Below are 55749 nucleotides of genomic sequence, written 5' to 3'. Positions count from 1 at the left end.
CGGACACCGCGGCGCGCCCGGCCACCGGGGTGACCGGGCGCGCCGCGACCAGCAGCCGGGCGGATCGCCGCCCGGCCGGCTTACCCGCCGGCCCGGCGCAGCAGGGCCTCGGCGATGGCGACCTGGGCCGGCTCCAGGGCGGTCCTGCCGTCCTCGACGTCCCACAGCGCGTTCTGCAGCACCCGGCCGAGGGTCCAGCCGGTGGCCCGCCGCCGGTCCAGTCCGAGGGCTTCGGTCAGCAGGTCGAAGCGGCGGAGTACGGCGCGTTCCACGTCGCCCGTCGCCACCACCTCGTCCCACCGGTTGTCCAGGGCCGGCAGCAGCTCGAACCCGGGGTCGCCGGCCAGCGGTTCGGGGTCGATGGCCAGCCAGGGCTCCCGCTCCCCGGCGAGGACGTTGTCGTAGTGCAGGTCCCAGTGGAGCAGCCGGTCGCCGGGTTCGCCGAGCAGTTCGGCCACCGCGGACGCGCAGACGCGCACCAGCCGCCGCTCGGCGGGGTCGCGCAGGGCCGGCGCGGCCCCGGGGGCCTGGTGGACCAGGCCGGCCGCGACGTCGGACAGCCGCCGCAGGCCCGCGGGCGCGGGCACCGAGGTCAGCCGGGCCATCAGTCCGGCCAGGATGCGCATGGCGGTGCGGTCGTCGGCCACCGAGGACAGCGACCGGCTCGCGTCCAGCCGCTCCAGCAGCTGGGTGCCGGACTCCTCGTCGTGGTCGAGCAGCCGCACGATGCCCTCGCCGCGCCACGCCCGCAGGCCGGCGGCGACGCCGGCGGTCTCCTCCCGGGGCTGCTGGAGCTTGAGGACGGCCGGCGCGCCGTCGGCCCGGAGCACGGGCAGCACGAGCGAGGCCATACCGTGCGCGGCCGGACCGTCGGGGCGCAGGTCCCAGCGGTCGAGGAAGTCGCCGCCGAGGCGGGGCAGCCCGGCGACCCAGGCGCGCGCCCGGTCGTCGCCGGCGCCGTAGGACGCGGCGAACGCGTCCGGCACGTCGATGGGATGCGACGTGGTCATGGAAAGGTCTCCTTCGTGGGGTTCCGCGACTCCGCGGACGGGAGTCGCAGGGACGGCGGACGAAGGAGCCGGCGGGGGTGCCCGGGCCGCGGGCAGGGGTCAAAGCATGTGCCCAGCCTAGCCGTTGCGGATCAGCTCCGGCGGGCCGGGAGCCGGCCGGCGCGGTGCCGGGCGTGCTCGCGCAGCAGTCCGCTCCAGAGCAGGTCCAGCGGCCGTCCGGCGCCGTACCCGGCGAGTTCCCCGCGCCGGACGAACGCGCCGGCCAGCACCTGGAGTCCGGGGCCGGGGCCGTCTGCCACCGCCAGCGCCCGCAGCCCGCGGGCGGCCGGGCCGCCCATCCGGCCCGCCGCGACCGCCTCCGCTATCCCGCGGGTGACCGGCAGGCAGCCGTGCAGCACCCCGGAGGTCAGCAGTTCCAGTCCGTACGGAAGGGTGTCGATCTCGGCGGCGATCCACAGCTCCTCCCGGTAGCGGCCGCCGAACCAGCCCCGCAGGAAGGCCGGGATCAGACCGCTGCCGGCGACGGCGAGCGGGAGTCCGGGCAACGCGTGGGCGGGCACCGTGGTGCCGGGCAGCCGCTCCGGCGGGAGGTTGGTCAGCAGGGACAGCCCGCTGCGCCGCCATTCCAGGACGTCGTAGCCGGCCAGCCGGTCGTCGGGCCCGCCGGTGGTGAGGGTGCTGCCGCAGACCAGGTCGAGTTCCCTGTCGTCCAGCCTGGCCAGCAGTTCGGCGGTGCGCACATGAGCGACGGTCAGCCGCACCCCGGAGTCCTGGAACGGGCCGGCCACCCGCCGCACCGCGTCGAGCAGATAGCCCAGGGTGTAGCGGGTGGAGCCGACGGCCAGCCGGGCGTCCGGGCCGCGGCGGCCGTCCAGTTCCCCGGTCCACCCGGCCAGGGTGGACCGGGCCAGCTCGGCGAGCGCGGCACCGGTGGCGGTGAAGTGCACCCGCTCGCCGCGGCCGCGCCGGAGGACCAGCGGCTCGCCGCAGACCGCGCCCAGGTTGCGGTTCATGGTGTCGAGCTGCTTCTGCACGCTGGCCTGGCCGCGGCCCAGCAGCCGCGCGGCCTCCCGCGCGGTGCCGGCCTCCCGGACCGCGAGCAGGGTGCGCAGCTGGTCCATGGTGGTCTCCAGCAGCTCCGGGGGGATCCGGCCGGACACGGACGGGCGGTCTCCTTCGGCGGCCTGCATTCCGGTCATCTTGGTAGGCCCCGGCGCGGCGGGTCAAACGCTCCCGGGACGAGGCGCGTTGGCGCCCGGGGACCCGCCGGCGCGCGGCCCGGCGGCCGCCCGGCCCCGGCCGGAATTCCCCCGGCCCGGAATTGCCCGGGATCCATTTCGCGTTCCGGTACGTCCAACCGGCAAGGATTCGAGTCCGCACCAGCGGAGGTGGGATGCAGTGGCCGGTTTCAGAGCGCTCGCGCGAGAGGTGCGCAATCCGCACAGACACATCGCCGGACGGCGCACCTCACTGCGTAAATGCCTGGAAAGGTTCGCACCCTACGGCCATCGGGCGACCTGGCACCATCTGTGCGCCCGGGCCGGGATCGCCCCGGAGGACCGGGCCCCGGACCCGGCCCGGCTGATCCGGGCGCTGGAGGAGCTGGAGGAGGCGCGGGACGTGTGGCTCGGCTACGAAGCCGAGTTCGCCGAGCGCCGCCGGCAGGAGAAGCAGCTGGGCATCCGGCAGCCCAGCGCCGTCGAGGAGTGGCATCTGCGTACCTGGGGCGGGTGCGACATCGTCCCTTGCGGGAGTCCCACGACCCACCCGCACGCCCGGCTGGCGGCCGTGCTGCGCCGCATGATCCGGGCGATGGAGTCGGGGCCGGGCGGCGGCTGCCCGGTCTGCGCCGAGGAGCACCTGGTCTGGCGGGAGGACCTGGATCACCGCCCGGGGGCGGGTCCGGTGTGCACCGGCTGCGGCATCGTGGTGCCGGTCCCGCTGCTCACTCCGCGGGCGCTGGGCGCCGCCCGGCGCTCGCCGTACCAGCACCGGTTCGCGGCCGCCTGACCCGGCCGGGGCCGCCGGCCGGCCGCCGCGGCGCGGTGTTCGTCACCGGGTGCCGGGCTCCGGTGCGGGCCTGGGAACGCGGTGCGCCGGTGGCCGGCCGCGGTCTCAGTACCCTTCTTCCGGGCAGTCGGTGCCGCACAGCGCCGGTTCCGGGAGGGCCGGGGCCGGGTCATCCGGGCAGTCGGTGCCGCACGGCGCCGGTTCCGGGTGGGCCGGGGCCGGGTCATCCGGGCAGTCGGTGCCGCACGGCGCCGGTTCCGGGTGGGCCGGGGCCGGGCCGGCGGCCGGGTGGCCCCCGGTGGCCGCTCCCGTCTGGTCCGCCCAGGCGCCCGCGCCGCCGTCCACCCGCAGGCGTCGGGCGCCGGGCCCGTCGGCTCCGAGCCGGTCGTAGGGGTTGGACAGCGCGCACCGGTCCAGCGACAGGCAGCCGCAGCCGATGCAGTCGGACAGCCGGTCCCGCAGCTCGGCGAGCTGCGCTATGCGCTCGTCCAGGTCCTCGCGCCACAGTTCCGACAGGCGGGTCCAGTCCTCGCGGGTGGGGGTGCGCTCCTCGGGCAGCGAGGCGAGCGCCTCCCGGACCGTGGCCAGCGGGATGCCCACCCGCTGGGCGGTACGGATGAAGGTGACCCTGCGTAGCGCGTCACGGCTGTAGCGGCGCTGGTTCCCGGCCGTCCGGCGGCTGCTGATCAGCCCCTTGGCCTCGTAGAAGCGCAGCGCGGAGACGGCTGCCCCGCTGCGCGCGGAGAGCTGTCCGACGGTCAGTTCCTTGATGCGGAGCGGGATCTGCGGCACGGAGGTCACCCTACGCGAAGCGCGACCGGGCCCGGCGTTGACAGCGGGGCACCGCGAAAGCATGCTGAGCAAGCGCTTGGTAATCCAGCCCCGGGAGGCATTAGATGGCAGAGCCCACGATCTTCCACTCGCTCGACGACCTGCGGGCCGCCGTCGGCCGGGAGCTCGGCCCCACCGACTGGCTCGACGTCGACCAGCGGCGGATCGACCTGTTCGCCGAGGCCACCGGGGACCACCAGTGGATCCACGTGGACCCGGTACGGGCGGCCGACGGACCCTTCGGCGCGACCATCGCACACGGCTATCTGACACTCTCCCTGCTGCCGCTGTTCACCCCGCAGCTGATCCGGGTCGAGGGGGTGCGGATGGGCGTCAACTACGGCGTCAACAAGGTCCGGTTCCCCGCCCCGGTGCCGGTCGGCTCGCGGCTGCGCGCCACCGCCCAGATCACCGAGGTCACCGAGGTCAAGGGCGGTGTGCAGCTGGCGACCGGGGTGACGGTGGAGCGCGAGGGCGGCGAGAAGCCGGTGTGCGTGGCGGAGTCGGTGAGCCGCTTCACCTTCTGAGCGGCACCTTCCGGTTCCGGGTGGAGCCCTCGCGGCGGACGCCCCGCCCCGTCGGCCGCTCGGCACCGCGGCCCGCGGGCGGAACGGCGCCACGACGTGGCGGCCGCGGAGAACCCGCCGCTCGGCCGCGAAGGGCGGCCGGGCCACCCGCGACCGACGGCCGCCACGCGGACCGGGTGCCCCGCCGGCGGCGCGGCCCCCGGTCCGGCTCAGGCCCCGGCCGCGCCCACCATGCGGAGCACCAGGTCGGCGTACATGTCGCCGACCTGGTCGGGGGTGCGGCGGCCTTCCGGGCTGAACCAGCGGGCCACGTCGATACACAGGGACAGCACCGCGAGGGTGGTGCCGGGGACGTCCGGGACGTCAAAGCCGCCGGAGCGGACGCCGTCCTCGATGATGGCCCGGACCGCCGCGTCGATCTCGCGCCGCCTGGCCGCGATCTCGGTGTAGTGCTCCTCGCTGAGCGCTCCCAGCTCGTACTGGACCACCCGCGCGGTGGTGTGGTGCTCGGCGTGCCAGCGGACGAACGAGCGGACCACCGCCGCCAGCCGCTCGGCCGGGGTGCCGCCGCCGTTCGCCGCGTCCCGGACGATGCCCAGGGCGAGCCGGTGGCCGACCCCGCTGATCTGGAAGAGCAGCTCTTCCTTGGTCTTGTAGTGGATGTAGAGCGCGGCGGGGCTCATACCGGCGCGGCCCGCGATGTCCCGGGTGGTGGTCGCGTGGTATCCGCGCTCGGCGAAGGCCTGGACAGCGGCGATCACCAGCCGCCGGGCGGCGTCCGGGCTGATGTCGGCCCACGACCCGGTGTTGTCGCTCTTGTTCGCCTCCGCACTCATGGCGGACACCCTACACGGAGCGTGAGCAAGCGCTTAGACGTCGAGGCGGGCCGTTCCGTCGGCCTCGCGAGCCCCGCCCGCGCCGGGCCCCGCGCCGCCCCGGCGGCCGGACCGCTCCCCCGGGCCCCGGCGCCTCAGAACGCCGAGACGCCGGTGAGCGCGCGCCCGATCAGCAGCTTGTGGATCTGGCTGGTGCCCTCGTAGAGCGTCATCACCCGGGCGTCCCGGAGCAGCTTGCCCACCGGGTACTCGTCGATGTACCCGTAGCCGCCGAAGACCTGGAGGGCGTTGTTGGCACAGCGCACCGCGGCCTCGCCGGCGAAGAGCTTGGCGACCGAGGACTCGGTGGCGAAGGGCTCCCCGCGGTCGATGAGGTCGGCGACCTGCCAGGTCAGCAGCCGGGCCGCGGCCACGTCGACGGCGATGTCGGAGATCAGTTCCTGGACGAGCTGGTGGTGCGCGATGGTCTTCCCGAACTGCTCCCGCTCCCCGGCGTAGGCCACCGCGGCGTCCAGGCACGCCTGCGCGATGCCCACGCAGCCGGCGGCCACCGACATCCGCCCCTTGGCCAGCGCGGACATGGCGACCGAGAAGCCCTTGCCCGCCGGGGCGACCATCGCCGTCGCGGGGACCCGGACGGCGTCCAGCACCAGCTCGGCGGTGGCCTGGCCGCGCAGGCCCAGCTTGCCGTGGACCGGGCGGCGCTCCAGGCCGGGGGCGTCGGCGGGCACCAGGAAGGCGCTGATCCCGCGGTGCCCGGGTGCCTCGCCGGTGCGGGCGAAGAGCAGCACCACGTCCGCCCAGGTGCCGTTGGTGATGAACATCTTGCTGCCGGTGATCAGGTAGTCGTCCCCGTCCGGGACCGCGCGGGTGGTCAGGCCGGCCGCGTCCGACCCGGTGCCGGGCTCGGTCAGCCCGAAGCAGCCCAACGCCTCGCCGGAGCACAGCCGGGGCAGCCACTCCCGCTTCTGCTCCTCGCTGCCCCAGGCGGCGATCGACTTGGCCACCAGGCCGAGCGAGACGGAGAGGATGCCGCGGACCGAGGAGTCGCCGCGGCCCAGTTCCTCGGTGACGAGCACATAGGACAGGTGGTCGCCGCCGGAGCCGCCGTACTCCTCGGGGACGGTCAGCCCGAGGAAGCCCAGGGCGCCCAGTCTCGCGACGATGCCCCGGTCCACGCTCTCGGCGCGGTCCCAGTCGGCGGCGTGCGGGGTGACCTCGCGGGCGACGAAGTCCCGGGCGAGTCCGCGGACCGCGGTCTGCTCCTCGGTGAGCGCGAGATCCATGGGAGCACCTTCCTGGAGTCGGGTCCGCCGCGCGGGACGTCCTGCCGGACCGGCTGCCGCCGGTCGCGCCGCCCCTTAAATTAGCAGCGCTAGTTTTAGGGGGGAAGCCTCTACGATGTGGCGCATGGCACGTCCCCGCAAGCCCCTGCTCAGCCGGGAGCGCATCGTCGGCACAGCCCTGGCCCTCGTGGACGCGGAGGGGCTCCAGGCGGTGTCCACCCGCCGGCTGGCCGCCGAACTCGGCGTCAGCGGCCCCTCCCTGTACAACCACTTCACCACCAAGGACGAGATCCTCGACGCGGTCGCGGACACCGTGGTGGCCCAGGTCGACGTGTCGATGTTCGGCGACGGCACGGACTGGCGCCCGGCGCTGCTGGCCTGGGCCCGCTCCTACCGCGCGGCGCTCTCCGATCACCCGCACATCGTGCCGTTCCTCGCCCAGGGCCCCGGCCGCCGCCCGGCCGGCCTGCGGATGGCCGACGCGGTCTTCGGCGGCATGGTCGACGCGGGCTGGCCGCCCGCACACGCCACCCGGATCGGCGCCCTGATGCGTTACTTCGTCGCCGGTTCGGCGCTCGCCTCGTTCGCGCGCGGCTTCGTCGACGACGCGACGGCCTACGACCCGGGCGACTACCCGCACCTGGGCCAGGCCCACCTGCTCGCCGAGCACCAGCAGCAGGTGGACCAGGGGGCGTTCGAGACCGGGCTGACCGCCCTGCTGGACGGGCTGGAGCTGCAGTTCGCGCGGGTGACCGGCCGCCGTCCGGCCCCGGACGGCGGCTGACCGGGGCGGACCCGCGGAGCCGGACGCGGCGGCCGCCCGCGGCGGTCCCGGGCCCCGGGCCGCCGGCGCCCCCGCCCCCGGCGGGCGAGGTGTCGGACGGGGCGTCTCGTCCGCTGGGCCAGGGTCTATCGGAGGGCAGCGAGGACCCGGGTCCGCAACGTCTCGTCCGCGAGGGTGTCAGGGCTCCGCCACTCGGACGCGCTCACTTCCTCTTCCTGCAACCTCACTTCCACCGGCCCCGTGGTAGCGAACAGGTACCGAACGTCCGCATGCTGGTGCGCCGGCTCGCCTTTGGCCTCGTTCGCGGGAATGTCGTGCACGTCGATGTGAACGGGGTCGGGCAGCAGCGGCGCGATACTCGCCCGAATGCCCGTCTCCTCGGTGAGTTCGCGGAGCGCGGCACCCATCAAGTTCTCGTCCATGGGTTCCAGATGGCCGCCCGGAGTCAGGTACTTCCCGAGCGCCTTGTGTCGGATGAAGAGCACCTCCCCGCTCTCGTTGACCAGCACGGCCCCGGCCGTGACGTGCAGCGGGCACGTGGTGCGGCGGGTCAGGTCGTCGCCATGGTCCAACCGCTCCAGGACGACGGACAGAACGGCTTTCTCCGCCGGGTTCGCGTCGCTGTACTCGGTCACGATCTCGCGGATGTGTTCGGGTGTGATCGGCATGGTTCGGTCACCTGTTGTTGTAGTAGTGGAGCCACGTCGCGGCGATCGTGCTTCGGTCCGCCGCGGGGATGTCATGCATGGTGGCGTCAAGGTCGCCCCGTGCGAGAGCGCACACGCCCGCAATGATCTCGGCTTGCACCAGGAAGATGAACGGTCCCACGGACGCGCCATGGATGAAGTTGACCGCCTCACCCCCGTTGAGCAAGTAGAAGTAGTGGCCGGTCGTGCTGTAGCGGGTGACGTGCTCTCCCGCGCTGTGCCTGGTGTAGCCGTTCGGCAACCCCTCCAACTCCAACTCATCCTCCGAGCTGGTCACGGTGGCGACGTAGGCCCCGTTCTTGAGTTCGGGGAAGTCCTCGCCCCGCAGGGACAGTGAGCCCGTGGCGCAGAGGACGAGCCCCGCGTTCTTCAACGCGTTGTCCCGCTCTCGGGCAACGCTGAACCCCTGCGAAAGTGCTTGTGTCCGCCGCACGGGGTCGATGTCGTACACCGTGACGTGCACCCCCTTGGCGTGCAGCAGACGAGCGATTGAGCTGCCGAGCTTGCCGAAGCCGAGAACCAGCGCGGGCCGACCGTGCAGGATGTCGCCCCGCTCCCGTAACAGGGCTTCGGTGGAGAACACCACTGACTGGCCGACCAAAAAGTCTTCCGGGTCCTTGAGCGGGCTCCGCGCCACCGAGACGACCGGACACGGCAGCTTGTCCCGCTGGGCGTAGCGCTTGTGGCCGTTCTCGGTGTCCTCGACCACGCCGAGCACTTTCCCGGAGAACCGTTCACACAGCACATCCAGCGAGGACGCGAAGTAGCCGCCCACGTCCAACAGCACGAGCGGCTCACCGGCCGCCCTGGTTTCCAGGTAGGTCACGGCGGTGTCGGCGTCCGCGAACAGCGAGCGGGACAACTCGTCAACCACGTACGTCCGCTCAACCTCGCGGCGCGCGGGAATGTGCACGGACCGGGGCTTGGGCAGCACGGCCCGCAGGTTCGACACCTTCCCCACGGCGTGCACGAACAGGGGCCGTTCGGGGAGCATGTGTGTCACCAACAGCGATGACGGGGGCTCGGCAGGGGTGAATCGCCGGGCAATGCGGGAGAAGTACGCGTCCATCCGTGCTCGTTCTGAGGTCTCCACAGGACACCCCTCCTTGTGTTCGTTCGGCATGGCGTTGAGTCCGGTCGGCTGCCGAACGCTCTTGCCGACTGCCGACCGGGGCATGAATGCGGTGGTCTTGGTCTGGTGCCGCCCCCGGCCGGGGGGGGTTGGGGTTGTCGCCGGCCGAGCCGGGGGCGGGGCACATGGGTTATCGGCGAGAGGCCGTGATCTGACGCCTGACGACGACTCCGGCGTAATCGCCGATGGTGCATGACGTGCCGTCGGCGAAGATGAAGTGCTTGCCGCTCTCCGCGGTGAACATGTTCCGGAGTTCCCGGAACTGGCCCTCCCATTTCAGCAGGTCCGTCCGCCGGACTTCGCGGGCGGTCACTCTTCGCACCTCGTAGAGGACGTTCCCCGGGTCACCGGTAGGGATCGGCATACCAGAACCCCCAGACGACCAGAACCAGCACGGCAACGCACAGCACCCAGAACGCCCCGGCCCGGAACACGCGTACCGCGAACAAGGCACGGCGCCGTAAGTTGTCCACCTCGATCTCTCCTGTCGCCACCATCTGACCGGTGTCTTCTTTCCGCCGTTGCACTCGGGGCGTGGGCGGTCCGCTGCCATTGCCCGCCTTACAACCCGCGCATGGGCCCCTCCCTGAGCGGGTGATCCTTCCTCGCACTAGGCAACCGCGTGACTACGGAGCGCGCTACGGTTGCAACAACCCTGGTTTTTAAGAGCTTTAAGCGGCTACCGCAGGAGGGATCACGTGGGCACACGTACGCCGAACGAAGGGTTAGTGAGGCTGTACCGCGAGACCGGCTGGACGCTGCGGCAGTTCGTCCAAGCGGTGAACCGCCTCGGGACCGAACGCGGGTCCCCACTGCGGTACCGCGAGCCGTCCGCTCATCAGTGGCTCGGGGGGACCATCCCGAAGGAGCCCGTTCCGGTTCTGATCGTGGAGGCTCTGTCCCGCCGGCTCGGGCGGCCCATCGCCCACGCCGATGCAGGTTTCCCACCCCCTCAGTGCGAGTCGAACGCGGATCCGGGTATCGATACCGTTGACGGCTTACTGAACCTCGAAAGGCAGCCCATGGACGCGTCACGTCGCGGGGTACTCGGTGCGGGGTTGTTCTCGGTCGCTCTCACCATCCCCGGATGGCAGGATGTCGTCGGCCGAATGGAATCCATCAAGGCCAATCCCCATGCGCGGATCGGCCAGGCCGAGGTCGAGGCGGTCACCGCGATGACCGATCGCCTGTCAGGTTTGGACGGCGAGTTCGGTGGCCGATATGCGCGGCCGATGGCTGCGACATTTCTCGCCAGCACCGTTGCCCCATACCTGAGAGCCAGCGCGTCCGCGGAGATCCGCCAGAGCATGATGTCCGCCGCTTCCTTCCTCTGTTATTTGACAGGGTGGATGGCGGTGGACGAAGGGCTGCACGGCCTTGCACAACGTTATTACGTGAAGAGCCTGGAACTCGCAGGTGCAAGCGGCGATCATATGGCCTACTGCCATGTGCTCCGCGGCATGTCCGTTCAAGCGGCAACCCTGGGGCACGGCGCACCAGCAGTACGGTTGGCGAACGCTGCCGCCGAAGCATCACCAGCATCTACGCCTCGAATGCGTGCGTTCCTCTCTGGACAGCAAGCGCACGCCTATGCCTTGGCCGGCGAACGCGCGAACGCACTCAACAGCATCAAGGAGGCGGAGCGAGCAGTAAATCAGGCTGAAAGCCAGTTCGGAACGTTCGGTGGCTTCACTTCGGCGACACTTGCCTACGCGACATCAGAAGTGAGGTATGCCCTGGGGGATGCGAAAGGGAGTGTTGCATCGTTGCAGGCTCATTTCCCTTTGCGTGACTCCAGCGACTCCCGCCGCTCGGAAATCCGCTTCGGCGCCATGCTGGCAGAACGACAGCTGGAGCTGGGCCATCTGGAAGCCGCATGCCACAAATGGAACAAGATCCTGGATGATTACCCGGCCATCCACTCAGGGCGAGTGGACCAGCACGTGGCGACCATCCCCGCACTCCTTCGCCCTTACCGCTCGAACCCGATCGCCCGGGATGTGTACGAGCGCGCGCTGAAAGCCCGCAAACCAGCCTGAGCCGCCGCGGCCACGTTGCTCGGGATCAGGTCCATGTGCGGTGGCAGCATCGCCCGAGGGCGATCCCTCGGCCGCTACCCGAAGACCACCAGGGCCCGCCCGCCGCGGCCGGCGAGCATCGCCTCGAACGCGGCCGGGATGCCCTCGAGCCCGATCCGCTCGGTCACCATCGCGCCCAGGTCGAGCCGTCCGGCGCGGACGTGCTCGGCGATCACCGGCAGGTCCCGGGCCGGGTCGCTGTTCCCGTAGACGCAGCCGGACAGCGTCCGGCCGAAGTAGAACAGCTCCAGCGCCGAGAACGACACCTGATGGTCCTTGCCGCCGATGCCGACGACGGTGGTGCGGCCGCCCCGGCGGGTGGCCGACCAGGCGGTGCGGATGGTGTCGGCGCGGCCCACGCACTCCACCGCGACGTCCGCCCCGTGTCCCCCGGTCAGCCGGCGGATCCGCTTGGGCACCTCCTTGCCGGCGTCCGCGCCGGCCACCACGAACTCGGTCGCCCCGGCCGCCCGTGCCAGTTCCTCCTTGGCGGGTGAGACGTCCACCGCGACGATCGTGGCGGCGCCCGCGAGCCGCGCCGACTGGAGGACGGCCAGGCCCACGCCGCCCACCCCGAAGACGGCGACCGACTCGCCCGCCCGGACCCGCGCCGAGTGGTGGACCGCCCCGTAGCCGGTGAGGACCGCGCAGCCGAGCAGTGCGGCGTCGGTCAGCGGCACCCCCGGCGGCAGCGGCAGCACGGCCCGCTCCGGGACGACGGTCTCCTCGGCGAACACCGCGGTGCCCAGGCCCGGGTAGAGCGCGGTGCCGTCGGCGGCGAGGGTGGCGTACGGGATGTCGGCGGCGGTCGCCGCGTCGGCGCACAGCCAGGGCTCGTCGAGACCGCAGAAGTGGCAGTCACCGCAGGCCGGCGCCCAGTTGAGGACGACCGGGTCACCGGGCGCCACGGTACGGACGCCCTCGCCCACCGCGACGACGGTGCCGGCCCCCTCGTGGCCGAGGACGGCCGGGGCGGGCTGCCGCAGGGTGCCGTTGGACAGCGACAGGTCGGAGTGGCACACCCCCGCGGCGGCGAGCCGGATCCGCACCTGGCCGGGCCCGGGGGCCGGCAGGTCGATCTCGGTGATCCGGAGCGGGGCGTTGACGGCGGTCAGGACGGCGGCGCGGACCATGGGTCTCCTCGGGCGGAGCGGACGGACGGGACGACGGGGCGCGGGCGGGCCGGCGCCGGCGCCCGGAGCGGGCACGGGACGGACGGACCGGGAGGACGAGCGGGCGGGACGGATGGGGGCCCGCCGGGTTGACGGACCCGCCGGCGGCGGCGGTGGTCACCGTGGTGCGCCCGGCGGGCGTCCCGGCCCGGTGGCGAGCGCCGCGCCGGACCGGGGCCGCGCCGCTCAGAACTGCAGCGACTTGGTCTGCAGGTACTCCGCGAGGCCGTGCACGCCGAGTTCGCGGCCCAGCCCGGACTGCTTGTAGCCGCCGAACGGCGCCAGCGGGTTGAAGCGTCCGCCGTTGATGTCGACCTGCCCGGTGTGCAGGCGCCGGGCGAAGGCGGCCGCGGTCGCCTCGTCGGCGGACCAGACCGCGCCGGACAGGCCGTACACGGTGCCGTTGGCGATGCGCACGGCGTCGTCCTCGTCGGCGTAGGGCAACACGGCGAGCACCGGCCCGAAGATCTCCTCCTGGGCGATGGTCATGTCGGGGGTGACGTCGGCGAAGACGGTCGGCCGCACGTAGTGGCCGCGCTCCAGGCCCTCGACGGGGTCCGTGCCGCCCACGACGATCCGCGCCCCCTCCGCCACCCCGCGCTCGATGTATCCGCGCACCCGGTCCAGTTGCTTGGCGCTCACCAGCGGGCCCAGTCGGGTGGCGGGGTCCAGCGGGTCGCCGGGGACGTACTTGGCGGCGGCCGCGACGGCGAGCTCCACCGCCTCCGCGTAGCGGTCGGCGGGGACCAGCATCCGGGTCCAGGCGCTGCAGGTCTGGCCGGAGTTGGCGAAGACGTTGGCGATCCCGACGCCGACCGCGCGGCCCAGGTCGGCGTCGGGCAGGATCACGTTCGCGGACTTGCCGCCCAGTTCCAGGGCGAGGCGCTTGATGCCGCCGCCGGCGACGGCGCCGATCCGCCTGCCGACCTCGGTGGAGCCGGTGAAGGACACCAGGTCCACGTCCGGGTGCTCGGCCAGCGCCTGACCGGCCACCGGGCCGACCCCGGTGACCAGGTTGAACACTCCGGCCGGGAGGCCCACGGCGTGCACCGCCTCGGCGAAGAGCTGGGCCACCAGGGGGGTGTCCTCGGCGGGCTTGACCACCACGGTGCAGCCGGCCGCGAGCGCCGGGGCGACCTTGGCGACGATCTGGTGCAGCGGGTAGTTCCAGGGGGTGATGGCGCCCACCACGCCCACCGGCTCGTGCAGCACGGTGGAGTTGCCGATCCGCTCCTCGAAGGAGTGCCGGGCGGCGAGTTCGGCGTACGAGCCGGCCACCGTGATGGGCGCGCCGGACTGGACGCCCTGCGCGAAGGAGATCGGGGCACCGAGCTCGGCGGTGATGGTGGCGGCGATGTCCTCCCGCCGGGCGGCCAGTTCGTCCCGGAGCGCGGCGAGCCGGGCGGCGCGCTCGGCGGGCGGGGTGGCGGCCCAGCCGGGGAAGGCGGCCCGGGCCGCGCGGACCGCGGCGTCCACGTCCTCGGCGGTGCCGGCCGGGACCCGGCCGACGACCTGCTCGTCGGCCGGGTTGAGCACCTCGATCGTGTCGTCGCCCAGGGCCGGCCGCCACCGGCCGTCGATGTACATACGGTCGTACAGCCCGTCGTGGACGCCCATGGTCACCCTCCCGCGCGGCAGCTTGGTCACCAGGCCAAACTAGCGCCGGTAGTTTTGGGTGGCCAGGGGGCGTGGAGTGCCCTCGATCACGTCACCCCGGCGGTCGGCCGGGCCTCGGTGAGGTGGGCGAAGACCACGATGTTGGCAGCGTAGCCGCTGCGGTGGTCGAAGTCCCCGCCGCAGGTGAGCAGCCGCAGTTCGGAGCGTCCCCGGGCGCCGTACACGCGGGCGTCGGGGAAGTCCGCCTTGTCGAAGGTGCGCACCGCGTCGACGGTGAAGACGGCGGTGCGCCGGTCCTCGCGCGCCACTTCGATCAGGTCGCCGCGGCGCAGGTCGTCCAGGTTGAGGAAGACCGCGGGACCGGTCCGGGTGTCCCGGTGCCCGACGATCACCGCGGTCCCCCGCTCGCCGGGGGCGGGGCCGCCGCGGTACCAGCCGGCCAGCCTCGCCTCGTCCACCGGCGGGGTCCGCAGGCGTCCGTGCCCGTCCAGGCCGAGGCCGGTGACCGGCGCCTCCAGGGCGAGGGCGGGGATGGCGATCGCGGTCGCGGGCGAGTGCGGCAGCGGCGGGTGGGCCGGGGCGACCGGCCGCGGGTCGGCGGCCGGCACGTGGTCCACGGCACGGTAGAGCGACCAGCCGCCGGCGGCGAGCGCCAGGGCCGCGCCCACCGTCAGCAGCAGACGGCAGACGCGGCCCGGCGAGCGCGGCGCGGGCCGTCGGTCAGGCCGCGCCATGGGTACGGCGGCGGGCCCGGCGGACCAGGTAGAGCCCGGCGACGCCGGCGACACCCGCGGCGAGGGTTCCGGTGATCGCGGCTGCTCCCGGGCCGTCCGACCCGTCGTCCGCGGTGCCGCCGCCGCCGGCGCCGACCGGGCCGCGCAGCGGGGCCCCGGTGTCGGTGTGCGCCTCGGCCGGGGCGCCGGCCTGGGCGCCGGACCTGCCCTCGGTGCCGGAGGCCCGGTCGGTGCCGCTGGAGTCCGGCCCGTCGGCCCCGGGGAAGGAGTCGGAGCCGTCCGCCGCCAGGGTCCCGTCCTCTTCCAGGACCTCGTCCTCCTCGACCGACTCCGGCTCGACCACGTCCTCCTCGCCCGAGCCGCCGGGGTCCGCCTGAGTGCTCTGGGTGCCCTGGGTGCCGGGGCTTCCGGCCGCCGGGCTCGCCGAGGCGGCGTTCTTGGCCCCGCAGTCGACGCGGAACACCTTCTGCTTGCCCACACCGTCCGTGCCCTCGCGGTTCCAGGTGAGCCGGTACTCGCCGTCGGGCAGGGTCAGCCGTTCGGTGCGGCCCAGGCCGCCGGCCAGGCTGATGCCGCCGGACAGGCCGCCGACCTCGACGTTCACCCCCAGCGGGAGGATCGAATAGGTGAGCTCCTGGATCGAGTCGAAGTTCTTTCCGAGCAGGTAGAACTCGCAGACCCGGGAGTCGTCGCGCTGGCCCGCGATGGGGGCTCCGGCGCTGCGGACCTTGACGTCGCCGCCGTCGCCCGGTGCCGCCGCGGCGCCCGGGGCGGCGGCGAACAGGGCGGCGCCGGTACAGGCGAGTACGGCGAGGGCGGACGCGCCCGGACGGGCGCCGGGGACGGCGGGGGTTGGTGAGGTGGACACGCGTGCTCCTTCAAGCCCGTGGGGGTGTCGTACATGCGGTGCAGTCACCTGACAACCTGACACGGCGATCGGAGCAGCTCCCGGCAAAACCGTTCCAAAGAGCTGATTATCCCTCAATCAGCCCATATTCGATTCAGTGCGGGGGTGCGCCGGAGGGAGACCGCGGCGGTCCGGGCGGAGGGGCCGGGGCGTCGGAGCCCGGGACGTGGATCGCCCCGGAGGTGCCCGGCGCCGTCGGCTCCGCCCGTCCGCCTCCCGCGCGCCGGCCTCCGCGCGTCCCTCGGCGGGCGCCGCCGGGCCCGGGCGGTCAGACGATGCCGAACAGCAGCCCGGCGCCGAGGACCACCAGCGAGGTGAGCGCCGCCCACTTCACGGTGAACCGGGTGTGGTCGCCGAACTCCACCTTCGCCATGCCGGTGAGGACGTAGACGGCGGGCACCAGCGGGCTGGACATGTGGAGGGCCTGGCCGACCAGGGAGGCCCGCGCGATCTCCAGCGGGTCGACGCCGTGCGCGGCTCCGGCCTCGGCCAGGATCGGCACGATGCCGAAGTAGAACCCGTCGTTGGACATGAAGTAGGTCAGCGGGATGCTGAGCACGCCGGTGACCAGCGCCATGTGCGGGCCGAGCCCGTCGGGCACGCCGTCGACGAGCCAGCGCGCCATGTGGTCGACCATGCCGGTGCCGGTGAGCACGCCGGTGAAGACGGCCGCGGCGAAGACCATGCCGGAGACGTTGACGACGTTCTCCGCGTGGGCGGCGATCCGCGCCTTCTGGTCCGGCATGTGCGGGAAGTTGACGGTGAGCGCGACCGCCGCGCCGAGCAGGAAGAGCACCGGGATGGGCAGCACCTCCATGATCATCAGGGTGAGCAGGGCCACGGTGAGCGCGGCGTTGAACCAGTACAGCCGCGGCCGCAGGGTCGGCCGGCCCGGGTCCAGCGCCGGGGAGTCGCCATCAGCCCCGTCGGCCCCATCAGCCCCGTCGGTCCCGTCGGTCGGAGCGCCGGTGGCGCCGGAGCCGGCCGCCGGACCCGCGGCCCGCGCGGTGGCCGGCGCGCCACCGCCACCGGCGGCGACCAGCAGTTCGCCCTCCCGCGCCGACCGGTCGTCCAGGGCGAGCAGGCCCAGCCGGCGCCGCTCCCGGACGCCGAGCACATAGGCGAGGAAGAAGACGAAGACCAGGCCGGCCGCGAGCGCCGGGATCATGGGGACGAAGACGTCGCCCGCGTCGACCTTGAGCGCGGTGGCCGCGCGGGCGGTGGGGCCGCCCCACGGCAGGGTGTTCATCACCCCGTTCGCCATCGCCGCCACCCCGGTCATCACCACCAGGCTCATCTTCAGCCGGCGGTAGAGCGGGTACATCGCGGACACCGTGATCATGAACGTGGTGGAGCCGTCGCCGTCCAGCGAGACGATCGCGGCGAGCACCGCGGTACCGACCACGATGCGCATCGGGTCCGCCTTGCAGAACCGCAGGATGCCCCGGACGATCGGGTCGAAGAGCCCGACGTCGATCATGACTCCGAAGTAGATGATCGCGAACATCAGCATCGCGGCGGTGGGCGCGAGGCTCCCGATGCCGTCGAGGACATACGTCCCGAGGTGGGCGCCCTTCCCGACGAACACGCAGAACAGCGCGGGGACGATCACCAGCGCCGCCAGCGGGGACATCTTCTTCATCATGATCAGCACAAGGAATGTGGCGATCATGACGAATCCGAGGACTGTCAGCATGCGCTCACCTCACGTTCACCCCGTGGATTCGGTGCCGCCGGGTGGCGGTCGAGGTGACGTTAGGGGCCGCGACTTTCCGTCAGCAAGGACTTGACGCGTGAGCAATAAGCGCAAAACCCCAGCTCAGGATGGTCGTCACGGAAGAGGGGTGAGCTGGACGGGGTATCCGCCCAGGACCGCGGTGCCGGACAGCGGGTCGATCCGGGTGCCGTCCAGCAGCTGGTTGACGTTGACCCCGGGGTCGGCGGCGGCCACCGCGGTCCGGGTGCCGGGCCGGTCGTGCCCCCAGCCGTGCGGGAGGCTCACCACCCCGGCCCGCACCGTGTCGGTGACCTCCACCGGCACCTCGAGCGCGCCCCCGTCGCTGGTGACCCGGGCCCGGCCGCCGTCGGTCAGGCCCAGCCGGGCCGCGTCCTGCGGGTGCACCTGGAGGGTGCACCGGTTGCTGCCGCCGACCAGCGCCGGGACGTTGTGCATCCACGAGTTGTTGGAGCGCAGGTGGCGGCGGCCGATGAGCACCGGGCCGGGGGCGGCCGGTGCCGCGAGGGCCCGGCGCAGCCGGGGCACGTCGGCCGCGATGGCGGCCGGGCACAGTTCGACCGTGCCGCTCCGGGTGCGCAGCAGCGCGGGGAGCCGGGGCCGCAGCGGGCCGAGGTCGATGCCGTGCGGGCGGGCCAGCAGCCGCCGCAGGCCGAGCCCGTCGGGGTCGGCGCCGAAGCCGTCACCGTACGGCCCCAGCCGCAGCATCAGGTCCAGGCGGCGTTCGGCCCCGGTGCCACCGGTGAGCAGCGCGCGCAGCTCGGCGGGGTCGCGGCCGTGCACCGGTGAGAGCGGGTCGCCGACCGCCTTGCCCAGCGTCCCGGCGATGACGTGCTCGTCGACGGCGCCGGGGTCGGCCCCGTCCATGCCCTGGGCGCAGAGCACCAGCCGGGCGAAGATCTCCGCCTCGCTGATCGCGCCCGCGGCGAGCGGCACCGCCGGGGGGCTGTAGCGGACCTGGTTGCGGACCGCGAGGGCGTTGAAGGCGAAGTCGTAGTGCGGGCTCTGCGCGGGCGGCGGCGGGGGCAGCACCACCTGGGCGTGGCGTGCGGTCTCGTTGAGGTACGGGTCGACGCTCACCATGAAGTCCAGGCCGGACAGGGCCCGGTCCAGCCGGTCGCCGTCCGGCGCGGAGAGCACCGGATTGGCCGCGGCCACCACCAGCGCCCTGATCCGCCCTTCGCCGGGGGTCTCGATCTCCTCGGCGAGCGCGACCGCGGGCAGTTCGGACTTGGTCTCGGGGTGGCCGCTGACCCGGCTGTGCCACCGCCCGGTCGTGAAGCCCCTGCCGGGGCCGGCCGGGCGCTCGGGGCGGGCCGTGGCGGACAGCGGGAACATGATGCCGCCGGGCCGGTCGAGGTTTCCGGTGAGCACGTTCAGGACGTCCACCAGCCAGCTGGTGAGGGTGCCGAACTCCACCGTGCAGCTGCCGATCCGCCCGTACACCGCGGCGCGGGGGGCCGCGGCCAGCTCCCGGGCCAGGGTGCGGATGTCCTCGGCCGGCACGTCGCAGGCCGCGGCCACCGCCTCCGGGGTGAAGTCGGCGGCGAGCCGCCGGACCCCGGCCACGCCGCTGACGTGGCCGCCGGCGTCGCCGAGGTCGACCAGGTCCTCGGCGAAGAGCACCTGGACCATGGCGAAGAGCAGCAGGGCGTCCGAGCCGGGCCGCACCGGCACGTGCCGGTCGGCCAGCCGGGCGGTGCGGGTGCGGCGCGGGTCGACCACGGTGAGCCGGCCGCCGCGGCGGCGCAGCGCCTTGAGCCGGCCGGGGAAGTCCGGCGCGGTGCACAGGCTGCCGCCGGACTCCACCGGGTTGGCGCCGATGACCAGCAGGTGGTCGGTGCGGTCCAGGTCGGGCACCGGCAGCGCGTTGGCGTCGCCGTAGAGCAGGCCGCTGGAGACGTGCTTGGGCATCTGGTCCAGGGTGCTGGCGGTGAAGACGTTGCGGGTGCCCAGCGCGCCGATCAGCGGACCAGGGTAGAGGCCGCCGGCCACGGTGTGCACCATCGGGTTGCCGAGCATCACCGCGGTGGCCTGCGGCCCGTGTCCGTCCAGCACTTCGCGCAGGCCCCGCTGGACGGCGGCGAACGCCTCGTCCCAGCCGGCTTCGACGAGCCGCCCGGCCCGCCGCACCAGGGGGGCGCGCAGCCGGTCCGGGTCGCTGTCCAGGGCCCCGAACGCGGCGCCCTTGGGGCAGATGTAGCCCCGGCTGAAGACGTCGTCGCGGTCGCCGCGGGCACCGGTGACCCGGTCGCCCTCGATCGTCACGGCCAGCCCGCAGGTGGCCTCGCAGAGCGGGCAGACGCGCAGGGCGGTACGGCTCATCGGTCCCTCCCGGGGACGGTGGCGTGGCACGCGATCAGCCCGACCATACCGCCCGGTATGGCGACGCGGAACCGGTGACCGCCCCCGGCTTCCGGGGGCGCGCCCGGCTCCCGGGGGCGCGCCCGACTCCCGGGCCGGTGCCGGCGCGCCGCCGGCCGGCCCGGTCGGCGGGGCGGCGCCGGCCGCACCGTCAGTCGAGGACCGCGGCGAGATAGCCGCGGAGCATCTCCTTGGTCTCCGCGACGATCACCGGGTCGCCGGCCGGGTCGGTCCGGAAGGCCAGCTTCAGCAGGGCGTCCGCGGCCTCCACGGCGACCAGCATCGCCACCCGCGGCCGCCCGGGCCGGGGGCCGTCGCCCGCCGGGCCGCCGTCCAGCCCCAGCCGCACCGCCAGCAGGTCGTACAGCCGGCCGGCGACCAGGTGGTTGGGCTGGTCCGCGGGCGCGGTGGCGGGCACCGGCATGCCGAACTCGACCAGCCCGAAGCCCGGCGCGCCGCGCTTCATGGCCAGGTACTCGTCGATCACCACGTCGATGACCGGGCGCCACTCGCCCCGGGCGAGGGCGTCGTCCGGAGCGCCGAGCCGGGCCTCGATCCGGGCCACGTACTCGTCCAGGTTGCGGCGGGCCAGCGCCTCGGCCATGGCCCGCTTGTTGTCGAAGAAGCGGTAGACGGAGCCGATGGGGACTCCCGCGCGTTCGGCCACGGCGCGGGTGCTCAGCTCCTCGTATCCGGTCTCGTCGAGGAGTTCGGCGCAGGCGTCGAGGATCCTGCCCAGGCGTTCGGCGCTGCGCCGTTGCACCGGCACGCGGCGGAGGTTCGATGTGGACACCCCTCCATCCTGCCTGGTCCGGATCGCATCGTTGACGCGCGCCCACTCTATTCCTATGGTCTTCCATAGGAATCGTTGGAGCGGCGGGAGTACGCGATGAGCGGCACGGGCACCGGGAACGAGCAGGCCAGGAAGACCGCGGGAGGTCTGGAGTACCTCTCCGGGTTCGGCAACGAGCACAGCAGCGAGGCCGTTCCCGGCGCGCTGCCGGTCGGCCGGAACTCGCCCCAGCGGGCTCCGCTGGGGCTGTACGCCGAGCAGCTGAGCGGCAGCGCCTTCACCGAGCCGCGCCGCGCCAACCGCCGCTCGTGGCTGTACCGCATCCGCCCCTCGGCCGCGCACCCGCCGTTCGCCCGGATCGGCAACGGCGGGCTGGACGGCGCCCCGTTCGGCGGCGCGGAGGGCGCCGTACCGGACCCGAACCGGCTGCGCTGGGACCCGCTCCCGGAGCCCGCCGAGGGCACCGACTTCCTCGCCGGGCTGTGGACCCTCGGCGGCAACGGGGACGCCACCCAGCGCACCGGCATGGCCATCCACCTGTACGCCGCCGACACCTCGATGACCGACCGGGTGTTCAGCGACGCCGACGGCGAGCTGCTGATCGTGCCGGAGCTCGGCGGACTGCTGCTGCGCACCGAGTTCGGGCTGCTCTCGGTGGCTCCCGGCCAGGTGGCGCTGATCCCGCGCGGCGTGCGCTTCCGGGTGGAGCTGCTGGACCCGGTCGTGCGCGGCTACGTCTGCGAGAACTACGGCCAGCCGTTCGTCCTGCCCGACCTCGGGCCGATCGGCGCCAACGGCCTGGCCAACCCGCGGGACTTCCTCGCCCCGGTGGCCGCCTACGAGGACGTCGAGGGCCCGGTGGAGGTGGTCAACAAGTTCTGCGGCAACCTGTGGTCCGCCACCTACGACCACTCCCCGCTGGACGTGGTGGCCTGGCACGGGAACTACGTCCCGTACGTGTACGACCTGCACCGCTTCAACGTCATCGGGTCCATCAGCTACGACCACCCGGACCCGTCCATCTTCACCGTGCTGACCTCGCCCTCGGACACCCCGGGGCTGGCCGGCGTGGACTTCGTGGTCTTCGCCCCGCGCTGGCTGGTCGGCGAGGACACCTTCCGGCCGCCGTACTTCCACCGCAACGTGATGAGCGAGTACATGGGCCTCATCGAGGGCGCCTACGACGCCAAGACGGCCGGCAAGGGCGGATTCGTGCCGGGCGGCGGCTCGCTGCACAACATGATGTCCGCGCACGGCCCGGACCGGGACACCTTCGACCGGGCCAGTGCGGCGGAGCTGCGGCCCCAGAAGATCGACGACGGACTGGCCTTCATGTTCGAGACCCGCTGGCCGGTCACGCTCACTAGGCAGGCAGCCGAAGCGGACCATCTCCAGGCACGTTACGACGACGTATGGCAGGGTCTGGAGCGCCATTTCCGACCCTGACCGTGACCGGAGGCCCCCCGTGACCACCTTCGCCCCCGACTCACTCGCCCTGAACCGCAAACTGCCGCTGTGGTACCAGGTCTCGCAGTCGCTGCGCGCCTCGATACTGGGCCGTCGCCCGCACGAGCCGCTGCGGCTGCCGACCGAGGACCGGCTGGCGGAGCACTACGGGGTCAGTGTGCTCACCATGCGGCAGGCGCTGAAGGAGCTGGAGACGGAGGGGCTGATCAGCCGGCACCGGCGGCGCGGCACGTTCATCGAGCCCAGTGCGCGGCGCGGGGCGCCGGTCCGGCTGCTGGGCTCGGTGGACGCCATCGTCGCCCAGCAGTCCGGGGAGCGCACCGAGGTGCTGGGGCACGGCCCGGTGCCCGTCCCGGCCGAACTGGCCGAGCACTTCCCCGGGCTGGAGGAGGCCGTGGCCTACCGCCGGCTGCGCTCCGACGAGCGCACCGGCGAGCCCACCAACTGGGCGGAGAACCACGTGCGGCCCGAACTCGCGGACCGCATCGACGTGGCCGACCTGGCGCGCTGGCCGATGACCAAGGTGCTGCGCGACGTGGTGGGCGTGCGGATCAGCCGGATCACCGACACCGTGGAGGCCCGGCTCGCCGACCCGGAGACGGCCCGGCTGCTGGACGTCCCGCTGCTCAGCCCGATCCTGCACTACACGGGCGTGACCTACGACGAGGGCGGGCGGGTGGTGGACGTGGCCCGGATCCGGTACCGCGGGGACCGGTTCTCCTTCACCGTGACGGTGGACGCCCACTGACCCCGGGACACCCCCACCCGCCCCGGGCGGGGTCCGGCGGCCGTCCGGGCGCACCGCCGTCGCGGGCCGGCCGGGGCGGCGCCCGATACGATGCCGGCGGCCAGTACAGCGTGCCGGGGAGGGCGGCCGGATGACGGCGACAGAGGCCGACGAGCCGACCGCGCGGGCCGGCGGGGCGGGGACGGACGCCGCCGGGACGCCCGCCGCGGCGCCGGGCGGCACGCCGCCCCCGGTCGGCGCACCGGCGCTCGCGGACCTGATGCCCTGGGCGGTGGCGCCGCTGCGGCTGGGCCGGGGCTGGGTGCTGGCCCCCGACGCGGCGTCGCTCACCCGGCGCTGGGACCGGCTGGTCGCGGCCGCCGGCCCCGCGGACCGGGCCGCGCTGTTCCGGCCGACCCGGGCCCGCACCCTGCACAGCGCGGTCGCCCAGCTGCCCGGTCAGGCCACCTCCACCGGCCCGCTGGCACAGGAGTCCGGCCGCTGCCCGGCACCGGTGCGGATCGCGCACGGACCGTTCGACCAGGGCTGGCTGATCCCGGATCACCGGCTGCTGGACGCGGCCCGGCCGGAGCTGTGGCGGATCGCGGACGACCGCCAGCTGTTCGTGACCGAGCCGCGCGGCGGACCCGCCGGCCCCGCCCTCACCGTCTCCGCGCTGCTGCCCGACGGCCACTCCCCCGCCGGCCGGCCCGGCGCCGTCCGGCCGCTCTACCGCAGGCCCGGCGGCCGGGAACCCAATCTGGCGGCCGGGCTGACCGCGCACCTGGGGCACCGGCTGGGCGAGCCGGTCGGCGCCGGCGACGTCCTCGCCTGGATCTGCGCCGCCGCCCGGCCCGCCCCGGCCGGCCGGGGCTGCGCGGTCCCGCTCACCGCGGACCGGGAGGTCTGGGAGCGGGGCGTCCGGCTGGGGCGGCGCCTGGTGTGGCTGATGACCCGTGGCGCGCGCGCCGCGGACCGGCCGCGGCTGCCGGGCGGCCGGCGGCCGTACGTACGGGCCGCCCTGCCGCCCCGGCCGGAGCCCGGCGATCTGGCGTACGACCCGCGGGAGCAGGTGCTGGGGGTCGGCCCGGGCCGGATCTCGCCGGTGGCCCCCGCCGCCTGGGAGTTCCACGCGGACGGGGCCCCGGTGCTGGAGACCTGGTTCGAACGCCGGGTGCGCCCGGCGGACCCCGGCACCCTGGAGGCGGTCCGCCCGGCCGTCTGGCCGCAGGAGTGGACCTCCGAGCTGCTGGAGCTGGTCACGGTGCTGACGCTGCTGGCCGAAGCGGAACCGGAGCGGCGGGAGCTGGCCGAGCGGACGGCCCGCGGGCCGCTCGTCGCCACGGCGGAGCTGCGCGCGGCGGGGGTGCTGCCGGTCACCGCGGCGGCACGGCGGCCGGCGTCGGTGCTGGACCACCCGGAGGAAGGGCCCGGCGGCCAGTTCGCGCTGCTGTGAGGGCACGGGGCCGGGCGTCCGGCGGGGACGACCGGGCGTGGCACCGTGCGGGGGGGTTCGCGGGACGCGGGGACGGATCATCCCGGGCGGGGACGGCTCACTCCGGACGGCCGGGCCGGGCACCGCCGCCGGGAAGGGCGCGGACACGACTCATCCCGGGCGGACAGCACGGAACGACCGGCTGGAGCGGGGCCGGCTTCCCCTGTGCCCGGGATGATCGATGAATCGAACGTGCTGCGGATGAGCCCGGAGGCTCAGCCGCGGTTGCCGAACAGGGAACGCCTCAGCCGCCGCAGCGGGGCGAACAGCGACACCCTGGCGCTGCGGCTCTCCCTGGTGCGCTGGTGATCGCGTGCGGTGAGCTCGCGCATCAGCACGGTCGCCCCCTCCGCCTCACGCCGGGGGACGGCAGGGCCGCCCAGCACCGCGAGATGGCGGTCGAGGCGCGCACTGGACGCACCGCTCCCGCAGTTGATGGCAGGCACTCGTGGCCTGCTCCGAACCGTTATCTGCTCCATGACACTCCCCACCCGTACGAGGGCACCCGCCCCGGGCAGAGTAACCCTACCTCCCCGAGTCGTCACCCGCGCATCCCAGGCTGTGGATTCACCTCTCCGTCAAGGGTGTTGACACATGTTCCGACGGGGCACGCGCCCGCGAGGAGGCCCCGGTGCCGACGGACGGGGCCTCCTGTGGTTCATCCGTGCTGGTGGCGGTGGGTTCAGGCGGCGGAACGGAACGCCGGGAGGTAGCCACCGGACTGGCCGGAGGCGGTCGGGTGGTACGACTCTCCGATGTTCAGCCAGTTGACGCTGTGCAACCAGGGGCTGCTGGAGCAGATCTCGTGCCCGCTGAACGTCCCGGTGACGTCCGCGTAGGCGAAGCCGTTGTCGGCCACCTGCTTGGCGATCACCGAGTTGAGCAGCGCGGAGGCGTCGTTGATCGCGGCCCGCTTGGTCTCGCTCAGCCCGGCCGCACAGCCGCCGCCGAGCTTGTAGAAGCGCGGGTAGCCGAGCACCACGACACGGGCGTTGGGCGCCTTGGAACGGATGGTGTCATAAGTGCTGTTGAGCTTGCCGGGAAGGGTGTTGGTGACGTAGCTGCGGGCCTGGTTGATGCGGTCCAGACAGCCGCTGTCGGAGCTGAGCACACAGGTGGTCATGACGTCGGCGAACCCGGCGTCGTTGCCGCCGATGCTGAGGCTGACCAGTCCGGTGCCGGTGTTGAGCGGGCCCAGCTGGTTGGCGAGCACATCGCCGGTCTTGGCGCCCGAGCAGGCGGTGAAGCTGAACGAGGAAGGCGCGTTGGCGGCCGCCCACAGCGCGGGGAACGCCTTGGTGCTGCGCTTGCAGTCGCCGCTGCCGCTGTCGTAGCTGCCGGCTCCCACCCCGGAGGAGTAGGAGTCACCGAGCGCGACGTAGGCGGGGCCGGCCGCGGACTCGGAGGCGTGCGCCGCTCCGGCCCCGGAGAGGGCGAGGACGGATCCGAGGATGAGGGAACTGGCGATGCCGGCGAGCCGGGGCATGATGCGGGGCAGTTTCATCGAACCTCCATGAGCAGGATCACTGCTGTCTCTGTTTCAGGCGGATCACCTCGTGGATCGAGGCGAACCGGCACAGACCGTCCGCCGGGCCACGCTGATCATTGCGGCCGGATGACATGGCTATGTCATGCCGCGAAAACCATTGATCTATGCGGGTTGATAGGAAAACTTTGAACCGGATCAGGGACGGCTCCGGCGTATCCGGATCAAGCGCACGGCGTGCCGTGCGCGACCCCCGCTCGCGCGCACCCCGCGCGCCACCGGTGCGGAGGATCCTCGCGAGGGCATCGCCGGTGGCCCGGTGCCACCCGGGCGGGTGACACCGGGCCGCCGGTCCCACCCGCTGGGCCGGGCCGTGCGGGAGGCGCCGCCCGCGCGGCCGTCGGGCCCCGCGCCGAAATCCGTGTACGCCGACCCCCCGGGTGGCGGATCATGTGCACCATGTGCGCCGACCGCAGCTCCGATTCCCGGAGGCAGACCCTGCCCGCCACCCCGGCCGACCCGTCCCCGGCGACCGGGACCGCACCGGTCCACACCTCGCTGCCGGTCCGGCTGAACATGGACGACAACGACTCCCCCGCGGACGTCATCGACGCCCTGTTCCTGGGCCGCTTCGCCACCGGTGAGCAGCCGTTCGCGCGCAGCCGCACCGTGGACCGGGTCCGGGCCGGGGCGACGATGCTGCCGCCGGGCGCCCGGGTGCTGCGGGCGGCCCGGGACGCGGACCGCAGCGCCACCCTCGCCGAGGGCGACGGTTGGACCCTGCTGGTGTCCCGGTGGAACCCGGGCGCGGACGTGACCGTGACGGCCGTCGACGACGACCTCGCCGAACGGGTGCTGCGCCAGGCGGTGGACGGGGCCGAGGACGAACCGGAACCCGAACCGGAGAGCGTCACCATGGGGTTCTGGTACCTCTCGCCGCGGCGCGGCCCGTACCGCACCACGCGCCAGGTCTCGGCGGGCACCTGGGAGGAGATCCGCGGCAACTACTCCGCACCGGTCGCCGACGCGGTGGACGGGCTGGTGAAGCTCACCCCGGAGAGCATCGCCGGACGGCTGCTGCTGCTGCACGGCCCGCCCGGCACCGGCAAGACCTCGGCGCTGCGCACCCTGGCCCGCGCCTGGCAGGACTGGTGCCAGGTGGACTGCGTCCTCGACCCGGAACTGCTCTTCAACGACGTCGGCTATCTGATGGAGATCGCCATCGGCGAGGACGACGGCGCCGCCGGCGGCCGCTGGCGGCTGCTGCTCCTGGAGGACTGCGACGAGCTGATCCGCGGCGAGGCGCGGCACACCGCCGGCCAGGCGCTGTCCCGGCTGCTGAACCTGACCGACGGGCTGCTCGGCCAGGGCCGCAACGTCCTGGTCGGGGTGACCACCAACGAGGACCTGGAGCGGCTGCACCCGGCCGTCGTCCGGCCCGGCCGCTGCCTGGCCCGGATCGAGGTGGGCGCGCTCAGCCGGGCGGAGGCGGTGAGCTGGCTCGGCCGCGAGGAGGGCGTCGGGCGGGACGGGGCCACCCTGGCCGAGCTGTTCGCGCTGCGCCGGGGCACCGGGCCCGCCTCGGTGCCGGCTCCGGCCGCGGCGGCGGACGCCGGACTGTACCTGTGACCCCGCGGGCCGTCCGGGCCCGGGCGGCCCGCGGGACCGGCGCGCGGATCAGGCGCAGAGGTGGCGCAGCCGGACCGACAGACAGGTCACACAGCCCTCCATCTTCTCGAACTCCCCGATGTCGACGGGGACCGGCTCGTACCCGAGGCCACCGAGGAGCGCGGCGGTGCGCGGCGCGCTCGCGGCCATCAGCAGCCGCCCGCCGCCGAGCAGCACCACATGGGCGCCGGCCTCCTCCGGGACGGGCAGGAACCGGGGGAAGGCGCCCGGGTCGTCGACGAGCGGCGGGTAGCCGATGACCCGGCCGTCGGGGAGTGCGGTGACGGCGGACTTCAGGTGCAGCACCCTGCCGACGGGTACCGCGACCACCCGCGCGCCGAGCGGTTCGAAGGCGGCGCGGAGCTGCCGGACGCCCTCGGCGTTGGTGCGTCCGCCGCACCCGACGTAGAGGGTGTCGTCGATCTTGAGGACGTCGCCGCCGTCCAGGGTGCCCGGCGCCCGCACCCGGTTGACCGAGCAGCCGAGGGCGGCCACCGTCTCCTCCGCGGCGGCCGTCTCGGGCCTGCGGGAGTCCGCCCCGGACCGGGCGATGAGGGCCACGTTCCGGTACATCACCAGGGCGTCCTCGATGAACACCCCGTCCGGGCAGTCGTCCGCCGGGGGCACCTCGACCGTCTCCCAGCCGTGTGCGCGGAGGGCCTCGACGTAGCCCCGCCACTGGCGCAGCGCCAGGGCGGCGTCGACCGGGCGGCGGTCGACATGGGTGATCAGCCCCTCGGCGAGGCGGGGGCTGGGGCGCCGGACGAGCGCCTTGGCACTGCGGGTCATGGTCGGGTCTCCTCGCTCTCGGCGCGGCCGGCCGGCCGCGCGGCCCGGGACCGCGCGGGTACACCACCGGGGAGTCCGCGCGCGGCCGTCGCGGTCCGGATCATTCCGGATCGCGGCGCCGGGCGGGGCGTCGGCGGCCGGCTCAGTACGCGTCCACGTCCTCCGGGGTGCGGCGGGCGAGCGCGGCCAGGGTGTCCAGCGCCGCACCGAGCACCTCCGGCGGCGGGGAGGCCAGTCCGACGCGGACCGCTCCGGGGGCCCGGCCGGTGCCGACCACGAACGCGGCGGCCGGGGTGACGGCTATGCCCCGGCGGGCGGCCGCGGCCACGAAGGTCTCCGCCCGCCACGGCGCGGGCAGTTCCCACCAGCAGAAGTAGGCGGCGGGGTCGGTGCGCAGGGTGAACCCGGCCAGCCGGGTGGCCGCGATCCGCTGGCGGGCCGCCGCGTCGTCCCGCTTGGCGCGGACCAGCCGGTCCACGGTGCCGTCGCCGATCCAGCGGGTCGCCGCCGCCAGCGGGAAGCGGGCGGCCGTCCAGCCGCCGGAGCGCAGCGCGGCGGCGTACCGGTCGGCGAGCCGGGGCGGGGCGACCGCGAAGCCGGCGGTGAGACCGGGCGCGAGCCGCTTGGAGAGGCTGTCGATCACGAGGGTGCGGTCCGGGGCGTCCGCCGCCAGCGGCGCCGGGCCGTCGCACAGGAACGCCCAGATGGTGTCCTCGATCGCGTACAGGTCCCACCGTTCCAGGGCTTCGGCGAGTTCGGCGCGGCGGCCCGGCGGCATCGTGGTGGCCAGCGGGTTGTGCAGGGTCGGCTGGAGGTAGAGGGCGTGCGGCCGGCCGGTCCGGCAGGCGGCGGCGAGGGCGTCCGGCCGCACCCCCGCGCCGTCGGTGGCCAGCGGTACCAGGGTGACGCCCAGACGGGCGGCGACCGCCTTGAGCACCGGGTAGGTCAGCTCCTCCACACCGAGCCGGCCGCCGGGCGGCACCAGCGCGGCGACCGCCGCGGCCATGGCCTGCCGCCCGCTGCCGGCGAACAGCACCCGGTCCGGCGCGGGTCGCCAGCCGGGCCGGGCGAGCAGTGCGGCGACCGCCTCGCGGGCGGCGGGGGTGCCGGTCGCGCCGACCGGCCGGAGGGCGGATTCCAGCATGTCGGGGCGGAGCAGCGGGGCCAGCCCGGCGGCCAGCAGTTCCGTCTGCCGGCCCGCCAGCGGGTAGTTGAGCTCCAGGTCGACGCGGTGCGCGGCCGGTTCGGCGAGGGCCGGGCCGGGGGCCGGCGGGTCGGCGCGGACGAAGGTGCCGCGACCGACCTCGCCGACGACCAGGCCGCGGCGGGTCAGTTCGCGGTAGACCCGGGCGGCGGTGGAGTTGGCGATGCCGTGCGCCCGGGCGAAGGCCCGCTGGGTGGGCAGCCGGTCCCCCGGGCGCAGCCGCCCGGCGGCGATGTCGTCGGCGACCGCGTCGGCCGCGCTCCGGTAGTCCTCGGTCATCCGCCCCTCCGACGCCGCATCAATTCATTGCGCACCATTGCTCCGAGTGCAAAGTCAGTATTGCACTCGCTCAGTTGACCCGCCTAGCATCCGACTCGTCCGGTCGGCACAGGCGGGAGAACGGGGATCCGATGATGAGTGCGACGTCCGCGAACGGGATCGCGATCGGCTACGACGACCTGGGCCCCCGGGACTGCCCGGTGCCGCTGCTGCTGGTCCACGGCCACCCCTTCGACCGGTCCATGTGGCATCCGCAGATCGCCGCCGCCACCGCGGCCGGGTACCGGGTCCTCGCGCCCGACCTGCGCGGCTACGGGGAGTCGACGGTGGTCCCGGGCAGCACCCCGCTGTCGGTCTTCGCCACCGACCTGGCGTCGCTGCTGGACCGCTCGGGGATCGACGGCGTGGCGCTCGGCGGGTTGTCGATGGGCGGCCAGATCGTCATGGAGTTCCAGCGGCTCTTCCCGGAGCGGGTGCGCGGGCTGCTGCTCGCGGACACCTCCGCCGAGGCCGATACGGAGGCCGGCCGCGCCTGGCGCCGGGAGACCGCGGACCGGCTGCTGCGCGAGGGCATGGCCCCGTACGCCGACGAGGTGCTGACGAAGATGGTGGCGCCGTACAACGTGGCGGCACTGCCGGACGTCGCCACCCATGTCCGGCTGATGATGGGCGGCACCCCGCCGGAGGGCGCCGCCGCGGCGCTGCGCGGCCGTGCCGAACGCCCGGACTACCGGCCGGTCCTGGGCCGGGTCACCGTGCCCACGCTCATCGTGGTCGGCGCGGACGACGAGTTCACGCCGGTGGCCGACGCGGAGACGATGCACCGGCTGGTCCCCGGCTCCCGGCTGCGGGTGGTGCCGGGCGCCGCCCATCTGCCGAACCTGGAGCGGCCCGAGGAGTTCAACGCCCTGCTGCTGGAGTTCCTGGACCGGGTCGCCGCCGCCACGGCCGGCCGCAGCGGGGTCTGAGCCGGCGCCCGCCCGCTCCGGGCCGGCGCACCGGACCGGTGCGCCGGGCGGGGCGGTGGCACGGGCCCCGGGCGGCTCCGCGGATCCCGGCCGGCCCGCGCCGCGGTCGCGTACCGGCCGTTCCGCGCCCGGGGCTCACTCCTCCTCGTACACCGCGCGCACCGCGTCGGCCGCGGCGCCGAGCGCGGCGGCGCGGTCCAGACCGAGCCGGTGCGCGCGCCGGGCGTAGGCGGCCGCGGCACTCGCGGCCTCCCGGAGCGCGGCGTCCCCGGCGGCGGCGACGAACGTGCCGTTGCGGCCGCGGGTCTCCACCACGCCGTCCGCCTCCAGCGCCCGGTACGCCTTGGCCACGGTGTTGGCCGCGAGCCCCAGCTCCTCCGCGAAGCCGCGCACGGTCGGCAGCCGGTAGCCCACCGGCAGCGCCCCGGACCTGGCCTGTTCGGCGATCTGTGCGCGGACCTGCTCGAACGGAGCGGTCGCCGAGTCCGGGTCGACGGTGATCTGCAGGGCCACGGTGGAACTCCCAGGAGGATGCCGGTTGCGTCGGTCCTCCATTCTCCGCCACCGAAGGCACCGGTCCACCGGCGGCGCGTCCCGCTGCCGCGCCCCGGGTGGTGGAGATGACCTGGGGCGGTACCCGGCCCGGCGCCGCCCGGACGCCTGTCCGACGGGACGGCCGGTACCGCGACTTCAAGCCATCCAACGCCCGGAAATGATGCGGCGCGGTCCCCTCCCACGACGTACCCTCCGACCTCATGACGTTGATCGTGCGCGACTTCCGCGCGTCTGACGCCGAAGCGGTGGCCGAGGCGCGCCGCGCCGCCTGGCCCTACCTGGTGACCACCGCCGAGGGCGTCGCCTGGGAGGTGGCCCACGCCCCCGCCGACCGCCGCCATCGGCTGCTGGTCGCCGAGGCCGACGGGACCGTGGTGGGTTCCGCCCCCACCGGGGTCTTCACCGAGGGCGGCGACGCCGGCCGCGCCTTCGCCGATGTGCACGTACACCCTGCCCACCGGGGCCAGGGCGTCGGAACCGCGCTGCTGCACAGCGCCGAGGAGTACCTCGCCGGGCTGGGCACGACCGCCGTCTACATATGGACGCTCGACGAGCGGCCCTGCATCACCTTCGCGGAGCGCCGCGGCTACCGGCGCAGCCGCGGCTCGCGCTTCCTGCGACTGGACCTGACGGCGGACGGCCTCCCCGGCCCCGGGCCGGTCCCCGCGGGCGTGGAACTGCGCGCCGCCGCCGACTTCGCCGACGATCCACGGCCGTGCTACGAGGCGGAGGCGGCGGCCGCCCCGGACGAGCCGGGCGATGTCGGCGCGGGCGGGGAGTCCTACGAGGAGTGGCTGCGGACCACCTGGGAGCGGCCCGACCGCAGCCGTGAACTCAGCACCGTGGCGCTGGTGGACGGAGTGGTCGCCGCGTACAGCATCGTGCACACCGACGGGCACGGCCGCTGCATGTCGGGCGGCACCGGCACGGTGCGCGCCCACCGGGGGCGGGGACTGGCGAAGCTCACCAAGTCGCAGGCGCTGCACCGGGCCCGCGCCGCCGGTTGCACCGAGGCGTTCGCCGGCAACGACACCGGGAACGCCGCGATGCTGGCGGTCAACACCTGGCTCGGCTTCCGGCCCGCGGCGTCGGAGTGGCGCTACGTACGGGAGCTGACGGTCTGAGGGCCGAGGTCCGGCGAGCCGGAGGGAGCCGCGGGATGACGGGTCGGGCCGGGGTCGTGGTCCGGGACTTCCGGCCGGCGGACGCCGGGAGTCTGCTCGGGATGCGCCGGCTGGTGCGCCCGTTCCACGTGATGAGCCCGGCCGGCCTGGCCTGGCAGGTCACCGGGGCGCCCGCCGCCCAGCGGTTCCGGCTGCTGGTGGCCGAAGTCGAAGCGGACGGCGAGGTGGTGGGCTGCGCCGGGGTGGGCCTGGCGTTCGACAGCAGCGAGCCCGGGCAGGCGTTCGCCAACCCGATGGTGCACCCGGACGCGCGGGGCCGGGGCGCGGGGGGCGCGCTGCTCGCCGAGGCCGAGCGGTACCTGGCCGGCCTCGGGGCCGAATCGGTCTTCGCCTGGGCTCTGGCCGACGAGCGCTCCCGCGCCTTCGCGGTGCAGCGCGGCTACCGGCCGCTGCGCGTCGCCCGCTACCTCCGGCTGGACCTGCGGAACACGCCGCTGCCCCGGCCGGCCGCGCCGCCGCCCGGCGTGCGGCTGTGCACCGCCGCCGACCTGGCGGACGATCCCCGGCCGCTGTACCTCGCGGACGCCGAGACGACGTCGGACGAGCCGAGCGACACCCCTGGCGACACGCTGTCCTACCCGGACTGGCTCTCGCTGTACTGGGCCGATCCCGACCTGGACCGGAACCTCACCGCGGTGGCCCTGGTCGACGGCGCGGTAGCGGCGTTCGCCACCGCGCGCACCGACGGCCGGGGCGGCTATCTGTCGGCGATGACCGGCACCGTGCGCGCCCACCGCGGCCGCGGGCTGGCCAAGCTCGTGAAGAACCACTCGCTCCACCTGGCCCGGTCGGCCGGCTGCACCTGGGCGTACACCGGCAACGACACCGGGAACGCCCCGATGCTGGCGGTCAACGAGTGGTTCGGGTACCGGCCGGCGGGCACCGAGCAGCGCTACGCGGCCGAACTCGCCGCCCGGACCCGGGACCACCACCGCTGAGCGTGGCCGCGGGCGGGGGGGTGACGGGTGGGCCGCGGGCGGGGGGCGACGGGTGGGCGGCGACCGGTGGGCTTGACGGTGCGGGGGCGGTGCCGACCATGTCCCTATGGCTGTCTCCCGAGCAGATCTCGCCTCGTCCTTCGACTCCGTCGCGGCCCAGTACGCCACCGCCCGGCCGGACTATCCGCCCGCGCTCTTCACCGCCGTGGAGGAACTGGCCGGGCGGGCGCTGGCCGGTGCCGAGGTGCTGGACGTCGGCGCCGGTACCGGCATCGCCACCCGGCTGCTGGCGGCCCGGGGGGCACGGGTGACCGCGGTCGAGCCGGGCGCGGCGATGGCCGCGGAGCTGAGCGCCGCGCTGCCGGCCGTCCCCCTGGTGCGGGCTGTCGGCGACGCGCTGCCGTTCGCGGACGCCTCCGCCGACGTGGTCACCTACGCGCAGGCGTGGCACTGGACGGACCCGCGGCGGTCGCTGCCGGAGGCGTGGCGGGTGCTCCGGCCGGGCGGCGCGGTCGCCCTGTGGTGGAACGTGCCGGATCTCGGTGTGCCCTGGGTGGCGGAGCAGGAGGCCCGGCTGGCCGGGCGCTGCCCGACGCACCGGGCGCACGGGGCACCCGGCGCCGCCGCGGCGCCGCTGGCCGCGGCGGGGTTCCGGGCGCGCTCGGAGGTCCTGTCCTGGTCCCGGCGGATCACGGTGGAGGACCGGCTCCGGACCCTGGGCAGCCACTCCTACCTGGCGGTGATGGGCGCCGACGCGGAACCGGTGCTGGCCGCGGAGCGGGCCGAGTTGCTGGCGCGGTTCCCGGACGGGGTGCTGGACGAGCCGTACGTGGTCGACCTCACGGTCGGGGTGCGTGCGGGGACGGCGCGCCCCGGGGCGTAGCCGGTCGGGCCCGCACGGAGGGCCTGGGGCGGGCGGCTCCCGGCCGGGCTGCCGGCCGGCGCGCGTCCGGGACGGCTCGGCCGGGCCGCTTCCGCGGACCGCTCCGGTCCGGCGGCGGTCGGCCCGTTCCCGTCCCGGGGCGCGGACCGCGGGCCGGGCCGCGGGCCGGGCCGCGAACCGCCGGCCGCCGCGCCGGACCAGAGGACCGGTGCCGGGGCTGGGCTGTTCGGCCCGGGGGCGGGCGGGCGCCGGAGCGGGCACGGAGGGCCGGGGCGGGGTCACCCCAGGAAGTAGAAGGCGGGGGCCGGGTGCATCAGGAACGCGTGGTGCGAGATGTTCCAGGCGTAGGCGCCGGCCAGCGCGAAGGCGACCCGGTCACCGGCCCGTATCCGGTCGACCGGGACCCGGCGGGCCAGCACGTCCTTGGGGGTGCACAGCTGGCCCGCCAGCGTCACCGGTTCGCCGTGCGCGCCGGGCCGCGGCCAGGGGTGGCGCCAGCCGTCCCGGGGCAGCACGGTGAACGGGTGGTCGTGCTGCTTGGCGGCGGGCGTGCGCAGGTGGTGGGTGCCGCCGCGGAGCACCGCGAACGCCTCGCCACCGCTGTACCGCACGTCGAGGACGTCGGTGACGTACCAGCCGCAGTAGCCGGTCAGGGCACGGCCGGGCTCGATGCGCAGCACGGTCCCCGGGTGCCGGTCGGCGAGCGCGGCCAGCCCCGCCCCGTACCCGGCCCAGTCGAAGCGCCGCTCCGGGTGGGTGTAGTCGACCTGCATGCCGCCCCCGATGTTCGCCTCCTCCAGCGGCAGGCCGTGCCGGTCGGTCAGTTCCCTGGCCCAGGAGGTGATCCGCTCGGCGAGTTCGAGCTGGGCGGGCGCGTCCAGCCCGCTGGCCAGGTGGGCGTGGATACCGCGCAGCCGCAGCCGGCTGCCGGCCGGCAGCGGCAGGCAGCCGGCGAGCCGGTCGGGATCGAGCCCGAACGGGGTGGGCCTGCCGCCCATGGTCAGCGCGGCGCCGTCCAGGGCCCGCGCACCGGTGGGCAGATTGACCCGGAGCAGCACGTCGGCGACGCAGCCGTCCGCGCGGCCGCCGGGCGGGGCCGGCCGCCGGGCGGCGAGCTGGGCCAGCAGCCGCAGTTCGGACTCGCTCTCCACGTGGATGCGGTGCACCCCCCGGTCCAGGGCGAGCCGCAGCTCCGCCTCGGTCTTGCCGGGGCCGCCGAAGGCCACCGGGACCTCGGGGGCGGTCTGCCGCACATGGGTCAGCTCGCCGCCGGAGGCCACCTCGAAACCGGAGACGTGCGGGGCCAGCGCGGTGAGGATCTCGGGCGCCGGGTTGGCCTTGACCGCGTAGTACAGCTCCACTCGGCCGGGCAGGGCGGCGCGCACGGTCCGCGCGTGCGCCGCCAGTGCCTCCAGGTCGTAGAGGTAGGCGGGCAGATCGTCCTCGGTGAGGTCCCCGGCGAGGGCGGCGACCGGTTCGGTGATCACGGGTGGGCTCTCCTGGAGGTCGGGCGGCGGACGGTCAGCCGTCCGGCGCCGGGCGGGTCGCCCGGGCGGTGGCCTCGGACACCGGACCCGGCGCGAGCGGGTTGGCGATCCGGACGTATCCGGCGTCGCGGTCGGCCTTGCGGCCCCAGCGGGTGAGCAGGTTCGCCTTGGCGGGCAGCGGCGCGCCGGCGAGCAGTTCGGTGAGCCGGGCCGGCCGGCCGTGGGCCGCGGCGCACCCGGCCAGCACCCGGCGGACGGCCGACCACAGGGCGGCCTCCAGGGCCGGGTGCTGGTCGGCGAGGGCCGCGAGCAGTTCGGCGAGGTGGTTGACGAGGAGGCAGTAGACGACGCGGTCCCAGCCGCGTGCCGGATCGTAGGTGAGCGGTCGGGCCACGGCCGGGGGCAGCGCGGCGAGCGCGGCGCGGTGGTGGCCGGCGAGGAGCTTGGTGCCCTCCAGGTCGCGGAGGAGGATCTGCCGGGGGACGCCGGCCCCGTCGACCCCGACGACGACGTTCTGCAGATGGGGTTCGAGGACCACCCCGTGGTCGAAGTAGGCGGCGAGCACCGGCGGCACCAGCAGGCTCAGGTACCTCTCCCACCAGGCCAGCGTCTCCTCGGGCCCGGCGCCGTCCAGCAGCCGGGAGACGTGCGCCGGGCCGGTGGGGTACTCGTCGGCGACCGCCGCCGCCAGCAGCGCGGTCAGTCCCGGCCGCAACCGTGCGGCGAGCCCTTCGCGCACGATGACGCCCAGTCCCTCCACGAGCTGACGGGTGCCCAGGTCGAGCGTGCGGTACGCCGGTTCGCGGAGCAGCTCGCAGCCGGCGAAGCGGGCGGCGAGGCTGCTGGCGACCGGTTCCAGCAGGCGGGTGAGGGCGACGGCCCCGGCCAGCTCGTAGTCGGCGTTCTTCCGCAGGCAGTTGGTGATGCGGACGTGGAGGCTGAACTTCAGGAAGTCGCGCCCGTCGTAGAGGGTGCGGACCGAGGCGGTGGGGGCGAAGTCCCGGCCGCCGGGCCCCAGGTCGAGGACGGTGCCGCGGTCCAGGGCGGCGCGCAGCGCCGGGTGCTCGCGGAGCATGGCGTACTGCCAGGGGTGCGCGGGCAGCAGCCGGTAGCCGTCGGGCACCTGCCGCTGGCGGTCGAGCACGTCGAGCGCGGCGGGTGCGGCCGCCTCCTCCCGTACGTGCTCACGGCGCACCGCGAGGTGGTGGAGCGGGAAGCGGGCGGCCGCCTCGGGCGCGTAGCGCAGCCACTGCTCGGCGCTGCCGCTGCGGGCCTTGGGGGTCGGGTGGAACCGGTGGCCGAAGACCAGCGACCGCTCGGACTGCAGATAGGGGTCGGCGTCCAGTTCCGGGCCGGGGACCGGGGCCACGGCGGTGCCGGCGGCCGGCCGGGGCGCGCGGGGGCCGGGGACGGGGCCGGGTCCGGGCCGGGCCCCGGGGGCGGCGCGGAGGCCCGGGTCCGGGCCGGCGCCGGGCCGGCGGCCGGTGAGCCGGGCCAGCGCGGCGCTGACGCCCGCGTGGCTGGAGTCGACCTGGGCCAGGAACTCGTCGTTGGACACGCCGGTGCGCAGCCGGAGTTCCCGGTGGATGTGCCGGGCCAGGGCCCTCCAGGTCACCTCGGTCCAGCCGCGCCCGGGGGACCGCTCGGTGACCGGGCCGGTGAACCGGTGGGCGCCGATGAGCGAGGTGCGGCGGAGGGCCACCCGCAGCAGCACCCCGCTGCGCGGCAGCCGCAGCAGCAGCCGGCCGTCGTGCACGGCGGTGTGGTGTTCCCGTTGGGACACCTCGCGGAGCAGGCAGTTGAGGAGGGTGTGCGCGACGACGTGATCGGCGGGTGCCACCGCCGTCCGGGGCAAGGGCATGCGGGACTCCTGCGGGGTCGGTTGGCCGGGGGCGGTGGCCCGGCCGAGCGGCCGGCCGGTCATGGGGCGGCCTGGCGGAGGTAGTTCGGCCCGCTGGTGTAGTGCTTGTTGATGTCGGCGGCGCCGGAGCGGCGCTTGGAGTACAGGGTGCCCGCGGTCACCATCGCCTTGACCGGCAGCCGGTCGGCCTCCAGCAGCCGGGCGCGGAGCACGGCGCCGGGGGTGCCCGGGGCGGTGCCGAGGCGGTCGACGGCTTCGGCGAGGCGGTGGCGGAGCAGGGCGGCCGCGGCCGGGCGCGGCAGCGTGCCGAGCGCGGCCAGCTCGAAGAGGGGTGCGGCGGCGCACAGGTGCACGGTGATGGTGGTGAACACGTCGGCCGCCGGGCCGTCGTCGTCCACCAGGATGCGCGGGTCGTCGAACCGGCACAGGTCGGCGGCCTGCCGGGGGCCGTCGCGGCCGAGGGCCGCGGCGAGCCGGCCGGGGTGGACCCGCGGCCCGTCGTGGTCCTTGACCAGCAGCCGCAGCCTCGGCCGGCCGTCACCGGTCCGGTCGAGCACCACGGAGGTGTTCTGCTGGTGGGATTCCAGGGCGATGCCGTAGCCGAAGAGGGTGGTGTGGACGGCGAACAGCACCGTGAGGTAGGCGTCCAGGAACGCGGTCAGGTCACCTCCGTAGAAGTGCTCGGCGAGCGCTTGCGCGACCGGTTGCCCGGTGGGACCGGCGGCGGGCAGGGCCGCGACCGGGACCACCCGGCACCCGTCGAGCCCGGCCGGGTACCGGCGCACGAGCACGGCGAGGAGTTCGTGCCCGGCGTGGAGATGGGTGGTCTCGTCGGCGAACAGCAGGGTACGGGCCAGGGCCGGTTCCCGGGAGAGCACCGCCTCGAGCAGCCGCTGGGCCACCGCCCCGTCGGTGAGGGTGCCGGGCTTGATGGTGCGCCGGTTGAGCGCGCCGAGGGTCGCGGTGGGCAGCGGCAGTTTCAGGTGGACGGCGAGGTCGTGCACGACGGCGACGGTCCGCATGGAGAGCGTGGGCCGGACCCGCGGGCCGGGGTGGCGGGCGGGGTCGGCGAGGGGGGCGGCGGTGAGGCCGGTCGCGGCCAGGGCCTCCGGCAGCGCCCGGTCGGCGGTGAGCGGGTGCACCGGCACGGCGAGGTGGCCGCGGTCCGGGACGGGCAGTCCGAGCAGTCCGGGCGTGGGCCACCAGGCGGGCAGCCGCCCCGGGTGGCCGGCGACCGCGTCCCGCGGCAGGGCGATCCAGCGCAGCGGGAAGACCGGGTGGGTCTCGGGCGCGTACGGGTCCTGCCGGTTTGGGGCGAGGGCGTGCCGGGCGCGGCTGGTGGGGTGGACGGGGTGGCCGCGGAAGGCGGCGAGGGTGTCGTGGGCGAGGGCCCCGGCGAGGCCGGTCCACTGTGCGGCGGGCCGGTCGCCGTAGACCGCGGCGAGCCGGGCGAGGACTCCGGGCCGCAGGCGCGTCCGGTGGCGTGCGGCTTCGAGTTCGGCGCGGCACTCGGCGGCGAAGGTGGCGTACCGGTCCTGGTCGTCGGGTCCGGCGGCCGGCCGCAGGACCGCGAGCACGGCGTCGAGGGTGGTGAGCCGGGCGGCCGGGGTGCCGTCGGCCGGGTGGTGCTCCAGCAGCGGGCGCCGCAGCGCCAGCTCGCTCAGGAAGCCGTCCGGGCCGACCGGGAGCAGCAGGTGTCCGGCGCCGTCCAGGGGGGTGCGCAGCCAGTCTCCGTCGGGCCGGTGGACGGGCCGGGAGCGGCTGCGGAGCCCGTAGGCGTCCTCCCGCAGCAGCGTGGTGACCACCCGCCGCAGCAGCTCGCGTTCCTCCGCGTCCGGGCCGGGCGGGGCGTCCGGGGCCCCGCGGGGCGGGGGCTGCGGCCGGGGGCCGGGGACGGTGTGCCGCTCGCTCATGGCGCGATCTCCCATCGGTGCGCGGCCAGGAACTCCGCGACCGCGCGGTCGATCCGGTGCTGGTCGGTACCGGTGGCCCGGAGTACGCCCAGGAAGTCGCGGTTGGTGTGGTGCAGCGGCCGCTCGGTGCCGGTCTCGCGCAGCGGACGGTAGTCCAGGCGCACCCCGCCGGTCCGGTACGCGGTGGCCGCGGGTGCCGACACCAGCCGCCCGGCCCGGTGGGCGGTGATGTACTCCAGGCGCGCCCGGGCACCGGTCCGGGCGCCGAGTGCGGCGGGCAGCGGCTCGCCGAGGTGGGTGCGGAGGATGTGCTCGAAGAGCGGGACGCCGAGCAGTTCGGCGAGCACCAGGTCGCACTGGTCACCGATGGAGCGGTAGTTGACCTCGATCAGCCGCGCCCGGTCGCCCTGGACCACGTACTCGGTGTGGCAGGCGCCGAAGCCGACGCCGAGGGCGCGGAGTTGGGCGAGGACCCGCTCGGTGTGCGGCTGCGGCGGCTCGGGGAGCAGGACCAGGCGTTCCTCGATGAAGTGCGGGGGTGGGGAGATGTCGGTCCGGAAGGAGGCGAAGGCGTGCAGGGTGCGTCCGTCGCCGAGGGTCTCCAGGGTCTGCACCGGTCCGTCCAGGAACTCCTCGACGACCAGTGCCTCGCCGGGCCGGCGGTCTTGTGTCTCCCGGCAGCGCCGGCGGAGTTCGGCGGGGCCGGCGACGAGGAAGACGTCCTCGCTGGCGACGCCCTCCCGGGGTTTGACCACGCAGGGGAACGGGGGGTCCTGGGCGAGCAGTGCGGCCGGGTCGTGGCCGGCGGGCAGTTCGGCGGACCAGACGGTGTCGGCACCCGCGGCGGCGAGCGCGCGGCGCAGCTCGGCCTTGTTCTTGGTGCGCAGCGCGGCGCGCCAGTCCTTGCCGGGCAGCCCCAGGAAGTCGGCGGCGAGTGCGGCCTGGGTCTGCAGGTGATCGCTGTTGGTGAAGACCGCGTCGGGCCGCCGGGGCTGGGCGGCGAGATGGCTGACGACCTCTCGGAAGTCGCGTACCGCGCAGCGGGTGACGGTCAGTTCGGGCAGCGGGCCGCCGGCGGCGGCCCGCCGCGCCAGGGCGCGTTCATGGGCTTCGGGCTGGTCGGTGAGGAGCGTGACGGCCAGGCCGAGCCGGGCGGCGGCCGGGAGGAACCCCTCGGTGACCGAGTCGGTGGGGTTGAGCGCGAGGAGGTGGAGCCGCCGCGCGGGCGGCTGCTCGGAGGCCGCTTCGAGATCGTTCTCGTGCACGGAGAGACATTAGGTTAGGCAAGCCTAATCTTGTCAATTCACCTGGCCCAAGCGCACCTTTGATGGTGATTCGCCGTCAACCGACGGCACCGGGAGGTCACCCCGGCAGGCCCAGGCCCCGGTGCCGGGCCCGGCGGGCGGCGAGCCGCTCCGCCTCGTCCTGGGCCCGTAGGGCGGCGAGTTCGGCGCCGAGGACACCGCCGAGCCGGGACAGGAAGGCGTCCGCGGCGGACTCCCGCTCCGCGGCGGCCTCCCCCGGTCCGGCGGCGCCCGCCGCCGGACCCGTTCGCGGCCGGTCCGCCGCGCCCGGCGGCTCGTCCTCCTCGATGATCCGGTCCACGATGCCGTGCGCGGCCAGGTCGGCGGAGCGCACCCCCTGCCGGCCCGCGATCTCGTACGCCCGGGCGGTGGTGCGGTAGAGGATCGCCGACGCGCCTTCCGGCGGCAGCGGGGAGAGCCACGCGTGCCGCGCGGCGAGCACCCGGTCGGCCGGCAGCAGGGCGAGCGCGGCGCCGCCGGCCCCCTGGCCGAGCAGCAGGCACAGGGTGGGCGCGGGCAGCGCGACCATGTCGGCCAGACAGCGGGCGATCTCACCGGCCAGGCCGCCCTCCTCGGCCTCCCGGCTGAGTGCCGCGCCCGCGGTGTCGACGACCGTCAGCAGCGGCAGACCGAGTTCGGCCGCGATCCGCATGCCCCGCCGGGCGGTGCGCAGTCCGGCGGGACCGAGGGCCTGGCCGGGGCCGTCGGCCGGGTGCCGGTCGTGGCCGAGGACCACGCACGGCGTGCCGCCCACCCGCGCCAGGGCGAGCAGCAGACCCGGGTCGTGCTCGCCGGCGCCGGTGCCGCTGAGCGGGGTGACGTCCTCGGCCGCGGCGCGCAGCAGGTCGCGTACGCCGGGGCGGCCCGGTTCCCGGGAGCGGCGGATGGACGTCTCGGCGGACGGCGCCGCGGCCTCCCCGCCGGACTGGGTGCGCGCCTCGCCGGGCGCCCCTTCGGGCACCGGGTCCGGCCGGCCGGCGCCGTCCGCGCACAGGACCCGCAGCACCCGCGCGGCGACCTGGGCCAGTTGCGGTGGCGTGAGCACCGCGTCGACCAGTCCGTGCGCCAGCAGGTTCTCGGCCAGTTGCACTCCGGCCGGGAACTCCTCGCCGTACAGCGCCTGGTGCACCCGCGGCCCCAGGAAGCCGATGAGCGCGCCGGGTTCCGCCGAGGTGACGTGGCCCAGCGATCCCCAGGAGGCCAGCACCCCGCCGGTCGTCGGATGGCGCAGATGCACCAGGTAGGGCAGTCCGGCCGCCTTGTGCTCGGTGATGGCCGCCGCGACCTTCACCATCTGCAGGAACGCGACGGTCCCCTCCTGCATCCGGGTCCCGCCGGAGGCGGGCGCGGCGAGCAGCGGCAGCCGCTCCCGGGTCGCCCGTTCCACCGCCCGCACCAGCCGCTCCCCGGACGCCACGCCGATCGATCCGGCGAGGAAGCGGAACTCGCAGGCGACGACGGCGACCCGGCGGCCCGCGACCCGGCCCTCACCGGTGAGGACGGACTCGTCGAGGCCGGTGCGCGCCCGGGCCCGCTCCAGATCGGCGCGGTAGTCGGGGTCCTCGGTGGTGAGGGCGACCGGCTCGTCCCAGGAGCGCCAGGTGCCGGGGTCGGAGACGGTCTCGATCAGCTGGAGTGCGGAGGTACGGGCGGGTGCTCCGGTCATGGGACCACCTTCGCACGGGGCGGTGTCGGGCTCGCGCCCGGGCACCGGCGGCGCATCGGGGCCGCCGGGCGGTGCGCGGTCAGCCCTCCCCGCCGGCCGCCCCGGGCGGCCGGCGCTCCGGCGCGGGGGCGTCGGAGCCGGGGACGTCGAGCCCGGCCCCGGCGTCGAGTGCGGAGTCCAGCGCCCGGGTCAGCCGGTGCAGCCGGTTCCGCAGGTCGGTGAGTTCCCGCGGGTCCAGGCCGCTGGCCGCGATCACCTTCCGGGGGACGGCCTGGGCGTCCGCCTTGAGCGCCGCGCCGTCCGCGGTGAGCCGGACGGTGACCGAGCGCTCGTCGTGGGCACTGCGCTCGCGCTGCACCAACCCGGCCCCTTCCATGCGCTTGAGCAGCGGGGAGAGCGTCCCGGAATCCAGGCGGAGGTGGTCGCCGAGCCGCTTGACCGGCATCTCGCCGTGCTCCCAGAGCACCAGGAGCGCCAGGTACTGCGGATAGGTCAGCCGCGTCTCCCGGAGGACCTGGCGGTAGACGCCGCCGAAGGCGCGGGAGGCGGCGTGCAGGGCGAAGCAGATCTGGAGGTCGAGCCGGAGCAGGTCGTGCTCGTCGGCCGAGGCGGCGGGGGTCTGCGCCGGGGGTTCCGAGGGGCGTGCCATGCCCCCAAGCCTACCTTTTGGTTGTACACAACTAAGTTGTGCACTACTGTTCTGCCCGGCGGTCGGCACGGAACGACGCCGAACGCCCCCGGACACCCGCGGACCGGCCCCTGACCCGGCCCGCGGCATGACGCAAGCGACGCAGGCAAGGATGGTTTTCATGGACGCGCTGTACACCGCGGTAGCCACGGCCAACGGCCGCGAGGGACGGGCCGTGAGCTCCGACGGTCAGCTGGACCTGCCGCTGGCTCCCCCGCCGGCCTTGGGCGGCGACGGGCAGGGCACCAACCCGGAGCAGCTGTTCGCCGCCGGTTACGCCGCCTGCTTCGCCGGCGCGCTGGGTGTCGTGGGCCGCCAGGCGAAGATCGACACCAAGGACGTCTCGGTGACCGCCGAGGTCGGCATCGGCAAGGACGAGACCGGCGGTTTCGCGATCAAGGTCACGCTCCGGGTCGAGCTGCCGGAGAACCTCCAGGGCGAGACCGGCCGGGGACTGGTCGAGCAGGCCCACCAGGTGTGCCCGTACTCCAAGGCCACCCGCGGCAACATCCCGGTCGAGCTGGTCACCGAGTGACCACCGGCTGAGCGCGCGGGCCGGGGCCGGGCGGCCCCGGCCCGCGCACGGCCGTGCCGAGGTCGGCCGGAACGAACGCGGTGCCGTCGCAGGGCGGCCCGCACCCGCGCACGGCCGTGCCCCTCCCGCACCGGGACACCGGTGTGCGAGGGGCACCGGCTTTCCGCCGGCCGGAGCCCGTGGAGAGGGGTCGTCGGCCGCACGGGGTACGGCCGGAAGCCGAAGGGCCCGCCCCGGTGCGGTTCCCCCCGCTCACCCGCTCCGGGCGCCGCGCGCGGCGCCGTCGACGCTTCCGTGGCTCTCCCGTACCGCGATCCGGGCCAGCTTCGTCAGCATCATGCCGTTGCGGATCGAGACGATGTAGTCCACCGGGAGCCCGTGCATCCGGATACCGGGACCTCGCAGGGGGTGCCAGTCGAGGACGAACAGGGTGTTCCCGCCCCACGGGATCAGGTTCATGGCGATGCGGGCCGCGCCGAAGGGTTCCGCCTTCGCTTCCAGCTCCAGGCGGTGTCGCGGCTCGCAGACGCGAACCACGCAGGTGTCGTCGAGGACCACCGGGCCGGCACCGACCCTGACGTGCAGCCGGGCGCCCACGTCCGGCCAGTGCGGGTCGACGGCGAGGATCCGCCGCGTTCCCGAGACCCATTCCCCGTAGCGATAGCCGTCCGACAGCAAGCCCCAGACCCTGGACGGCGGGCTGAGGATCAACCGGCGGTTCCGGGACAGACCGACCACGCTCCTTCTCCCGTCGGGACCGGCGCCACGACCACGCGGCCAGGCGTGGCGCGCCTGGCCGTGCTGCTCGGCGAGTTGCCCCGACCCTAGCCGCGGCGCCCCTCCCCGGCACCCGGAGCCTCGGCCGGCCGGCGCGGATCGGCTCCGCCGCCGCCCGGGCCCTTCGGGGCACCCACCGCGAGGCTCTTCCGCCGACCGGGGCTCGCTCTCCGGCGCCGAACAGGACGGTGCCGGCCGGGACGGTGCCGTCCCGGGCCCGCTCTCCGGCTCCGGCCGGCGCGGTCAGCGGCGGGGCGCGAGGAGCCCGTCGGTCACCCGGCGGACCGTGTCCACGACGTCCGCCTCCCCCAGCCGCAGCGCGATGTTCGCGGCGGTGAGCACCGCGTCCAGCTGAAAGGCCGCCAGGTCGGCGTCGAGCGGGGCGATCTCGCCGGAGCCGGCGGCGTGCCGCAGCTCTCCGGCGAGGAGCGCGAGCCAGTCCCGGTGCTGTCCGGACAGCGCGTCCCGGACCGGCCCCGGCCGGCTGTCGAAGTCGGCGAGGTTCGCGACCCAGAAGCAGCCGCCGGCGAACAGCGGCGCCTCGGCGTAGGTGATCCAGCACTCCGTCAGCGCGCGCAGCCGGGCGGCTCCGGCGGGCGCGGCCGAGGCGGGCCGCACGACCGCGTCGAGAAACGCCTCCCGTGCCGACGCGACAGCGGCGAGCTGCAGCCGCTCCTTCGTCCCGAACAGGGTCGCCACCCCGCTCTTGCTGAGCCCGAGGTCGGTCGCGAGCCGGCCGATGCTGAGCCCGTTGAGCCCCTCCCGGGACGCGACGTCGACGGCGTGCCGGGCGATCGTCCGCCGGGCCCGCTCGCCGCGCAGCAGCCGCCGGTCGGTCGTCCTTGCCCCGCCGGGCCCGGGCCGGCCCCCGGACGGGTCGCCGTCGCCCCGGCCGGCCGGGCCGGGTGCCGCGCCGGCAGCCGATCGCCGCTCGCTCTCGCTCATGGCGGCCATCCTGCCATGCCTTGCCAGAAAAGCACGAACGGTCGTACGTTCATTTCCGTGACCGCCACCGCGAGGATCCTCACCGAAGAGTCCGACCCCTTCTGCCTGCCGCCGGCGCGCGCCGCGGAACTCCTCGCCGGCGCGCCCTGGCGCCGGTTCGCCGCCGTCGGCGACAGCCTCTCGGCCGGGACCGGGGACCCCAGCCCGGGGTACGCCACCCTGGGCTGGCCCGACCGGGTCGCCGACGTCCTGCGCCGGGTACACCCCGATCTGGCCTACCTGAACACCGCCGAGACCGGCGCGACGACCGCCGGGACACTGGCCGCACAGGCGGACCGGCTGGCCGCGTTCGGCCCCGATCTGGTCCATCTGCCCTGCGGGGCGAACGACCTGTTCCGCGCGGCGCCGGACTTCCCGGCGATCGAGCGGGATCTGCGGCGGCTGTTCGCCCTCGCCGCGGGCACCGGTGCGCAGCTGACGGCGTTCACCCTGGGCAGCGCCTTCGTGGTGCCGGGGTTCCCGGACTGGCCGGACAGGGTGCGCAGGGTCAACGCCCTCACCCGCGGACTCGCCCGGGAACACGGCGCCGTACTCGTCGACATGTGGGACCACCCGGTCAACTCCCGCCCGGACCTGCTGAGCGCCGACCGGATCCACTTCGCCATGTCGGGCCAGGCGGTGCTGGCCGCCGAGGTGGTCCGGGGGCTCGCCGGCCTGCTCGCCGCGCGCCGCTGAGGCGGCCGCCGGCGGTCCGCGCGGCCGGCGCGGGCTAGGCGGCGCGCAGGTGGCCCGCGGGCCGGACCGCGCCCGCGCCGAACCGCGCCCGGGCCCGGTCGGCGGCGGCTTCGATGCGCCGCGCCTTGTCGTCCGCGGGGTCGAAGGTCAGCTGGTGCGCGGCGGACCCGGCGTCCGCCAGCCCCTCCGCCCGCAGGCTCAGGGACCGGACCCGCGCCCGCTCCAGACCGAACGCCGTGTGCAGGGCGTAGGCGGTGGCGACCAGCACCGGGGTGTGCGCGGTCGGTTCCGGCAGCGCCCGGCCGCGGGTGGTCACCGACCGGTCCGCGTAGCGCACGGTGAGCGTGAGGGTGCGGGCCACCCGGCCCTCGGCGCGGAGCCGGGCCCCGAGGCCGTCGGCGAGCGTCAGCAGGGCGCGGCGGCGCCGGCCGGGGTCCAGTTCGTCGTGGTCGAAACGGTGTTCCGCGGCGAGGGAGCGGGCGGGGGCGTTGGGGGTGACGGGCGCCGGGTCGATGCCGCGCGCCCGCTCCTGGACCCGCCGCCCGGCCGCCGCGCCCAGGATGCGCTGCAGGGTGGGCAGCGGTGCGGCCGCGATCCGCTCGACGCTGTCCAGCCCGTACGCGCGCAGGGCCCGGGCGGTCGCCGGTCCGACGCCGTCCAGGGCGGTCGCCGGCCTGCGGGCGAGGAAGGCGGCCACCGCCTCCGGGTCGTCGGGGACGGTACGGACCGCGCCGGCCGGGCCGCCGCCCCGGCCCGCGGACCGTCCGGCGTGCTCCAGGTGCGCGGCGGCCGCCATCCGGGCGAGCAGCGGGTTGGCGGCGACGCCCACGGTGCAGTCGACGCCGTACCGGGCCAGCGCCCGGACCCGGACGATCTCCGCCAGGCCGGCCGCGTCCCGGTCGAAGTAGCGCAGCGCGCCCCGGACATCGGCCAGCGCGGCGTCCGGCGGCAGCGCCTCGACCACCGGGGTCAGCTCGGTGAGCAGGGCGAGCAGCCCCTGGTACGTCTCCGCCCCCGGCTCCGCTCCGCCGGCGGTGTGGAACCGCAGGTAGAGCACGCCGGGCGGCCGGCCGGTGGTCCGCCGGGCGGGCACCGGCAGCCGCGCGCCCGGCCCCGGCCCGCCGGCCGTCCCCGGGTTCCGCCGGGCCGTTCCGCTCTCCGGTGTCATCCCGCGCTCCCCGGGCTCGCGTGCCACAGCTTGCGGCCGGTCGCGGCCCCCTCGCCGGCCGGTCTGAGGTCGGCCCACGGGTGCATCTCGTACCCGGTGGGCAGCTGGATGCGGCGGTCGGCGCCGGCCGCCGCGCCCGCCTGCGCGGCCGGCGCGGCGAAGGTGTCGTCGGGCGCCGCGGATCCCCGCGGCCGGCCGTCCGCCGCCCCCGTCACCCGCTCCGGCGCCTGCCCGTCCGGCGCTCCCGCGGTACGGCCGGCCGGCGCCGCGAGTTCGGCCGCGACCGCCGGCAGGCCCCCGGTGCGGCGCAGTTCGATCAGGTCTCCGAGGTTCCACGCCGCCGATCCGACCACGCTGAGGCTGCGCGGGCCGCGCCGCTGGACCACTCCCCGGACCAGCAGCAGCCAGGAGTGGAAGACGGTGTGCGCGCACGCCTCGTGGCTGTCGTCGAAGAAGGCGAGGTCGGCCAGGCCGGTGCCGTCGTCGAGGGTGACGAAGATGACGCGCCGTCCGGAGCGGATCGGCGGGGTCTGGGTGGCGGCCTTGGCCCCGGCGACCAGGACGGTCTCGCCGTGCCGGGCCGTCCGCAGCCGCCTGGCCGGGAGCACGCCCAGCTCCTCCAGGAACACCTGGTGGTCCCGCATCAGGTGCCGGGAGACGTCCATGCCGAGGATCTCCAGTTCGGCGCCGACGCGCTCGGCCGGGCCGAGGTCGGGAAGCCCGGCCGGGGCCGCCTCCGCGGCTTCGGCGAGCGGCAGCTGACCGCCGTGCGCCCCGCCGCGCGAGGAGCCGTGGCGGTGCAGTTCGGCGATCCGGAGCAGCAGGTCCCGGCGGTTGCCACCGAACCGGTCCAGCGCGCCGACCTCGGCGAGCCGTTCGGCGACCGGCCGTCCCGGACGGGCGCGCAGCCACAGGTCCTGGAGCGAGGAGTACGGCCGGCCGGCGGCGATCCGCGCGGCTTCGGCCTCGCTGATGCCCCGGACGTCGCAGAGCGCCATCCGCAGCCCGAGGGTCCGGTCGCCGGCGGGCTCTTCCTCCGGCCGCGCACCGGACCCCCCGTCACCCCCGTCGCCGGACACCAGTTCGATTCGATAGGCCGTGTCGGACCGGTTCACGTCCAGCGGGAGGATCGGCACCCCGCGCCGCCGCGCGTCCGCCAGCAGCAGCCGCTTGGGGTACATCCCGGGGTCGTGGGTGAGCAGGCCGGCGTAGAAGGCGGCCGGGTGATGGGCCTTCAGCCAGGCGGACTGGTAGGTGGGGACCGCGAAGGCGACGGCGTGCGCCTTGCAGAACCCGTAGGAGCCGAACGCCTCCAGGATCTCCCAGGTGCGCGCCAGCACCTCCGGGCGGTACCCGCGCTCCGCCGCCTCGGCGTGGAACCAGGCCCGCACCCGGCCCTGCCGTCCGGGGTCCGACAGGGCGCGGCGCGCCTCGTCCGCCAGGTCGGGTTCGCAGCCGGTCATGATCGAGAGGATCCTGATCACCTGCTCGTGGAAGACGACGACGCCGTAGGTCTCGCGCAGCGCCTCCTCCAGGTGGGGGTGCGGGTAGCGGGGGCGGGCGCGGCCGTGCCGGGCGTCGATGAAGGGCCGCACCATGTCGGCCGCGACCGGACCGGGGCGGAACAGCGAGATGTCGACCACCAGGTCGTGGAAGGTGGCGGGCTGCAGCCGCCCGACCAGGTCGCGCTGGCCGGGCGATTCGATCTGGAAGCAGCCGAGGGTCTCGGCGGACCTGATCAGCTCGTAGGTCGCGCGGTCGCCGGGTGGCACCTGGGCCGGGTCGTCGAGGTCCAGCGGCCGTCCGGTGACCCGCTCGACCTCCCGGGCGGCGTGGGCCATGGCGGACTGCATCCGCACACCGAGGACGTCGAGTTTGAGCAGTCCGAGCTCCTCCACGTCGTCCTTGTCGAACTGCGACATGGCGAAGCCCTCGCCGCTGGTCGGCACCACCGGCGTACGGCCCAGCAGCCCGGCGTCCGAGAGCAGGACGCCGCAGGGGTGCATGGCCATGCCCCGGGGCAGCGCGTCCAGCGACTCCACCAGCCCCCAGAATCCGCCGAAACGATTCTGCGCCCAGCCGTCGACACGCGGCACGGCCGGCTCGCCCCGCTCCCGCAGCTCCCGCAGCTCGGGCAGTTCGGCGATGGCGGCCCGGGCGTCCCTGGCCCGGATGTGCGGGAAGGACTTGGCGATCCGGTCCACCTCGGCCGGATCCATTCCCAGGGCCGCGCCCACGTCCCGCACCGCGTGCCGCACCCGGTAGGTCTCGGGCATCGCGACGGTGGCGACCCGGGCCGCCCCGAAGCGGTCGAAGATCGCCCGGTAGACGTCCAGGCGCCGCGCGGACTCCACGTCGATGTCGATGTCGGGCAGCGCGCGCCGCCGCACCGACAGGAAGCGCTCCATCAGCAGCCCCTGCTCGACCGGGTCGGCGTGCGCGATGCCGAGCAGGTGGTTGACCAGCGAACCGGCCCCGGAGCCGCGCGCGGTGACCCGGATGCCGAGCGCCCGGGTGTCGTCGACGACCTGGGCGACGGTGAGGAAGTACGAGGCGAAGCCGAGCCGGTCGATGGTGCGCAGCTCGTCCTCCAGCCGCCGCCACCGCCGCTCGTCCCGGTCGTGGCCGCGCAGCACCATGGCGGCGGCGCAGCGCTCCCGCAGCACCCGTCCGGCGGTCCGGCCCGGGCGGCCCGCGGTGCCGCCGCCCGCGCCGACCAGGTGCGGCTCGGGGAAGTGCACACTGCCGAGCCCGAGGTCGTCCTCGGGGTCCACCACGCACCCGGCGGCGGTGCGCCGGGTCTCCGCCAGCAGCCGGTGCGCGGCGTCCTGGCGGAATCCGGCCGCCTCCACGATCCGCCCGGCGATCCGCGCCATGTCCTCGGGCCCCTTCAGCCAGCCCTCGCCGCTGTCGAGCGCCGCGGGCCGCCGCAGATCGACCGGCACCAGCCGGCGGGCCGCGTCCAGCACGTCGGCGACCGGGCCCTGACCCGGGTCGGCGTACCGGACGGCGTTGCTGAGCACCGCCGGCACGCCCTGCTCGGCGGCGAAACCGACGGTACGGGCGGCCAGCCGCAGGGAGCCGGGGCCGGTGCCGGTCCGGCCGTGCCAGACGGCCTCCAGCCGCAGCGCGTCCCCGAACAGTTCCCGCCAGGGGGCCAGCAGCCGGGCGGCCCGGTCGGGCCGGCCGGCGGCGAGCGCCCTGCCGACACCGGAGTCCATGCCGAGCAGCACGGTCAGCGGGGCGAGGGCGTCGGCGGCCGCGCCGGCCAGGTCCTCCGGGTGGAGCACGGGGCGGGCCTCGCCGCGGGCGTGGGCGGCGGAGACCAGACCGCACAGGGCGGCCCAGGCGGGGGCGCCGTCCCGGGCGAGGAAGGTCACCCGTTGCGCGGGCTCGTCGACGAACGCGCCGCCGCGCACCGGGGTCCGCCGCCGCGCCGTCGTCCGGGGCGGCGGACCGCCGCCCTCCGGGGCACCCTCGCCGACCGCCAGGTCGACCCCGAAGACCGGGCGCACCCCGGCCACGGCCGCGGCCTTGGCGAAGCGGACCGCTCCGGCGAGGCTGTCGCGGTCGGTGAGCGCCACGGCGTCCATGCCCCGCTCGGCGGCCCGGTGCGCCAGCTGTTCGGGGTGCGCCGCGCCGTACCGCAGGGAGAATCCCGAAGCGGTGTGCAGATGCGTGAAGCCCGGCATCCGCACCTCCTGCTGCTCAGCACCCCCTGACCGGCCTGTCGTCTCCCCCGCTCTCCACCATAGACCAATCCTCGAACATTCGTGCGACACGCGGGCAGGGGCGGCTTCCCCGCCCGGCCACCGTCCGGCCGGCCACCGCCCCCGCGGGCCGCGGCGCCCCGCCGCGCGGGCCGCGATGCCGCCATGCGTGGGATCCATGGCACCGTCTTCGGCCGGACGGGCCACGCCACCCGCACCTGACCGCCGCCGCCTGCACACCATGTGTCAGACACCGGCACCGGACGGACGGCGCGGCGAGGAGCCAGCATGACCCCCACGAGCACTGCCACCCACCTCTCCTACCGCGCGGGGGGCGGGGGCGCCGTGACCAGGCGCGCCGCGCTGCTGGTGATCGGCGTGCTGGCGATCCAGCTGGCGTTCGTCACCTCGTACCTGGGCGCCTTCCACCGCCCCGAGCCGCACCGGGTGGATCTCGCCGTGGTCGCCCCCGAGCAGACCCGCGGCGAGCTGGTGCGGAACCTCGACGACCTGTCCGGCGAGCCGCTCGACGCGCACCCGGTCCAGGACGAGGCCGAGGCGGTGCACCGGATCCGGCACCGGGAGACCGACGCGGCGCTCGTGGTGGACCCGCGCGGCACCCGGGACCGGCTGCTGGTCGCCGGGGGCGCGGGGGCGTCCCTCGCGCAGGCCGTCGAGCAGGTGGTCCGCCAGGTGGAGCGGGCCGAGCGCCGCTCCCTGGCCACCACCGACGTGGCCCCGGCGAGCAGTGGCGACTCCCGCGCGCTGTCCGCGTTCTACCTGGTGATCGGCTGGTGCGTGGGCGGTTACCTGTGCGCCGCGGCGCTGGCGATCAGCGCCGGGGCCCGCCCCGCCACGCCCCGCCGGGCCACCGTCCGGCTCGGCGTGCTCGCGCTGTACGCCGCCCTCTCCGGGCTGGGCGGGGCGATCATCGCGGGCCCGGTTCTGGACGCGCTGCCCGGCAGCCTCTTCGCGCTGTGGGGGCTGGGCGCCCTGGTGGTCTTCGCGGTGGGCGCGGCGACCCTGGCGCTCCAGGGGCTCCTGGGCGTGGTCGGCATCGGGGTGGCCATCCTGCTCGTGGTGGTCCTCGGCAACCCCAGCGCGGGCGGGGCGTACCCGTACCCGCTGCTGCCGGACTTCTGGCGGACGATCGGGCCCGCGCTGCCACCGGGCGCCGGCGTCTGGACCGCCCGTTCGATCGCGTACTTCCAGGGCAACGCGGTCACCGGTCCGCTGCTGGTACTGGCCGCGTGGGCGGCCGCGGGGACGCTGCTCACCCTGCTCTCCTCGGCGCTGCGGGGCCGCACCCACCAGAGTCCGGAGCTGGTGCCGCGGGCCCCCGACCACCCCTACGGGTGAACTCCGCCGCGCCGGCCGGCACCGCGGGCGGACCCCCACGAGGAGGGGACACACAGCCGCGAACCCACCCGAATCCGGCCTGTCGCGGCATCCCGCTAACGGCGGTTTCCGGTCGAGCCGGTCCGGCCGACCCGCACCCCCCGTACCGGCCGGTGACACGGAGCGGTCGCCCGGTTACCCACGGCACGCCGGTCGCACGTCACATGACGGTGGGTGGACAGGTGATATACGGAGAGATACCAGCCATCGGAACGACACAATCAGCCACTATGTGATTGCCGACCGTGACCGGAAGCGATCGTTCGAGATGCACTCGACGCCCACTTGGGCAAGACTCCCGTCCGGTATCTGCAACCGCGAGCAAGGGAGTGTTCGAAATGCGGAAGATCGCTGGAGCGATCGGCCTGGGTGCCGCCCTGACCATGGGCTGCCTGGTGACCGCCGGCGGCGCGAGCGCCGAACAGGCGCAGCCGCGCAGTCTGTACGCGCCCTCCGCGCTGGTCCTCACCATCGGATACGGGGAGGACGCCCGGACGGCCACGGTACAGCGCGCGGTGACGCTGAGCTGCAACCCGAAGGCGGTCGGGACGCACCCGGCACCCGCCGAGGCGTGCGCCGAACTCGACCGGGTCCAGGGCGACTTCACGGTGCTGCAGGCCGCGGGCACCGCGCCGGGCACGTTCTGTACCAAGGACTACCGGCCGGTGGTGGTGACCGCGCAGGGCGTCTGGGAGGGCCGCTCGATCCGGTACACGCACACCTTCTCGAACAGCTGCGTGATGCAGTCGACGAGCCCGGTCTTCGCGTTCTGATCACCGGTTCGAGTCACCGCTGATCCCACGGTCCTGCCCTCCCCGCAGGAAGAGGCCCCCGGACACATGCAGGGTGTCCGGGGGCCTCCCCGTTCCATGGGACCGGTCGCGGGCCGCTCACCCACCGGCTCGCCGAGGGTCGTCACCGCTCCGCGTGCCGACGGCCCGCGAAGGGTCAGCCGATCTCGGCCCCGTACGCCGAGAGGGCCTCGGTGACCGGCTGGAAGAAGGTCTCGCCGCCCGAGGAGCAGTCACCGCTGCCACCGGAGGTGAGGCCCAGCGCCGTGTCGCCCGCGAAGAGCGAGCCGCCGCTGTCCCCCGGCTCCGCGCACACGGTGGTCTGGATCAGGCCCTCGACGGTGCCCTCCTGGTAGTTGACGGTGGCGTTCAGCGCGGTGACCTCACCGTCGTGCACCTGGGTGGTGCTGCCGCTGCGCTGCACCTGCTGGCCGACCGTGGCCTCCCCCGCCGAGGCGATGGCCTGGGTGTTGCCGTCGTACAGGTCGACCGCGCTCGGGTGCTCGACCTCGGCGGTGTACTTCACCAGCCCGTAGTCGTCACCGGGGAAGCTGCTGCCCTCGTTGGCCCCGATCTCGGGACCGCCCTGGGACTCCGACCAGCTGCTGATCGACTCGGTGCAGTGCCCGGCGGTCAGGAAGTACGGCTGGCCGTCCTTGACCACGTTGAACCCGAGCGAGCAGCGGCCGCCGCCGCCCCAGATGGCGTCGCCGCCCTCGATGAGCGGGCGGAAGGCGCCGGCCGAGCGCCGAACCTGGACCCGGTCCCCCAGCGAGTCGGCGACCTTGTCGAGCCGGGCGAGCCCGGCGCCCCGCACCGTGCGGTCGGCGGTGACGACGACCGTGTTGGTCCGGGGGTCCATCGCCCAGGAGGTGCCGGGGATGGTGGCCTTGGCCTTCAGTGTGGCGCGGGCCGCGTCCAGCCGGGCGAGCGAGTGCTCCACCAGCCGGGGCTCGGCGCCCGCGTCCCGGACCCGCTCCGCGGCGTCCCGGTCCACCACGTTGACCACGAGCTTCCTGGCCTCGGCGTCGTAGTAGGAGCCGGCCGCGTCATCCCCGAGGGATGCGGTGAGACCGGTGGCGAGCTCGCCTGCGGCGGTGACCGAGAGGGTGTCCGGCCCGGCGGGTGCCGCGTTGGCGTTCTGCAGGGTGAGGGCCGCGACGGCGAAGGCCGCCACGCTCGCGCCGGCCACGACCGCGCGGCGCCGGGGTATGCGTCGGTGCTTCAACTCAGAACCTCCAGTGGGGGGATGGGCCCGGCAGTGGGGTGCCCGGCCCGGAGGGCTGGTGGACATGGACGCCATCCGAAGTCGCGTCCATGCCAACTGCCCGTCGAGTATTCCGAGCCCTCCGGGGCGCACACAAGGTCGCGTTCGGGTCAGCCGAGCGAGGGTCGACCGCGCTCCGATGCCGCGGGCGCACCGGTGCCCGCGCACGTGGGACACGGCGCGGGCACGGAGCGCGGTCGGCGGATCGACGACGGGTGACGGCTGTAACTGTCCGGTAGCCGCCCGTCCCCTTCCGCTATCCGGCCGGCCGCCCGGGCCGGGCTCCGCCGGCGGCGGCGACGTCGGGATACCGCTGCGCCGTCGCCCCGGCGCGGGCCTGGGCCTCCTCCCGGCCCGCGATCGCGGGGCGCGGTCCGTCCGGGTGCGACTCACCCGAGCGCTGCTCACCGCGCGCCGGGTCCCGCGACGACTCCCCCGGCTGTCCGCCCCGCTCCCGCTCCAGGAAGCGCAGCAGCTCGACCGGGATGGGGAGCACCAGGGTCGAGTTCTTCTCGGCGGCCACCGCCATCACCGTCTGCAGCAGCCGCAGTTGCAGCGCGGAGGGCGTGTCGGCCATCTGGGAGGCCGCCTCCGCCAGTTTCCTGGACGCCTGCAGCTCGGCGTCCGCGTTGATCACGCGCGCCCGCCGCTCCCGGTCCGCCTCCGCCTGCCGGGCCATGGACCGCTTCATCGTCTCCGGCAGCGAGACGTCCTTGATCTCGACCCGGTCGATGTGCACGCCCCAGCCCACCGCCGGGCTGTCGATCATCAGCTCCAGGCCCTGGTTGAGCTTCTCCCGGTCCGAGAGCAGGTCGTCCAGGTCGCTCTTGCCGATGATGGAGCGCAGCGAGGTCTGGGCCATCTGGGAGACCGCGAACCGGTAGTCCTCCACCTGCACGACGGCGTCGGCGGGGTCGACGACCTTGAAGTAGACGACCGCGTCCACCCGCACCGTGACGTTGTCCCGGGTGATGCCCTCCTGGGCGGGCACCGGCATCGTCACGATCTGCATGTTCACCTTGCGGAGCCGGTCCACGAGCGGAACGATCATGGTGAATCCGGGCGGGCGGACCGCGGAACGGAGCCTGCCGAGCCGGAACACCACGCCCCGCTCGTACTGCTTGACCACCCGGGCCGCCGCCAGGGCGTAGGCCGCGGCCCCCACCAGTGCCACGACCACTGCTGTCACGAGCTCGCCGACCATCGCGCCCACCTGCCCGTCCGTATCGCGAGCGATGCCCTCATTGCTCCATTAGTGGCTTTCATCCACGATAATCCTGCGAGGGCGACGGCGGGGAGGCCATCGCACACGGACGAGCCCCCGCCCGGCGTCCCGGG

The 55749-nt window shown here is 75.2% G+C and carries 48 protein-coding genes and 1 pseudogene; 16 read left to right on the top strand and 33 right to left on the bottom strand.

Annotated elements, in window-relative coordinates; translation table 11 throughout:
- Nucleotides 1-80: 80 nt before the first annotated feature.
- Nucleotides 81-1010 (bottom strand): aminoglycoside phosphotransferase family protein, encoded by a 930-nt coding sequence (locus ACH4B3_RS15085; RefSeq protein ID WP_398463267.1) that lies wholly within the window; start codon nt 1008-1010, stop codon nt 81-83.
- Nucleotides 1011-1141: 131 nt separating this feature from the next.
- Complete coding sequence (locus tag ACH4B3_RS15080) at nt 1142-2170, bottom strand: LysR family transcriptional regulator (RefSeq protein ID WP_398463266.1); 1029 nt, start codon at nt 2168-2170, stop codon at nt 1142-1144.
- Nucleotides 2171-2408: 238 nt separating this feature from the next.
- On the opposite strand from ACH4B3_RS15080, the gene ACH4B3_RS15075 reads away from it, so the two are divergent.
- On the top strand, nt 2409-3020 hold the full coding sequence (locus tag ACH4B3_RS15075) for a hypothetical protein (protein ID WP_398463265.1): 612 nt from the start codon (nt 2409-2411) through the stop codon (nt 3018-3020).
- Nucleotides 3021-3254: 234 nt separating this feature from the next.
- Here the strand turns inward: ACH4B3_RS15075 and soxR are convergent.
- Nucleotides 3255-3812: pseudogene (gene soxR / locus ACH4B3_RS15070) on the bottom strand (redox-sensitive transcriptional activator SoxR); the annotation flags it as partial.
- A gap of 104 nt (nt 3813-3916) precedes the next feature.
- Here soxR and ACH4B3_RS15065 point away from each other — a divergent pair.
- On the top strand, nt 3917-4378 hold the full coding sequence (locus ACH4B3_RS15065) for a MaoC family dehydratase (protein ID WP_398463264.1): 462 nt from the start codon (nt 3917-3919) through the stop codon (nt 4376-4378).
- Between the two features lie 209 nt (nt 4379-4587).
- On the opposite strand, the gene ACH4B3_RS15060 is transcribed toward ACH4B3_RS15065, so the two are convergent.
- Both ACH4B3_RS15060 and ACH4B3_RS15055 read right to left on the bottom strand, forming a co-directional pair.
- Nucleotides 4588-5214: a TetR/AcrR family transcriptional regulator gene (locus ACH4B3_RS15060; protein WP_398463263.1), complete on the bottom strand. Its 627-nt coding sequence runs from the start codon at nt 5212-5214 to the stop codon at nt 4588-4590.
- A gap of 134 nt (nt 5215-5348) precedes the next feature.
- The gene (locus ACH4B3_RS15055) at nt 5349-6500 is read right to left on the bottom strand and encodes an acyl-CoA dehydrogenase family protein (RefSeq protein ID WP_398463262.1); all 1152 of its coding nucleotides are present in this window, start codon (nt 6498-6500) and stop codon (nt 5349-5351) included.
- Between the two features lie 124 nt (nt 6501-6624).
- Here ACH4B3_RS15055 and ACH4B3_RS15050 point away from each other — a divergent pair, with 124 nt between their 5' ends.
- Entirely contained in the window at nt 6625-7284 is a 660-nt protein-coding gene (locus tag ACH4B3_RS15050; protein WP_398463261.1) for a TetR/AcrR family transcriptional regulator, read from the top strand.
- A 125-nt stretch (nt 7285-7409) separates the two neighbouring features.
- Here ACH4B3_RS15050 and ACH4B3_RS15045 read toward each other — a convergent pair whose 3' ends face one another.
- The 4 genes from ACH4B3_RS15045 to ACH4B3_RS15030 all read right to left on the bottom strand — a co-directional run bounded on the left by ACH4B3_RS15045 (nt 7410) and on the right by ACH4B3_RS15030 (nt 9596).
- Nucleotides 7410-7952, bottom strand: a complete 543-nt coding sequence (locus ACH4B3_RS15045; RefSeq protein ID WP_398463260.1) for an NUDIX hydrolase — start codon at nt 7950-7952, stop codon at nt 7410-7412.
- A gap of 7 nt (nt 7953-7959) precedes the next feature.
- Nucleotides 7960-9084 (bottom strand): adenosylhomocysteinase, encoded by a 1125-nt coding sequence (locus ACH4B3_RS15040; RefSeq protein WP_398463259.1) that lies wholly within the window; start codon nt 9082-9084, stop codon nt 7960-7962.
- 169 nt (nt 9085-9253) lie between these two features.
- The gene (locus ACH4B3_RS15035; protein ID WP_398463258.1) at nt 9254-9487 is read right to left on the bottom strand and encodes a hypothetical protein; all 234 of its coding nucleotides are present in this window, start codon (nt 9485-9487) and stop codon (nt 9254-9256) included.
- Nucleotides 9468-9596: a hypothetical protein gene (locus ACH4B3_RS15030; protein WP_398463257.1), complete on the bottom strand. Its 129-nt coding sequence runs from the start codon at nt 9594-9596 to the stop codon at nt 9468-9470. The genes ACH4B3_RS15035 and ACH4B3_RS15030 overlap by 20 nt, the downstream gene beginning before the upstream one ends.
- A 225-nt stretch (nt 9597-9821) precedes the next feature.
- On the opposite strand from ACH4B3_RS15030, the gene ACH4B3_RS15025 reads away from it, so the two are divergent.
- A complete protein-coding gene (locus ACH4B3_RS15025; RefSeq protein ID WP_398463256.1) occupies nt 9822-11162 on the top strand; it encodes a tetratricopeptide repeat protein in 1341 nt (446 codons plus the stop codon).
- Nucleotides 11163-11236: 74 nt separating this feature from the next.
- On the opposite strand, the gene ACH4B3_RS15020 is transcribed toward ACH4B3_RS15025, so the two are convergent.
- The 7 genes from ACH4B3_RS15020 to ACH4B3_RS14990 form a co-directional block, all read right to left on the bottom strand.
- Nucleotides 11237-12334, bottom strand: a complete 1098-nt coding sequence (locus ACH4B3_RS15020; protein WP_398463255.1) for a zinc-binding dehydrogenase — start codon at nt 12332-12334, stop codon at nt 11237-11239.
- Between the two features lie 225 nt (nt 12335-12559).
- A complete protein-coding gene (locus ACH4B3_RS15015; RefSeq protein WP_398463539.1) occupies nt 12560-13990 on the bottom strand; it encodes an aldehyde dehydrogenase family protein in 1431 nt (476 codons plus the stop codon).
- A gap of 86 nt (nt 13991-14076) precedes the next feature.
- Entirely contained in the window at nt 14077-14658 is a 582-nt protein-coding gene (locus ACH4B3_RS15010) for a class F sortase (protein ID WP_398463254.1), read from the bottom strand.
- A gap of 52 nt (nt 14659-14710) precedes the next feature.
- Complete coding sequence (locus tag ACH4B3_RS15005) at nt 14711-15592, bottom strand: hypothetical protein (RefSeq protein ID WP_398463253.1); 882 nt, start codon at nt 15590-15592, stop codon at nt 14711-14713.
- A 307-nt stretch (nt 15593-15899) separates the two neighbouring features.
- On the bottom strand, nt 15900-17327 hold the full coding sequence (locus ACH4B3_RS15000) for a CitMHS family transporter (RefSeq protein ID WP_398463252.1): 1428 nt from the start codon (nt 17325-17327) through the stop codon (nt 15900-15902).
- Between the two features lie 135 nt (nt 17328-17462).
- Nucleotides 17463-19691 (bottom strand): molybdopterin oxidoreductase family protein, encoded by a 2229-nt coding sequence (locus tag ACH4B3_RS14995; RefSeq protein ID WP_398463251.1) that lies wholly within the window; start codon nt 19689-19691, stop codon nt 17463-17465.
- A 190-nt stretch (nt 19692-19881) separates the two neighbouring features.
- A complete protein-coding gene (locus ACH4B3_RS14990; RefSeq protein WP_398463250.1) occupies nt 19882-20523 on the bottom strand; it encodes a TetR/AcrR family transcriptional regulator in 642 nt (213 codons plus the stop codon).
- 96 nt (nt 20524-20619) lie between these two features.
- On the opposite strand from ACH4B3_RS14990, the gene hmgA reads away from it, so the two are divergent.
- The 3 genes from hmgA (at nt 20620) to ACH4B3_RS14975 (ending at nt 24173) form a co-directional block, all read left to right on the top strand.
- Entirely contained in the window at nt 20620-21969 is a 1350-nt protein-coding gene (gene hmgA / locus ACH4B3_RS14985) for a homogentisate 1,2-dioxygenase (RefSeq protein WP_398463249.1), read from the top strand.
- Nucleotides 21970-21988: 19 nt separating this feature from the next.
- Nucleotides 21989-22738 carry a GntR family transcriptional regulator gene (locus tag ACH4B3_RS14980; RefSeq protein WP_398463248.1) on the top strand — a complete coding sequence of 250 codons (750 nt, stop codon included), beginning with the start codon at nt 21989-21991 and terminating at the stop codon, nt 22736-22738.
- A gap of 130 nt (nt 22739-22868) precedes the next feature.
- Nucleotides 22869-24173, top strand: coding sequence for a type ISP restriction/modification enzyme (locus ACH4B3_RS14975; RefSeq protein WP_398463247.1), 1305 nt, complete (start codon nt 22869-22871; stop codon nt 24171-24173).
- A 254-nt stretch (nt 24174-24427) separates the two neighbouring features.
- On the opposite strand, the gene ACH4B3_RS14970 is transcribed toward ACH4B3_RS14975, so the two are convergent.
- Nucleotides 24428-24691, bottom strand: a complete 264-nt coding sequence (locus ACH4B3_RS14970) for a hypothetical protein (protein ID WP_398463246.1) — start codon at nt 24689-24691, stop codon at nt 24428-24430.
- Between the two features lie 203 nt (nt 24692-24894).
- Nucleotides 24895-25716 (bottom strand): SGNH/GDSL hydrolase family protein, encoded by an 822-nt coding sequence (locus ACH4B3_RS14965; protein WP_398463245.1) that lies wholly within the window; start codon nt 25714-25716, stop codon nt 24895-24897.
- 441 nt (nt 25717-26157) lie between these two features.
- Here ACH4B3_RS14965 and ACH4B3_RS14960 point away from each other — a divergent pair, with 441 nt between their 5' ends.
- Nucleotides 26158-27327: a DUF5925 domain-containing protein gene (locus tag ACH4B3_RS14960; RefSeq protein ID WP_398463244.1), complete on the top strand. Its 1170-nt coding sequence runs from the start codon at nt 26158-26160 to the stop codon at nt 27325-27327.
- 48 nt (nt 27328-27375) lie between these two features.
- Here the strand turns inward: ACH4B3_RS14960 and ddaH are convergent, their stop codons facing one another.
- Entirely contained in the window at nt 27376-28155 is a 780-nt protein-coding gene (ddaH, locus tag ACH4B3_RS14955) for a dimethylargininase (RefSeq protein ID WP_398463243.1), read from the bottom strand.
- A gap of 142 nt (nt 28156-28297) precedes the next feature.
- Nucleotides 28298-29638: a PLP-dependent aminotransferase family protein gene (locus ACH4B3_RS14950; protein ID WP_398463242.1), complete on the bottom strand. Its 1341-nt coding sequence runs from the start codon at nt 29636-29638 to the stop codon at nt 28298-28300.
- Between the two features lie 131 nt (nt 29639-29769).
- Between ACH4B3_RS14950 and ACH4B3_RS14945 the strand changes: the two genes are divergently transcribed.
- A complete protein-coding gene (locus ACH4B3_RS14945; protein ID WP_398463241.1) occupies nt 29770-30606 on the top strand; it encodes an alpha/beta fold hydrolase in 837 nt (278 codons plus the stop codon).
- A gap of 135 nt (nt 30607-30741) precedes the next feature.
- Here the strand turns inward: ACH4B3_RS14945 and ACH4B3_RS14940 are convergent, their stop codons facing one another.
- Entirely contained in the window at nt 30742-31119 is a 378-nt protein-coding gene (locus ACH4B3_RS14940) for a GntR family transcriptional regulator (RefSeq protein WP_398463240.1), read from the bottom strand.
- Nucleotides 31120-31361: 242 nt separating this feature from the next.
- Here ACH4B3_RS14940 and ACH4B3_RS14935 point away from each other — a divergent pair, with 242 nt between their 5' ends.
- The 3 genes from ACH4B3_RS14935 to ACH4B3_RS14925 all read left to right on the top strand — a co-directional run bounded on the left by ACH4B3_RS14935 (nt 31362) and on the right by ACH4B3_RS14925 (nt 34166).
- Nucleotides 31362-32285, top strand: coding sequence for a GNAT family N-acetyltransferase (locus ACH4B3_RS14935; protein ID WP_398463239.1), 924 nt, complete (start codon nt 31362-31364; stop codon nt 32283-32285).
- Nucleotides 32286-32320: 35 nt separating this feature from the next.
- On the top strand, nt 32321-33283 hold the full coding sequence (locus ACH4B3_RS14930; RefSeq protein ID WP_398463238.1) for a GNAT family N-acetyltransferase: 963 nt from the start codon (nt 32321-32323) through the stop codon (nt 33281-33283).
- Between the two features lie 106 nt (nt 33284-33389).
- On the top strand, nt 33390-34166 hold the full coding sequence (locus ACH4B3_RS14925) for a class I SAM-dependent methyltransferase (RefSeq protein ID WP_398463237.1): 777 nt from the start codon (nt 33390-33392) through the stop codon (nt 34164-34166).
- Between the two features lie 278 nt (nt 34167-34444).
- Here the strand turns inward: ACH4B3_RS14925 and ACH4B3_RS14920 are convergent, their stop codons facing one another.
- The 6 genes from ACH4B3_RS14920 to ACH4B3_RS14895 all read right to left on the bottom strand — a co-directional run bounded on the left by ACH4B3_RS14920 (nt 34445) and on the right by ACH4B3_RS14895 (nt 43046).
- A complete protein-coding gene (locus ACH4B3_RS14920; protein ID WP_398463236.1) occupies nt 34445-35653 on the bottom strand; it encodes a type III PLP-dependent enzyme in 1209 nt (402 codons plus the stop codon).
- Nucleotides 35654-35687: 34 nt separating this feature from the next.
- Nucleotides 35688-37514, bottom strand: a complete 1827-nt coding sequence (locus ACH4B3_RS14915) for an IucA/IucC family protein (protein WP_398463235.1) — start codon at nt 37512-37514, stop codon at nt 35688-35690.
- Nucleotides 37515-37573: 59 nt separating this feature from the next.
- Nucleotides 37574-39427 carry an IucA/IucC family protein gene (locus tag ACH4B3_RS14910; RefSeq protein WP_398463234.1) on the bottom strand — a complete coding sequence of 618 codons (1854 nt, stop codon included), beginning with the start codon at nt 39425-39427 and terminating at the stop codon, nt 37574-37576.
- Complete coding sequence (locus tag ACH4B3_RS14905; RefSeq protein ID WP_398463233.1) at nt 39424-40692, bottom strand: acetyl-CoA carboxylase biotin carboxylase subunit family protein; 1269 nt, start codon at nt 40690-40692, stop codon at nt 39424-39426. Before ACH4B3_RS14905 ends, ACH4B3_RS14910 begins: the two co-directional genes overlap by 4 nt.
- 97 nt (nt 40693-40789) lie before the next feature.
- Entirely contained in the window at nt 40790-42397 is a 1608-nt protein-coding gene (locus ACH4B3_RS14900) for a carboxyl transferase domain-containing protein (RefSeq protein ID WP_398463232.1), read from the bottom strand.
- 79 nt (nt 42398-42476) lie between these two features.
- Complete coding sequence (locus ACH4B3_RS14895; RefSeq protein WP_398463231.1) at nt 42477-43046, bottom strand: MarR family winged helix-turn-helix transcriptional regulator; 570 nt, start codon at nt 43044-43046, stop codon at nt 42477-42479.
- 160 nt (nt 43047-43206) lie between these two features.
- On the opposite strand from ACH4B3_RS14895, the gene ACH4B3_RS14890 reads away from it, so the two are divergent.
- On the top strand, nt 43207-43620 hold the full coding sequence (locus ACH4B3_RS14890) for an organic hydroperoxide resistance protein (RefSeq protein ID WP_398463230.1): 414 nt from the start codon (nt 43207-43209) through the stop codon (nt 43618-43620).
- Nucleotides 43621-43872: 252 nt separating this feature from the next.
- Here ACH4B3_RS14890 and ACH4B3_RS14885 read toward each other — a convergent pair whose 3' ends face one another.
- Entirely contained in the window at nt 43873-44349 is a 477-nt protein-coding gene (locus tag ACH4B3_RS14885; RefSeq protein ID WP_398463538.1) for an SRPBCC family protein, read from the bottom strand.
- Nucleotides 44350-44640: 291 nt separating this feature from the next.
- Complete coding sequence (locus ACH4B3_RS14880) at nt 44641-45342, bottom strand: TetR/AcrR family transcriptional regulator (RefSeq protein ID WP_398463229.1); 702 nt, start codon at nt 45340-45342, stop codon at nt 44641-44643.
- Nucleotides 45343-45399: 57 nt separating this feature from the next.
- Here ACH4B3_RS14880 and ACH4B3_RS14875 point away from each other — a divergent pair, with 57 nt between their 5' ends.
- Nucleotides 45400-46077 carry an SGNH/GDSL hydrolase family protein gene (locus tag ACH4B3_RS14875; protein WP_398463228.1) on the top strand — a complete coding sequence of 226 codons (678 nt, stop codon included), beginning with the start codon at nt 45400-45402 and terminating at the stop codon, nt 46075-46077.
- Between the two features lie 34 nt (nt 46078-46111).
- Here ACH4B3_RS14875 and ACH4B3_RS14870 read toward each other — a convergent pair whose 3' ends face one another.
- Both ACH4B3_RS14870 and ACH4B3_RS14865 read right to left on the bottom strand, forming a co-directional pair.
- On the bottom strand, nt 46112-47245 hold the full coding sequence (locus ACH4B3_RS14870; protein WP_398463227.1) for a helix-hairpin-helix domain-containing protein: 1134 nt from the start codon (nt 47243-47245) through the stop codon (nt 46112-46114).
- On the bottom strand, nt 47242-50937 hold the full coding sequence (locus ACH4B3_RS14865) for a DNA polymerase III subunit alpha (RefSeq protein WP_398463226.1): 3696 nt from the start codon (nt 50935-50937) through the stop codon (nt 47242-47244). Before ACH4B3_RS14865 ends, ACH4B3_RS14870 begins: the two co-directional genes overlap by 4 nt.
- 306 nt (nt 50938-51243) lie before the next feature.
- Between ACH4B3_RS14865 and ACH4B3_RS14860 the strand changes: the two genes are divergently transcribed.
- Both ACH4B3_RS14860 and ACH4B3_RS14855 read left to right on the top strand, forming a co-directional pair.
- Nucleotides 51244-52314 (top strand): DUF3533 domain-containing protein, encoded by a 1071-nt coding sequence (locus tag ACH4B3_RS14860; RefSeq protein ID WP_398463225.1) that lies wholly within the window; start codon nt 51244-51246, stop codon nt 52312-52314.
- A gap of 377 nt (nt 52315-52691) precedes the next feature.
- Nucleotides 52692-53126 (top strand): subtilase-type protease inhibitor, encoded by a 435-nt coding sequence (locus ACH4B3_RS14855; RefSeq protein WP_398463224.1) that lies wholly within the window; start codon nt 52692-52694, stop codon nt 53124-53126.
- A 175-nt stretch (nt 53127-53301) separates the two neighbouring features.
- Here the strand turns inward: ACH4B3_RS14855 and ACH4B3_RS14850 are convergent, their stop codons facing one another.
- Nucleotides 53302-54372 (bottom strand): S1 family peptidase, encoded by a 1071-nt coding sequence (locus tag ACH4B3_RS14850; protein ID WP_398463223.1) that lies wholly within the window; start codon nt 54370-54372, stop codon nt 53302-53304.
- A 295-nt stretch (nt 54373-54667) separates the two neighbouring features.
- Nucleotides 54668-55615, bottom strand: coding sequence for a slipin family protein (locus ACH4B3_RS14845; protein WP_398463222.1), 948 nt, complete (start codon nt 55613-55615; stop codon nt 54668-54670).
- Nucleotides 55616-55749 lie beyond the last annotated feature (134 nt).

It is taken from the genome of Streptomyces sp. NPDC018031 (assembly GCF_044327625.1).
Taxonomy (GTDB): domain Bacteria; phylum Actinomycetota; class Actinomycetes; order Streptomycetales; family Streptomycetaceae; genus Streptomyces.
The sequence above is the reverse complement of the archived record's forward strand: the minus strand, read 5'-3'. Positions and strand labels throughout refer to the sequence as shown.

Excerpts from the sequence above, each read along its gene's own strand:
- ACH4B3_RS14935 (WP_398463239.1), top strand. The coding sequence starts at position 31,362 with ATGACGTTGATCGTGCGCGACTTCCGCGCGTCTGACGCCGAAGCGGTG.
- ACH4B3_RS14900 (WP_398463232.1), bottom strand. The coding sequence starts at position 42,397 with ATGACCGGAGCACCCGCCCGTACCTCCGCACTCCAGCTGATCGAGACC.
- ACH4B3_RS14965 (WP_398463245.1), bottom strand. The coding sequence starts at position 25,716 with ATGAAACTGCCCCGCATCATGCCCCGGCTCGCCGGCATCGCCAGTTCC.
- ACH4B3_RS14930 (WP_398463238.1), top strand. The coding sequence starts at position 32,321 with ATGACGGGTCGGGCCGGGGTCGTGGTCCGGGACTTCCGGCCGGCGGAC.
- ACH4B3_RS15035 (WP_398463258.1), bottom strand. The coding sequence starts at position 9,487 with ATGCCGATCCCTACCGGTGACCCGGGGAACGTCCTCTACGAGGTGCGA.
- ACH4B3_RS14915 (WP_398463235.1), bottom strand. The coding sequence starts at position 37,514 with ATGCCCTTGCCCCGGACGGCGGTGGCACCCGCCGATCACGTCGTCGCG.
- ACH4B3_RS14870 (WP_398463227.1), bottom strand. The coding sequence starts at position 47,245 with ATGACACCGGAGAGCGGAACGGCCCGGCGGAACCCGGGGACGGCCGGC.
- ACH4B3_RS14860 (WP_398463225.1), top strand. The coding sequence starts at position 51,244 with ATGACCCCCACGAGCACTGCCACCCACCTCTCCTACCGCGCGGGGGGC.
- ACH4B3_RS15055 (WP_398463262.1), bottom strand. The coding sequence starts at position 6,500 with ATGGATCTCGCGCTCACCGAGGAGCAGACCGCGGTCCGCGGACTCGCC.
- ACH4B3_RS15085 (WP_398463267.1), bottom strand. The coding sequence starts at position 1,010 with ATGACCACGTCGCATCCCATCGACGTGCCGGACGCGTTCGCCGCGTCC.
- ACH4B3_RS14910 (WP_398463234.1), bottom strand. The coding sequence starts at position 39,427 with ATGAGCGAGCGGCACACCGTCCCCGGCCCCCGGCCGCAGCCCCCGCCC.
- ACH4B3_RS15050 (WP_398463261.1), top strand. The coding sequence starts at position 6,625 with ATGGCACGTCCCCGCAAGCCCCTGCTCAGCCGGGAGCGCATCGTCGGC.
- ACH4B3_RS14855 (WP_398463224.1), top strand. The coding sequence starts at position 52,692 with ATGCGGAAGATCGCTGGAGCGATCGGCCTGGGTGCCGCCCTGACCATG.
- ACH4B3_RS14945 (WP_398463241.1), top strand. The coding sequence starts at position 29,770 with ATGATGAGTGCGACGTCCGCGAACGGGATCGCGATCGGCTACGACGAC.
- ACH4B3_RS14890 (WP_398463230.1), top strand. The coding sequence starts at position 43,207 with ATGGACGCGCTGTACACCGCGGTAGCCACGGCCAACGGCCGCGAGGGA.
- ACH4B3_RS15060 (WP_398463263.1), bottom strand. The coding sequence starts at position 5,214 with ATGAGTGCGGAGGCGAACAAGAGCGACAACACCGGGTCGTGGGCCGAC.
- ACH4B3_RS14880 (WP_398463229.1), bottom strand. The coding sequence starts at position 45,342 with ATGAGCGAGAGCGAGCGGCGATCGGCTGCCGGCGCGGCACCCGGCCCG.
- ACH4B3_RS14960 (WP_398463244.1), top strand. The coding sequence starts at position 26,158 with ATGTGCGCCGACCGCAGCTCCGATTCCCGGAGGCAGACCCTGCCCGCC.
- ddaH (WP_398463243.1), bottom strand. The coding sequence starts at position 28,155 with ATGACCCGCAGTGCCAAGGCGCTCGTCCGGCGCCCCAGCCCCCGCCTC.
- ACH4B3_RS14845 (WP_398463222.1), bottom strand. The coding sequence starts at position 55,615 with ATGGTCGGCGAGCTCGTGACAGCAGTGGTCGTGGCACTGGTGGGGGCC.
- ACH4B3_RS14950 (WP_398463242.1), bottom strand. The coding sequence starts at position 29,638 with ATGACCGAGGACTACCGGAGCGCGGCCGACGCGGTCGCCGACGACATC.
- ACH4B3_RS15045 (WP_398463260.1), bottom strand. The coding sequence starts at position 7,952 with ATGCCGATCACACCCGAACACATCCGCGAGATCGTGACCGAGTACAGC.
- ACH4B3_RS15020 (WP_398463255.1), bottom strand. The coding sequence starts at position 12,334 with ATGGTCCGCGCCGCCGTCCTGACCGCCGTCAACGCCCCGCTCCGGATC.
- ACH4B3_RS15015 (WP_398463539.1), bottom strand. The coding sequence starts at position 13,990 with ATGGGCGTCCACGACGGGCTGTACGACCGTATGTACATCGACGGCCGG.
- hmgA (WP_398463249.1), top strand. The coding sequence starts at position 20,620 with ATGAGCGGCACGGGCACCGGGAACGAGCAGGCCAGGAAGACCGCGGGA.
- ACH4B3_RS15000 (WP_398463252.1), bottom strand. The coding sequence starts at position 17,327 with ATGCTGACAGTCCTCGGATTCGTCATGATCGCCACATTCCTTGTGCTG.
- ACH4B3_RS14995 (WP_398463251.1), bottom strand. The coding sequence starts at position 19,691 with ATGAGCCGTACCGCCCTGCGCGTCTGCCCGCTCTGCGAGGCCACCTGC.
- ACH4B3_RS15065 (WP_398463264.1), top strand. The coding sequence starts at position 3,917 with ATGGCAGAGCCCACGATCTTCCACTCGCTCGACGACCTGCGGGCCGCC.
- ACH4B3_RS14895 (WP_398463231.1), bottom strand. The coding sequence starts at position 43,046 with ATGGCACGCCCCTCGGAACCCCCGGCGCAGACCCCCGCCGCCTCGGCC.
- ACH4B3_RS14970 (WP_398463246.1), bottom strand. The coding sequence starts at position 24,691 with ATGGAGCAGATAACGGTTCGGAGCAGGCCACGAGTGCCTGCCATCAAC.
- ACH4B3_RS14865 (WP_398463226.1), bottom strand. The coding sequence starts at position 50,937 with ATGCCGGGCTTCACGCATCTGCACACCGCTTCGGGATTCTCCCTGCGG.
- ACH4B3_RS14925 (WP_398463237.1), top strand. The coding sequence starts at position 33,390 with ATGGCTGTCTCCCGAGCAGATCTCGCCTCGTCCTTCGACTCCGTCGCG.
- ACH4B3_RS14975 (WP_398463247.1), top strand. The coding sequence starts at position 22,869 with ATGACGGCGACAGAGGCCGACGAGCCGACCGCGCGGGCCGGCGGGGCG.